Source organism: Synechococcus sp. CS-1326, from assembly GCF_025128115.1.
GTDB lineage: Bacteria > Cyanobacteriota > Cyanobacteriia > PCC-6307 > Cyanobiaceae > Regnicoccus.
The window spans coordinates 1-55,230 of sequence record NZ_JAHLYV010000021.1 but is presented as its reverse complement, the minus strand read 5'-3'; the positions used below and the strand labels follow the sequence as shown (position 1 = coordinate 55,230).

Annotated in this window: 62 protein-coding genes and 1 pseudogene (1 of these 63 only partly in view); 31 read left to right on the top strand and 32 right to left on the bottom strand. The window is 65.3% G+C overall.

The genetic code is table 11. From position 1 onward, the window contains the following. From KQ307_RS07270 to KQ307_RS07250, 5 genes are all read right to left on the bottom strand, one after another. Positions 1-499, bottom strand: partial view of a Z1 domain-containing protein gene (locus KQ307_RS07270; RefSeq protein WP_259727495.1) — the 5' end (the start) only. The gene continues 2,204 nt to the left of window position 1, outside the view; 499 of the gene's 2,703 nt are visible here — the first part of the coding sequence; its start codon is at positions 497-499; its stop codon lies off the left edge, out of view. A 196-nt stretch (positions 500-695) separates the two neighbouring features. Further along, positions 696-2,729, bottom strand: a complete 2,034-nt coding sequence (locus KQ307_RS07265; protein ID WP_259727494.1) for a DNA cytosine methyltransferase — start codon at positions 2,727-2,729, stop codon at positions 696-698. 11 nt (positions 2,730-2,740) lie between these two features. Next, positions 2,741-3,451, bottom strand: coding sequence for a DUF6339 family protein (locus KQ307_RS07260; protein ID WP_259727493.1), 711 nt, complete (start codon positions 3,449-3,451; stop codon positions 2,741-2,743). Next, the gene (locus KQ307_RS07255) at positions 3,448-4,497 is read right to left on the bottom strand and encodes a hypothetical protein (protein ID WP_259727492.1); all 1,050 of its coding nucleotides are present in this window, start codon (positions 4,495-4,497) and stop codon (positions 3,448-3,450) included. Before KQ307_RS07255 ends, KQ307_RS07260 begins: the two co-directional genes overlap by 4 nt. Before the next feature lie 4 nt (positions 4,498-4,501). Further along, positions 4,502-6,451, bottom strand: coding sequence for a hypothetical protein (locus KQ307_RS07250; protein ID WP_259727491.1), 1,950 nt, complete (start codon positions 6,449-6,451; stop codon positions 4,502-4,504). Positions 6,452-6,513: 62 nt separating this feature from the next. On the opposite strand from KQ307_RS07250, the gene KQ307_RS07245 reads away from it, so the two are divergent. Continuing rightward, positions 6,514-8,565, top strand: coding sequence for a DUF3427 domain-containing protein (locus tag KQ307_RS07245; protein ID WP_399254022.1), 2,052 nt, complete (start codon positions 6,514-6,516; stop codon positions 8,563-8,565). Between the two features lie 9 nt (positions 8,566-8,574). Here the strand turns inward: KQ307_RS07245 and KQ307_RS07240 are convergent, their stop codons facing one another. Together KQ307_RS07240 and KQ307_RS07235 are read right to left on the bottom strand one after the other, a co-directional pair. Then, a complete protein-coding gene (locus KQ307_RS07240) occupies positions 8,575-8,973 on the bottom strand; it encodes a HEPN domain-containing protein (protein ID WP_259727489.1) in 399 nt (132 codons plus the stop codon). Next, a complete protein-coding gene (locus KQ307_RS07235) occupies positions 8,966-9,289 on the bottom strand; it encodes a nucleotidyltransferase domain-containing protein (RefSeq protein WP_259727488.1) in 324 nt (107 codons plus the stop codon). Before KQ307_RS07235 ends, KQ307_RS07240 begins: the two co-directional genes overlap by 8 nt. A gap of 164 nt (positions 9,290-9,453) precedes the next feature. On the opposite strand from KQ307_RS07235, the gene KQ307_RS07230 reads away from it, so the two are divergent. The 9 genes from KQ307_RS07230 (at position 9,454) to KQ307_RS07190 (ending at position 12,993) form a co-directional block, all read left to right on the top strand. Next, positions 9,454-10,095 (top strand): hypothetical protein, encoded by a 642-nt coding sequence (locus KQ307_RS07230; RefSeq protein WP_259727487.1) that lies wholly within the window; start codon positions 9,454-9,456, stop codon positions 10,093-10,095. 130 nt (positions 10,096-10,225) lie between these two features. Continuing rightward, complete coding sequence (locus tag KQ307_RS07225; RefSeq protein WP_259727486.1) at positions 10,226-10,522, top strand: nucleotidyltransferase family protein; 297 nt, start codon at positions 10,226-10,228, stop codon at positions 10,520-10,522. Beyond that, the gene (locus KQ307_RS07220; RefSeq protein WP_259727485.1) at positions 10,506-10,826 is read left to right on the top strand and encodes a DUF86 domain-containing protein; all 321 of its coding nucleotides are present in this window, start codon (positions 10,506-10,508) and stop codon (positions 10,824-10,826) included. Before KQ307_RS07225 ends, KQ307_RS07220 begins: the two co-directional genes overlap by 17 nt. Positions 10,827-10,879: 53 nt before the next feature. After that, positions 10,880-11,071, top strand: a complete 192-nt coding sequence (locus KQ307_RS07215; protein WP_259727484.1) for a hypothetical protein — start codon at positions 10,880-10,882, stop codon at positions 11,069-11,071. Between the two features lie 101 nt (positions 11,072-11,172). Beyond that, entirely contained in the window at positions 11,173-11,406 is a 234-nt protein-coding gene (locus KQ307_RS07210; RefSeq protein ID WP_259727483.1) for a DUF433 domain-containing protein, read from the top strand. After that, positions 11,403-11,759 carry a DUF5615 family PIN-like protein gene (locus tag KQ307_RS07205; RefSeq protein WP_259727482.1) on the top strand — a complete coding sequence of 119 codons (357 nt, stop codon included), beginning with the start codon at positions 11,403-11,405 and terminating at the stop codon, positions 11,757-11,759. Before KQ307_RS07210 ends, KQ307_RS07205 begins: the two co-directional genes overlap by 4 nt. Before the next feature lie 359 nt (positions 11,760-12,118). Beyond that, positions 12,119-12,280 carry a hypothetical protein gene (locus KQ307_RS07200; RefSeq protein ID WP_259727481.1) on the top strand — a complete coding sequence of 54 codons (162 nt, stop codon included), beginning with the start codon at positions 12,119-12,121 and terminating at the stop codon, positions 12,278-12,280. Between the two features lie 57 nt (positions 12,281-12,337). Then, complete coding sequence (locus KQ307_RS07195; RefSeq protein WP_259727480.1) at positions 12,338-12,637, top strand: nucleotidyltransferase family protein; 300 nt, start codon at positions 12,338-12,340, stop codon at positions 12,635-12,637. A gap of 2 nt (positions 12,638-12,639) precedes the next feature. Further along, positions 12,640-12,993, top strand: a complete 354-nt coding sequence (locus tag KQ307_RS07190; protein ID WP_259727479.1) for a DUF86 domain-containing protein — start codon at positions 12,640-12,642, stop codon at positions 12,991-12,993. A gap of 300 nt (positions 12,994-13,293) precedes the next feature. On the opposite strand, the gene KQ307_RS07185 is transcribed toward KQ307_RS07190, so the two are convergent. Together KQ307_RS07185 and KQ307_RS07180 are read right to left on the bottom strand one after the other, a co-directional pair. Further along, a complete protein-coding gene (locus KQ307_RS07185; protein WP_259727478.1) occupies positions 13,294-13,650 on the bottom strand; it encodes a HEPN domain-containing protein in 357 nt (118 codons plus the stop codon). Next, on the bottom strand, positions 13,643-13,972 hold the full coding sequence (locus tag KQ307_RS07180; RefSeq protein ID WP_259727477.1) for a nucleotidyltransferase domain-containing protein: 330 nt from the start codon (positions 13,970-13,972) through the stop codon (positions 13,643-13,645). The genes KQ307_RS07185 and KQ307_RS07180 overlap by 8 nt, the downstream gene beginning before the upstream one ends. 229 nt (positions 13,973-14,201) lie before the next feature. On the opposite strand from KQ307_RS07180, the gene KQ307_RS07175 reads away from it, so the two are divergent. Genes KQ307_RS07175 through KQ307_RS07165 form a run of 3 tightly spaced genes read left to right on the top strand, consistent with a single transcriptional unit; the run spans position 14,202 to position 15,096 of the window. Continuing rightward, the gene (locus KQ307_RS07175; protein WP_259727476.1) at positions 14,202-14,432 is read left to right on the top strand and encodes a hypothetical protein; all 231 of its coding nucleotides are present in this window, start codon (positions 14,202-14,204) and stop codon (positions 14,430-14,432) included. A 44-nt stretch (positions 14,433-14,476) separates the two neighbouring features. Further along, a complete protein-coding gene (locus KQ307_RS07170; RefSeq protein WP_259727475.1) occupies positions 14,477-14,764 on the top strand; it encodes a nucleotidyltransferase family protein in 288 nt (95 codons plus the stop codon). Further along, entirely contained in the window at positions 14,764-15,096 is a 333-nt protein-coding gene (locus tag KQ307_RS07165) for a DUF86 domain-containing protein (protein ID WP_259727474.1), read from the top strand. Before KQ307_RS07170 ends, KQ307_RS07165 begins: the two co-directional genes overlap by 1 nt. 195 nt (positions 15,097-15,291) lie before the next feature. Here the strand turns inward: KQ307_RS07165 and KQ307_RS07160 are convergent, their stop codons facing one another. The 4 genes from KQ307_RS07160 to KQ307_RS07145 form a co-directional block, all read right to left on the bottom strand. Continuing rightward, a complete protein-coding gene (locus tag KQ307_RS07160) occupies positions 15,292-15,666 on the bottom strand; it encodes a hypothetical protein (RefSeq protein WP_259727473.1) in 375 nt (124 codons plus the stop codon). Between the two features lie 112 nt (positions 15,667-15,778). After that, complete coding sequence (locus KQ307_RS07155) at positions 15,779-15,997, bottom strand: hypothetical protein (RefSeq protein ID WP_259727472.1); 219 nt, start codon at positions 15,995-15,997, stop codon at positions 15,779-15,781. Beyond that, entirely contained in the window at positions 15,987-16,160 is a 174-nt protein-coding gene (locus KQ307_RS07150) for a hypothetical protein (RefSeq protein ID WP_259727471.1), read from the bottom strand. The genes KQ307_RS07155 and KQ307_RS07150 overlap by 11 nt, the downstream gene beginning before the upstream one ends. 81 nt (positions 16,161-16,241) lie before the next feature. Further along, a complete protein-coding gene (locus tag KQ307_RS07145) occupies positions 16,242-17,927 on the bottom strand; it encodes a YdiU family protein (protein WP_259727470.1) in 1,686 nt (561 codons plus the stop codon). 186 nt (positions 17,928-18,113) lie between these two features. Between KQ307_RS07145 and KQ307_RS07140 the strand changes: the two genes are divergently transcribed. The 3 genes from KQ307_RS07140 (at position 18,114) to KQ307_RS07130 (ending at position 19,992) form a co-directional block, all read left to right on the top strand. Further along, entirely contained in the window at positions 18,114-18,356 is a 243-nt protein-coding gene (locus KQ307_RS07140; protein ID WP_259727469.1) for a type II toxin-antitoxin system Phd/YefM family antitoxin, read from the top strand. Between the two features lie 245 nt (positions 18,357-18,601). Next, the gene (locus KQ307_RS07135) at positions 18,602-18,901 is read left to right on the top strand and encodes a hypothetical protein (protein WP_259727468.1); all 300 of its coding nucleotides are present in this window, start codon (positions 18,602-18,604) and stop codon (positions 18,899-18,901) included. After that, a complete protein-coding gene (locus tag KQ307_RS07130; protein ID WP_259727467.1) occupies positions 18,898-19,992 on the top strand; it encodes a choloylglycine hydrolase family protein in 1,095 nt (364 codons plus the stop codon). Before KQ307_RS07135 ends, KQ307_RS07130 begins: the two co-directional genes overlap by 4 nt. Before the next feature lie 130 nt (positions 19,993-20,122). On the opposite strand, the gene KQ307_RS07125 is transcribed toward KQ307_RS07130, so the two are convergent. From KQ307_RS07125 to KQ307_RS07110, 4 genes are all read right to left on the bottom strand, one after another. Beyond that, entirely contained in the window at positions 20,123-20,455 is a 333-nt protein-coding gene (locus KQ307_RS07125; RefSeq protein WP_399241563.1) for a serine hydrolase, read from the bottom strand. Positions 20,456-20,631: 176 nt separating this feature from the next. Beyond that, positions 20,632-22,197 carry an FAD-dependent monooxygenase gene (locus KQ307_RS07120; RefSeq protein WP_259727465.1) on the bottom strand — a complete coding sequence of 522 codons (1,566 nt, stop codon included), beginning with the start codon at positions 22,195-22,197 and terminating at the stop codon, positions 20,632-20,634. Beyond that, positions 22,194-23,480, bottom strand: a complete 1,287-nt coding sequence (locus KQ307_RS07115) for a serine hydrolase (protein WP_259727464.1) — start codon at positions 23,478-23,480, stop codon at positions 22,194-22,196. Before KQ307_RS07115 ends, KQ307_RS07120 begins: the two co-directional genes overlap by 4 nt. 129 nt (positions 23,481-23,609) lie before the next feature. Beyond that, a complete protein-coding gene (locus KQ307_RS07110; protein ID WP_259727463.1) occupies positions 23,610-24,164 on the bottom strand; it encodes a PadR family transcriptional regulator in 555 nt (184 codons plus the stop codon). A gap of 212 nt (positions 24,165-24,376) precedes the next feature. On the opposite strand from KQ307_RS07110, the gene KQ307_RS07105 reads away from it, so the two are divergent. The 3 genes from KQ307_RS07105 to KQ307_RS07095 all read left to right on the top strand — a co-directional run bounded on the left by KQ307_RS07105 (position 24,377) and on the right by KQ307_RS07095 (position 30,253). After that, positions 24,377-25,636 (top strand): efflux RND transporter periplasmic adaptor subunit, encoded by a 1,260-nt coding sequence (locus KQ307_RS07105; RefSeq protein WP_259727462.1) that lies wholly within the window; start codon positions 24,377-24,379, stop codon positions 25,634-25,636. Next, a complete protein-coding gene (locus tag KQ307_RS07100; protein WP_259727461.1) occupies positions 25,636-28,701 on the top strand; it encodes an efflux RND transporter permease subunit in 3,066 nt (1,021 codons plus the stop codon). The genes KQ307_RS07105 and KQ307_RS07100 overlap by 1 nt, the downstream gene beginning before the upstream one ends. 112 nt (positions 28,702-28,813) lie before the next feature. After that, a complete protein-coding gene (locus tag KQ307_RS07095; RefSeq protein WP_259727460.1) occupies positions 28,814-30,253 on the top strand; it encodes a glutamate decarboxylase in 1,440 nt (479 codons plus the stop codon). Between the two features lie 6 nt (positions 30,254-30,259). Here KQ307_RS07095 and KQ307_RS07090 read toward each other — a convergent pair whose 3' ends face one another. The 3 genes from KQ307_RS07090 to KQ307_RS07080 form a co-directional block, all read right to left on the bottom strand. Continuing rightward, the gene (locus KQ307_RS07090; protein ID WP_259727459.1) at positions 30,260-30,733 is read right to left on the bottom strand and encodes a hypothetical protein; all 474 of its coding nucleotides are present in this window, start codon (positions 30,731-30,733) and stop codon (positions 30,260-30,262) included. Positions 30,734-30,812: 79 nt separating this feature from the next. After that, positions 30,813-31,619, bottom strand: coding sequence for a hypothetical protein (locus KQ307_RS07085; protein WP_259727458.1), 807 nt, complete (start codon positions 31,617-31,619; stop codon positions 30,813-30,815). Next, on the bottom strand, positions 31,619-32,317 hold the full coding sequence (locus KQ307_RS07080; RefSeq protein ID WP_259727457.1) for a TetR/AcrR family transcriptional regulator: 699 nt from the start codon (positions 32,315-32,317) through the stop codon (positions 31,619-31,621). The genes KQ307_RS07085 and KQ307_RS07080 overlap by 1 nt, the downstream gene beginning before the upstream one ends. Positions 32,318-32,473: 156 nt before the next feature. Between KQ307_RS07080 and KQ307_RS07075 the strand changes: the two genes are divergently transcribed. Further along, entirely contained in the window at positions 32,474-33,178 is a 705-nt protein-coding gene (locus tag KQ307_RS07075) for a Coq4 family protein (protein ID WP_259727456.1), read from the top strand. 33 nt (positions 33,179-33,211) lie between these two features. On the opposite strand, the gene KQ307_RS07070 is transcribed toward KQ307_RS07075, so the two are convergent. Both KQ307_RS07070 and KQ307_RS07065 read right to left on the bottom strand, forming a co-directional pair. Next, on the bottom strand, positions 33,212-33,889 hold the full coding sequence (locus tag KQ307_RS07070; RefSeq protein ID WP_259727455.1) for a DoxX family protein: 678 nt from the start codon (positions 33,887-33,889) through the stop codon (positions 33,212-33,214). Positions 33,890-33,979: 90 nt separating this feature from the next. Then, entirely contained in the window at positions 33,980-34,210 is a 231-nt protein-coding gene (locus KQ307_RS07065; protein ID WP_259727639.1) for a chlorophyll a/b-binding protein, read from the bottom strand. Between the two features lie 196 nt (positions 34,211-34,406). Here KQ307_RS07065 and KQ307_RS07060 point away from each other — a divergent pair, with 196 nt between their 5' ends. Next, positions 34,407-35,465, top strand: a complete 1,059-nt coding sequence (locus tag KQ307_RS07060) for a metallophosphoesterase (RefSeq protein ID WP_259727454.1) — start codon at positions 34,407-34,409, stop codon at positions 35,463-35,465. On the opposite strand, the pseudogene KQ307_RS07055 reads toward KQ307_RS07060, so the two are convergent. Together KQ307_RS07055 and KQ307_RS07050 are read right to left on the bottom strand one after the other, a co-directional pair. After that, a pseudogene (locus tag KQ307_RS07055) lies at positions 35,409-36,829 on the bottom strand (NAD(P)/FAD-dependent oxidoreductase). The gene KQ307_RS07060 and the pseudogene KQ307_RS07055 overlap by 57 nt on opposite strands. 36 nt (positions 36,830-36,865) lie before the next feature. After that, positions 36,866-38,056, bottom strand: coding sequence for a class I SAM-dependent methyltransferase (locus tag KQ307_RS07050; protein WP_259727453.1), 1,191 nt, complete (start codon positions 38,054-38,056; stop codon positions 36,866-36,868). A 48-nt stretch (positions 38,057-38,104) separates the two neighbouring features. Between KQ307_RS07050 and KQ307_RS07045 the strand changes: the two genes are divergently transcribed. Continuing rightward, on the top strand, positions 38,105-38,944 hold the full coding sequence (locus KQ307_RS07045) for a TPM domain-containing protein (RefSeq protein ID WP_259727452.1): 840 nt from the start codon (positions 38,105-38,107) through the stop codon (positions 38,942-38,944). Between the two features lie 24 nt (positions 38,945-38,968). Here KQ307_RS07045 and KQ307_RS07040 read toward each other — a convergent pair whose 3' ends face one another. Together KQ307_RS07040 and KQ307_RS07035 are read right to left on the bottom strand one after the other, a co-directional pair. Continuing rightward, entirely contained in the window at positions 38,969-39,730 is a 762-nt protein-coding gene (locus KQ307_RS07040) for a glycoside hydrolase family 104 protein (protein WP_259727451.1), read from the bottom strand. Positions 39,731-40,412: 682 nt separating this feature from the next. Beyond that, positions 40,413-41,093, bottom strand: a complete 681-nt coding sequence (locus tag KQ307_RS07035) for a hypothetical protein (RefSeq protein WP_311133724.1) — start codon at positions 41,091-41,093, stop codon at positions 40,413-40,415. Between KQ307_RS07035 and KQ307_RS14790 the strand changes: the two genes are divergently transcribed. Next, positions 41,068-41,466 carry a hypothetical protein gene (locus KQ307_RS14790; RefSeq protein WP_311133725.1) on the top strand — a complete coding sequence of 133 codons (399 nt, stop codon included), beginning with the start codon at positions 41,068-41,070 and terminating at the stop codon, positions 41,464-41,466. The genes KQ307_RS07035 and KQ307_RS14790 overlap by 26 nt on opposite strands. Here KQ307_RS14790 and KQ307_RS07030 read toward each other — a convergent pair. Then, positions 41,421-42,284 carry a TIGR04168 family protein gene (locus tag KQ307_RS07030; protein WP_259727450.1) on the bottom strand — a complete coding sequence of 288 codons (864 nt, stop codon included), beginning with the start codon at positions 42,282-42,284 and terminating at the stop codon, positions 41,421-41,423. The genes KQ307_RS14790 and KQ307_RS07030 overlap by 46 nt on opposite strands. Positions 42,285-42,327: 43 nt before the next feature. On the opposite strand from KQ307_RS07030, the gene nadA reads away from it, so the two are divergent. The 6 genes from nadA (at position 42,328) to KQ307_RS07000 (ending at position 48,490) form a co-directional block, all read left to right on the top strand. Then, positions 42,328-43,314 (top strand): quinolinate synthase NadA, encoded by a 987-nt coding sequence (gene nadA, locus KQ307_RS07025; RefSeq protein ID WP_399241570.1) that lies wholly within the window; start codon positions 42,328-42,330, stop codon positions 43,312-43,314. Positions 43,315-43,342: 28 nt separating this feature from the next. Further along, on the top strand, positions 43,343-44,353 hold the full coding sequence (locus KQ307_RS07020; RefSeq protein ID WP_259727637.1) for a ligase-associated DNA damage response exonuclease: 1,011 nt from the start codon (positions 43,343-43,345) through the stop codon (positions 44,351-44,353). Between the two features lie 3 nt (positions 44,354-44,356). Continuing rightward, entirely contained in the window at positions 44,357-44,500 is a 144-nt protein-coding gene (locus KQ307_RS07015; RefSeq protein WP_259727449.1) for a hypothetical protein, read from the top strand. Positions 44,501-44,614: 114 nt separating this feature from the next. After that, positions 44,615-44,965, top strand: a complete 351-nt coding sequence (locus tag KQ307_RS07010) for a hypothetical protein (RefSeq protein ID WP_259727448.1) — start codon at positions 44,615-44,617, stop codon at positions 44,963-44,965. Positions 44,966-45,139: 174 nt separating this feature from the next. Then, on the top strand, positions 45,140-46,627 hold the full coding sequence (locus KQ307_RS07005) for a M10 family metallopeptidase C-terminal domain-containing protein (RefSeq protein ID WP_259727447.1): 1,488 nt from the start codon (positions 45,140-45,142) through the stop codon (positions 46,625-46,627). 192 nt (positions 46,628-46,819) lie between these two features. Then, positions 46,820-48,490, top strand: a complete 1,671-nt coding sequence (locus KQ307_RS07000) for an ATP-dependent DNA ligase (RefSeq protein WP_259727636.1) — start codon at positions 46,820-46,822, stop codon at positions 48,488-48,490. Between the two features lie 31 nt (positions 48,491-48,521). Here KQ307_RS07000 and KQ307_RS06995 read toward each other — a convergent pair whose 3' ends face one another. Further along, positions 48,522-49,229, bottom strand: coding sequence for a DUF4178 domain-containing protein (locus KQ307_RS06995; protein ID WP_259727446.1), 708 nt, complete (start codon positions 49,227-49,229; stop codon positions 48,522-48,524). A gap of 346 nt (positions 49,230-49,575) precedes the next feature. Between KQ307_RS06995 and KQ307_RS06990 the strand changes: the two genes are divergently transcribed. Next, positions 49,576-49,770 carry a hypothetical protein gene (locus KQ307_RS06990; protein ID WP_259727445.1) on the top strand — a complete coding sequence of 65 codons (195 nt, stop codon included), beginning with the start codon at positions 49,576-49,578 and terminating at the stop codon, positions 49,768-49,770. A gap of 89 nt (positions 49,771-49,859) precedes the next feature. Here the strand turns inward: KQ307_RS06990 and KQ307_RS06985 are convergent, their stop codons facing one another. The 3 genes from KQ307_RS06985 to KQ307_RS06975 all read right to left on the bottom strand — a co-directional run bounded on the left by KQ307_RS06985 (position 49,860) and on the right by KQ307_RS06975 (position 53,743). Beyond that, entirely contained in the window at positions 49,860-51,410 is a 1,551-nt protein-coding gene (locus tag KQ307_RS06985; protein ID WP_259727444.1) for a mechanosensitive ion channel family protein, read from the bottom strand. A gap of 1,323 nt (positions 51,411-52,733) precedes the next feature. Further along, positions 52,734-53,111, bottom strand: a complete 378-nt coding sequence (locus KQ307_RS06980; RefSeq protein ID WP_259727443.1) for a hypothetical protein — start codon at positions 53,109-53,111, stop codon at positions 52,734-52,736. Between the two features lie 17 nt (positions 53,112-53,128). Further along, a complete protein-coding gene (locus KQ307_RS06975; RefSeq protein WP_259727442.1) occupies positions 53,129-53,743 on the bottom strand; it encodes a lysozyme inhibitor LprI family protein in 615 nt (204 codons plus the stop codon). A gap of 59 nt (positions 53,744-53,802) precedes the next feature. On the opposite strand from KQ307_RS06975, the gene KQ307_RS06970 reads away from it, so the two are divergent. Next, positions 53,803-54,261 (top strand): hypothetical protein, encoded by a 459-nt coding sequence (locus tag KQ307_RS06970; protein WP_259727441.1) that lies wholly within the window; start codon positions 53,803-53,805, stop codon positions 54,259-54,261. A 310-nt stretch (positions 54,262-54,571) separates the two neighbouring features. Here the strand turns inward: KQ307_RS06970 and KQ307_RS06965 are convergent, their stop codons facing one another. After that, complete coding sequence (locus tag KQ307_RS06965; RefSeq protein ID WP_259727440.1) at positions 54,572-55,030, bottom strand: alpha/beta hydrolase; 459 nt, start codon at positions 55,028-55,030, stop codon at positions 54,572-54,574. Positions 55,031-55,230: the final 200 nt, after the last annotated feature.

The window sequence follows — 55,230 nt, the reverse complement described above, 5'->3', positions numbered from 1 at the left end:
CTGTCTTCCCAGATTGCACATGTCCAACCACGAGGCCACGACAAGAAAACTGGGACCCCGTGGGGCTCCGCGGGTTCTCCAGAAGAGAAATAACTTCGTTCGAGGAATTATCAATCCCAGCAACATCCGCCTGTGGCCATTCTTTGACATTCAAAAGAAAGGATTGCACCGCTGGCCAGTGAAGATCCGTTGGCATCGGACCGAGATACCACTGTGGGCGTTTGCTAATGACAGAATGCAAGTGAAGTATCTCGATTCTTTCGAACTGGCGAGTAACAATCTCGATCGCTTCGTTGATTTCATTTTCAAGTGTATGCGACAATCCTGGAACGAGGCTCTCAAGTCCTAAGCGTAAAGACTCGATAGCCGCAGTTAGACTTCCGGCACGTGGCAATGCCTGAAGGACTTGCTCGACCAAAGTATCTACTTGCGGACCCGGCATCGCTGCACCCTCTAGATGAGCTAATTTCGATAATAAAACTGTACCAGATTCAACCAAGCAAAACAAGGGCCCCTTTCGCTGGATTCCTCCTTATGCAACACGTTATACCGAGTCTTCAAAAACTACAGATAGGACCGCATTGGGCAATCGCCTAAAGACCACTGTGTGCCAATAGTGTGAACTCAAGGGAGGCAAAATGCTTGCATATCGACTGAGTTATAATCTGAGGCAGAACTTTGTGAAGTCAGGCGGCTCAACTGGCAATGGTTATGTAGCTACATTTCCCTGAGAGACACATCGGGCATGGCTGATCATTACCACCTCTGGCGCCATTGCATAAAGGCTCAGGAGTGCACCAGCGATCTGCAACAGCCACAGCTGCCCGGTACACGCGGCCATCGGAATCACCCCCCAGCATTAGACCGAGATGAAGCTCCCTGAGCTGCCTTGACCCGCTTCCGACAATCTTTTCAATCCCCATGACTCGGCCTACCATCCGTCCAAGGCCGACATTGCACGAACGATCTGCCGTGATCCCCACCATCGCGAGGCACTGGCGGATCCGGTCACGGCCAAGCCCATCAAGGTCGCGGCGCACCCATTCGCTCCATGGCAAGTCTTCTCGCAGTTCGATTGCCACCTGGTGAAGAAGGCTCTCGGCCCTCTCCAACTGCAGGCTGCGGAAGGTTCTGCGCCTGCTGGGTTCAGGGTCCTTCAGGAATACATCATGGTCAGGCCACCGGCTCAGGAGCCTCTTCCAGTACAGCGCCTGGTGTTCGATCTTCATGGTTGCCACAGACAGCTCTCCAAGAAACACGCGCCAAGCGCGCAGAGCCTCGGGAATCTCTTCACCGTTCTCTCTTTGCCTCGCCCATGGGAGCTGGGATCCACCTCCCTCAGTGCCGTACCAGCTGACAAGAGCACTGCGGATCTCCTCCGGCTGTAGCCAGCAATTACTGATTTCTTTCTTCTGAACAGCACTCAGGAGTGCCTTTCCCAGAGCGAACCCAACGAGTGGTGCAACTGCCTCCCCGACCTGATGGAACCGGTTGGAGGGTGTTCCATGGAACCTGAACCCATCCGGGAAGGACTGGACCCTGGCTGCTTCCCGGATGGATAGTGTGCGGTTCTGAGATGGATGGATGTACCAGTAGCCATCCTTTGACATATGGGCCGTGATGGTGATGCAGGGCTGATCGGGTTCGAGGACGTTGTACTTGTTGCCGAAACTGTGCTCCTTTCCGCTTTCTTTCTGCATTCTTCCTTCTCTCTGTGCCCGACTGGTCACCTGATAACGGCGCTGCTCATCATCCAGCTCGTGGTATTTCTTGCCCGTGCTGCGCATCAATTCGAAGGTGATCTTGTCGTCTTCACGAACCTTCCTGGTGATGTGGTCGTGCAGGTCTCGATGGCCCACCGGTAACCAATCGCGCATCAGTCGCTGGTAGGTAGAGGAAGGGCCTACATAACTATTGTTTGCCTGCCAGTCCTCCCACCAGTCACCATCCAGCGAAGGCAGATCCCCGATCGCGTCCAACAGGGAGGGGGCCGTTTGCTCAGTGCATTCCGGATCCGGCCACTGCAATGGGGAGGTGTACCCGATTCGGGTCCCGGCGATGAACAGACGGGGGCGAAGCTGTGGAACGCCGTACTGCCAGGCGTAGACGATGCGCGCATGAACTCGGTAATCGGCTGCTTCACCTCTGCTGACCACATTCCGGAAGATCTCCTGATCACCGGTGAGAGCGATATCAGGGACGTTTTCCATCAGGAACGCCCTCGGCCGAACGTCTTCCACCACAGTCATGAAGGATTCCCAGAGCTCCCGTCGGCTGCTGTTGAGCTCCCAGTGCTGTCCGGCAACGTCTTCATCGTGCTTGCGCCAGCGAATGTTTCGCGAGAAGGGCTGGCAGGGAGGCCCACCAGCCACCAGCGCGATGTCGCCACAGCGGTTGAGCTGAAGGATGATCTTCTGAAGTTCCTCCGGATTGCTCAGATCACCCTTGTGGGAGCACCCGCCGAAGTGATGCCGGTGAGTGGCGATCGAATCCGGACGGATATCTGCGCCAAGGATCACCTCGAATCCAGCCCTGTGCAGGCCCAGGCTCAGGCCTCCTGCACCGCAGAAAAGATCAACGGCCAGGGGCCTGTTCCCCTCGAGCTTTCGGACATGGTCCGGGAGATCTTCGAGGCCACAGGCTTCTGGATGGGCTTCAAGTTTCTGCTCCGGGCCCTTCAGCGCCTTCAGCCGGTGAGGATCAGCCTGGAGAACAGTTGTTTTCGCCATCACGCACTCCTTCAGGCTTGCACTGGATCAGGACATACCAGCTGCTGGATCTCAGCTTCATCCAGCAGATCGAGACAGATCGAACCTCCGAGTGCATTCAGGTTCCTCACCCCTGCCCTCACCTGCTGATCTGGCAGATCGGCAAGCTGCCGGGTCAGTACGCGGTTCACGCGGGGAAGCAGGCCATATTCACGGTCACTGAGACCAAGATGAAGCTCCTGGCTGCTGAACAGCCTCCGTACGAGGTCGTAATCATTGCCATCACTGCCGATCAACCGCTCGGCCGCGAAGAAGAGCCGCGCAAAGGTGTTGCGTCCATGTCCATTGATCGAGGCGGTGCCAAGAAATCGCACAGACGGCACCGGCCGCCGACCGTTGCCCACCATGAAGCCATCCTCAGGATCAGCCGGAACTGAGCCCCGCCAACGAAGCCAGACGATCTCCGGATACCTCACCACGGTTAGCCAGTGCCAGATCCGCATGTCTGTTCTCAGTTCTTCTTCCATCCCCCGAAGGCTGCGGTGAAGGGGCTCGACCAAGAAGGTATCAAGAGCAGACTCTCTGATGCCAGCTTCGATGACCTCCTGGATCGTCTGATCCAACAGACTCAGATCCACTTCCCCGGGGAAGCCGCTCACGGGCAGACCCCTGGCATTGCGCAGGGCTTCGACAAGGCCCTGTTCGCTGATGGGGCTCTGCAGCCTCTGAAGAGAATTGCTCATGCCACCTCCACCATGGTTTCAGTGGAGATCTCGTTGGCTGAGCTGGAAAACTCAGCCTCAAGTGGCAGGTGGGCCCCTTCAGACATCGCCTCGGCCAGTTTCACCAGCCTGGTTTCCTGCTGGATCAGCGGGGGTAGCCGAAGCATGAGAGCCGTGAAGCCTCCCGGGCGCCTCAGCTCCATCACCAGCTGGGGCAGTGCGACATGGGGTTCCAGATCCACCCCGGCCAGACCTGCCGCAAAGAGTGCAAGCAGGCGACGCTGCCAGGCACACAGCTGGTCGATCGATTCCTCAGGGGCCGCGCCGGCATCTGCTGCGACGATTCCTTCGAGATCATGCAGCGCCGTGGAGACAAGCACAGGCCAAACGCTGGAGCAGATGCTGCTGAAGAGAGCGTCACGTAACAATGCCCCCCCGTTGCGCCGCCGCGAGCGACTCATCAGCAGCCGCCGAAGGGGGGCGCTTACGCCGGAATTCAATTCAATCGTGGGTGGTTCGCCTGGAAGGATCCGGAAGAGCTGATGGCTACTCCCCGAAGGGAACGTTTCCCAGCGCAGGTGGAACAGGGGCTCGGCGGAGCGGGAGCGACCGGAGAAACGAACGGTGTGGATCCTGCTGCGGCCGAGGATTTGGCCTCTCACACAGCCATAGCCATTCATCGGTGCTTCTGGCTCACCGGTCCGCACAAGCAGTGCTTCCGCACGGATCTCCTCCCCATCCAGCAGAGCTTTGTAGGAGGTTTCCGCGTACCACAGGCCAAACCCGTCATGCACCAACGGGATCACGATGCGCCTTCCGGTGGAGCGACTGATCAATCTGCAAAGGAACTGACCAGGAGCATCTTCCTGTTCAGCGGGAAGGAAACATTCCTCCCAGCCCCATGGTGGGGTAAGCAGGATCTCCAGCCTCACATCACTGAGATCGCCACGAAAACGGAAGGTGACGGCATTGCTGACCTCCTGAATGACCTCTTCTGCAATGCTCTCCGGTGCCGTGACACGGAAGGCCCCATCGAGATCAACGGTTCGCCAGGGAAGAAATTCCATTGCTTCAGCCTCCCTGACGGAAACCCGTCAACGCCGGGTCAACACCACCGGGGGGTGACACAAGACAGCGGAAGGGAACGGCGGAGAACCCACTGTCCACGGAGAACAGAAGCCGGCGACCATCGATGTTGTCCATGTTCAGATTCTTTTCTGAGCCATGGATTTCCATCCCTGAGATACGCCAGCAATCACCCTGGCCTGAATCCGCGATGCTTCGAAAGCTCAGTCCGACTGTCGCAGGCCCTTCGGCGCGCCCATAACGGATCAGCTCACCCTGCAGGGACCATCCCCCTCGTTCCCGGTCAAACCAGGATCCTTCACGATCAACACGAACTTCCAGACGGGGCTTCTCTCCCCTGGCGGCAGCTGCCACGGGTGCACCACCGTCTCCCAGGCTGAGCATTCGCATCAACAGTTCAGGTCCTGCATCCGGTGCGGGCTCATCGTCGCTGAGAAGCCGTAGCTGGAGGAGCTGGCGGATCTCACTCCGCAGGCCCCTCAGGCGGCCGGACGACCCGCGCCAGTCATAGCTCTCCCGCAACCGGCGAGTAGTAGGCAGCCAGTCGTCATGGGTGACGGGTTCGGCGGCGCGGAAATACTCCTCTGCATCACCAGCGAACTCCCTGCAGTTCTCGAGTTCTTCAGATGGAGGTGTGTGATTCAGCGCGGATCCCACGAGGGCGACTGCGCAGTAACTGCCACCGTCCTGGAGACGAAGCCCTTCGGCGTAGTCCACGACCATCCCGGCACCACGGATCATGGCGATGGTGGAGCGGCAGGGCAGACAGGCCTCACTCGGAGAAACGCGAGTCACACCCACCCGGATCAGAGTTGCCAGAGCCGGGTGAAGGAGCTCCGGCCGTTCCGCCGGCTGAATCCGCCGGGGGAGTGGGAATCCGGTGATATCGATGGCGGCTGAATCACCAGGCACCAGAGCAGGTTCGCCCCCGGGCTCCATGCGTGAGGCAGCCAGGAATGGAGCCCAGAGCCCACTCACCTCAGACCGGCTCTCGAAACTTGCTCTGGATTCGCCTGAAACCAGCACGCGTGAGCGGACCTTCAGTCGGCCCCAGCTGATGGCGGGCCAGAACCACTTCGCTGCAGCCTCGGTGAGATCGCGGCAGAGCTCCTCCGGTTCTCGGATCCCGAGGCTTCCCACGTCATCACGGTCGGGCTCGTGAAACGCCGGAATCAGGAGAGAGGTTCCGCATCCTCGAAGGCCGCCCCGATCGAGTTGGAGCGGGCAGACCGCCTCAGCTGAACGCCAGTCGGAGAGAGCCACGGGAATACCGTCCCGCTCAGCCGCCGCCCCCAGGTAGGCGCCATCCAGGAAGGCCTCGCCATCAAGTTCATGGGCAGGCAGCTCACTTCGGCCGAACACCCGAAGCCCTCTGTCCTCCATGCCCTGTACAGAGGATGAGAAAAGCACCGTGAGAAGACGGGAGTGCATCCAGCTGACCGCCTTGCCGAGGCCGAAGCTGCCGCCTCGTCCGGTCTCCTCTCCTGTTGAGAAATTCTGGACGCAGAGACGCCGGAAGTTGCCTTCCTCATCCCAGTCGTCTCCGCTCAACCCCGTTGTGCCGCTGTCACTGATGCGGAGGCAGACCAGAGTTTCGGCCTCCATCGCCTCAAGACCGGCGCGCAGGGTCAGCGCTGCTCCACCTCCCCCTCGCACGGCAGCCAGATGGGGACGCAGCGCCTCCCAGTTCATGGCGGAGAGAAAAGCATCACGCTCCTGCCCTCGAAGAAGGATCAGGTCGAAACAGACCTCCGCAGCCTTTCGGCCGAGGCGCTGATCCGTGCTGTTCTGGCAGATCTCCCGTACGAGGGTCTCCAGGAGAGTCCGTCTGCGCTGGCTGCCACCGCCCTCGAACAGTTCAGCGGCAGCACTGCCACCGCTTGATCTTCCCTGTCCGAGCGCAGGGGTCGTGACCCATGTGAGCTGCGCAGCCATGGCGTCTGAAAGTTGTGGGAACACTAGATGCAGCGTCGGAGAGATCATAGGGAACAGGCGTACTGCTGCCCAGTAGCCAGTGCCACCTTTCCTTCGGGCCGTACCAGCAGAGCCTCGCCACCTTCCGCCAGGTGCTGCGCAATGGCTCCTTCGGCGAGCTGCTGGTGGATGGCCAGCGTCCTGGCCAGTGGCAACCTGTGTTCGCCTCGGTGCAGTCGCTCGCGGGGGTCGATCCGGCGGGCCTGGCGCCGGGCACGTTCGACGTGGTGATCGTCGATGAGTTCCACCACGCCGCCGCCTCCAGCTACGAGCGCTGGCTGGCCCACCTGGCGCCGTGTCTGCTGCTCGGCCTCACCGCCACCCCCGAACGCACAGACGGGCTCGACATCCTCCATTGGTTCGGCGGCCACAGCGCCGCTGAGCTGCGCCTCTGGAGCGCCCTCGACCAGGGCCTGCTGGCGCCCTTCCACTACTTCGGCCTCCACGACGGCACCGACCTCTCGCGCATCGAATGGCGCCGCAACGGCTACGCCACCGAGGCCCTCTCCAACCTCTACACCGCCGACGACGCCCGCCTGCGCCTGATCCTGCGCGAACTCGAGGGCAAGATCACCAACCTGCACGCCATGCGGGCCCTGGGCTTCTGCGTGAGCGTGGAGCACGCCGGCTGGATGGCCCGCAAGTTCACAGGCGCCGGCCTGCGCGCCGCCTCCCTCGATGCCTCCAGCTCCCGCGACGAGCGCGCCGAGCAGATCCGCCGCCTCAGGTCCGGTGAGCTGCAGATCCTCTTCGCGGTGGATCTGTTCAACGAAGGGCTCGACATCCCCGAGATCGACACCGTGCTGTTCCTGCGGCCCACCGAGAGCGCGATCGTGTTCCTGCAACAGCTCGGCCGCGGTCTGCGCCTCTGCCCGGGCAAGAGCTGCCTCACGGTGCTCGACTTCATCGGCCAGGCCCACCGCCGCTTCCGCCACGACCTCCGCTACCGCGCCCTGCTCGGCGGCACCCGCGACCAGCTGCGCCAGCAGATCGAAACCGGCTTCCCCTTCCTCCCCGCCGGCTGCAGCCTCCAGCTCGATCGCGTCTCCACGGAGCGGGTGCTGGCCAACTTGCGCGAGTCGCTGCCCACGCGCCGGCCCCAACTGCTGGCGGAATGCCGCCGCCTGGGGCGCTGTTCCCTGGCGTCGCTGCTGGAGGGGCTCGGGATGGAGCTGGGGGAGTTTTATCGGGTGGCGGGGTGTTGGGCGTTGCTGCAGCGGGAGCTGGGGTGGGGGGTGACGGGTGCGGCCTCGGGTGTGCCCACGGCGGATGAAGAGCGGTTGGGGCGGGGCATCGCCGGCGGCCTGCTGCATCTCGACGACCCCGAGCGCCTGCGCTGGCTGGTGGATCAGCTGCAGCGGCCCGTGGCGCCCGATCCGGCGGGGTTGGAGCTGTGTGCGGAGCGTCAGTGGCGGATGCTGCTGGCCCAGCTCTGGGGCAGTGGCCGCCAGCACCTGCCCCTGCCCGAAGCCCTGGTGCGGCTCTGGGCCGCCTCTGCCATCCGCGCCGAGCTGGTGGAGCTGTTCGCGCTGCTGCTGGAGCGCACCGATCACCTGGTTGCGCCGCTCGCCTGGGGGTTTCTGGCGGCTGGCGAACCAGCCCCGCCGGTGCCCCTGAAGCTCCATGGCCGCTACTCCCGCGCCGAGGTGTTCGCGGCGTTCGGCTTGCTGAACGAAGCCCGCCCCTTCCCCGGCCGGGAGGGGGTGTTCTTTGATGAGGCCACGCGCTGCGACGTGTTCTTCATCACCCTGAAGAAGAGCGAGCGTTTGTTCTCCCCCACTACCCGCTACAACGACTACGCCATTTCCCGAACTGAGTTCCACTGGGAGAGCCAGAGCCTCACCCGCCAAGCCTCCGCCACCGGGCAGAGATACATCCACCACCGAGAGCGCGGCAGCCGGGTGCTGTTGTTTGTGCGGGAGGAGAACAAGCGCGGCGGCGTCACGCTGCCGTTTCTGTGCCTCGGCTTTGCCGACTACGTGAGCCATGAAGGCGAACGGCCGATGGCGATTCGCTGGCGGCTGCAGCGGGCGATTCCGGGGGCGTTCTATCCGGAGCTGGCGGTGGCGGTTTGAGGGGGCGGTTCAACTGACTTCAGGAAGAGTCCTCAGCCATCCAGAAAGCCGCTGCCTCACCCCTTTGGTGATGGCCACGGCACTGGCGGCGTCATCCGCATTTGCCTCCATCCCCGGGTAGCGAAAGATCACCCCTCCCTGGGTGATCCGGCTCAGATCAGAAGGATCAGCTTCCCAATCCGGCATCAAGATCTTAAGTTGCCTGGAGAGTTCCCGAAGATCATGGATTTTCTGCACAGACTCCCCATGGGCAATCAGAGCTGCCTTGAAATACTTTTCCAAGCACTGCTGAGCATGAAAAACTACGGCATCTTCATGCCCTGGCTGGTGGTGCAACAACTCCATGGCGCGCCAATCCCCTTCGGCCTTGCTGATCCACTCATCAACAACAGGATTGCGCTCAGCCATACAGCACCACCCCATGATCAAGGGCTGCACGGATGAAAGGGTCTCCCCAGCGATAGCGCCTGGGGATGTCCTCGGGCCGCCAAAGCAGCATGTCCAGAGGGAACTCGGGGTGGCAAACCTCGCAGATTTCCAGAATCTTCTCCAGGGCTCTTCCTTCGAAGGGCATCACCACCAGCAGATCGGCATCCGATCCCAGTCCGGCCGTTCCTCGTGCCATCGAGCCGAACAGAATCACCTGCTCCGGGGCGAACGCCTCCACCAGACGATCGGTGAAGGCCTTTAGAGCTTCTTGGGTGATGAGTGGTGCCTTTGGCATCGCTCCATCATCGCCGGCAACGCCAGGGCCATCACCTGCAGCCTGGCCAACCGCCGCTTCCGGCACGACCTCCGCTACCGCGCCCTGCTCGGCGTCTCCACTGAGCGGGTGCTTTCAAATTTGCGCGAGTCGCTGCCCAGCCGCCAGCCCCAGCTGCTCGCCGAATGCCGCCGGCTCGGAGCCTGCTCGCTGGCGGCGCTGCTCGACGGGCTCGGGATGAGTTGGGGGAGTTTTATCGGGTGGCGGGGTTTGATCTGTTGGCTGAGCGTCAGTGGCGGATGCTGCTGGCCAAGTCGTTGGTGCGGCTCTGGGCCGCTGCTGCCATCCGCGCTGAGCTGGTGGAGCTGTCTGGGCTCCTGCTGGAGCGCACCGACCACCTGGTGGCGCCGCTCGATTGGCCGTTTCTGGCCGATGGCGAACCTGCTCTCCCGGTGCCCCTGAAGCTCCACGGCCGCTACTCCCGCTCTGAAGTGTTTGCGGCGTTTGGGTTGTTGAACGAAGCCCGCTCCTTCCCCGGCCGCGAGGGTGTCTTCTTCGATGAGGCGTCGCGTTGCGAGGTGTTCTTCATCACCCTGAAGAAGAGTGAGCGCTTGTTCTCCCCACCACCCGCTACAACGACTACGCCATTTCCCGCACTGAGTTCCACTGGGAGAGCCAGAGCCTCAGCCGCGAAGCCTCAGCCACCGGCTAGCGCACCATCCACCACCGAGAGCGCGGCAGCCGAGTGCTGTTGCTGGTGCGGGAGGAAAACCGGCGCGGTGGCGTCACGCTGCCGTTCCTGTGCCTGGGCTTTGCCGATTATGTGAGCCACGAAGGCGAGCGGCCGATGGCGATCCGTTGGCGGCTGCAAAGGGCCATTCCTGGGGGCTTCTACCCGGAGCTGGCGGTGGCGGTTTAGCCTCGTGCCAGACCACTCCTGAGCGTTCCCAGTAGGCCATGGACGTCAGTGCAGAAACGTTGATCAGCCAGTTACGCCAGCACGCGCCCGTCTGGAGTGAGCGTTTCGGCGGGCACAGCCTGCGATTATTCGGCTCCTGGGCGCGTGGCACAGCAACATCGAGCAGCGATGTGGATCTGCTGGTGGCCTTCGACGGCCCTGCCACCGCCAGACGCTTCTATGGCCTTCAGCTGTTCCTGGAAGATCTGCTCCAGCAACCTGTCGATCTGGTGACAGAACAAGCACTCCGGCAGGAGCTCAGACCTGCAGTGGAGGCGGATGCCATCCCCCTCTGACGACAATCCGAAACGTGACTGGCGCCTCTATGCGCAGGACATGGATCGGTTTGCCCATCGTGCCGTGAGCTACTGCGCTGAGCTGGACCGTGCGCAGTTCGAGGCAAATCAGCTGATGCAGGACGCCGTTCTTCGCAACATCGAGCTGATCGGCGAGGCCGCCACTCGCATCCCAGAGGAGATCATCGCGATGCGCAATCAACTCATCCACGCCTACCTGGGGGTCGATCTTGATGTGGTATGGGATGTGATCCAGGTGGAATTGCCGCTGCTGATCCTTCAGCTGAAGACCGTTCTGTCCTGACGAACTGCCTGGTCCTGAGGGAATGAGAAGCCTCCTGGATCCAACGCAAAGGCGTGCGCTGGCACCAGCCCACCATCATCGGCCTTCTGTTCATCACCCTGCGCAAAAGCGAAGCCCTCTCCTCCCCAACCACCCGCACCCGCGACCTGGCCCTCGGCCCCTCCCGGTTCCATTGGCAGAGCCAGAGCACCGGCGCGGCGGCGTCACGCTGCCGTTTCTGTGCCTGGGCTTTGCCGACTACGTGAGCCACCAGGGCGAACGCCCGATGGCGATTCGCTGGCGGCCATAGCGGCAGATTCCTGCAGCGTGGCTGCCGGTGATGGGGTTGGCTGTTTAGCTTTGACCTATGGACATCCAGGCACAGATCACCATCAACCCGGCGGTGCGCTTCGGGAAGCCATGCGTTCGCGGCACCCGACTCACCGTGGGGGATGTCCTCGGTTATCTGGGTAGTGGCATGAGTGAAGCGGAACTGCTGGAGGATTTCCCGCAGCTCAGCCATGACGACGTGCTCGCCTGCCTTGCCTATGCGGCAGACCGGGAACGTTGCCTGATCATCCATTCCTCCTCGGCGGCATGAGCGTCCGCTTGCTGCTGGACGAGAACCTCTCAGAACGTCTGCTGCCACTGCTCTCAGGTCGGTTTCCGGAACCAACCCATGTGCGGCTGCTTGGCCTCGGTGGAGCTGATGATCTGACGATCTGGGAACGGGCTCGCTCTGAGGACGTCCTGTTGGTGACCAAGGACGAGGATTTTCTCCGGCTCAGCGTGTCCCGTGGTTTTCCCCCAAAAGTGATCTGCCTGGCGATCGGCAATGCCGGCAATGCAGCCACAGCCGCTCTGCTTCTGAACAATCTCGAGGCGATCGAAGCGTTCGCGACCCATCCAGAGGCCGGCTTTCTTCTCCTCAGCCCTGAAGCTCAGACGCCATAAGGATAGGCGGAGCGCCAGTGCCGCGTGCTGCTGGCCGAAGGCCTGTTGTGGCTCTGGGCTACCGCCAACCTCCGCGCCGAGGTATTTGCGGCGTTTGGCTTATTGACCGAAGCCCGTCCCTTCCCCGGCCGCGTAGCCGATGGCTTCTGCGCAGCAGTTGGGGTGTTCTTTGATGAGGCGTCGCGCTGCGACGTGTTCTTCATCACCCTGAAAAAATCCGAGCGGTTGTTCTCCCCCACCACCCGCACCAACGACGTCGCCATCTCCCCGCTGGAGTTCCACTGGGAGAGCCAGAGCCTCAGCCACCGGCCAGCGCACCATCCACCACCGCGCCCGCGGCAGACGCGTGATGCTTGTTCGTGCGGGAGGAAAACAAGCGCGGCAGCGTCACGCTGCCGTTTCTGTGCCTGGGCTTTGCCGACGACGTGAGCCATGAAGGCGAGCGGCCGATGGCGATTCGCTGGCGGCTGCAGCGGCCGATTCCGGGGGGCTTCTATCCGGAGCTGGCGGTGGCGGCTTAAGGGAACCCACGACTCCACTAACCTGACCCCATGGACACGGCTGCCCCACTGCTGCCCTTGCTGGTCGACCGGCTTGAGCCGCTCAGGCACCTGTGCGATCGCTACGGCGTGGATCGGCTTGAAGTGTTCGGCTCGGCGGCGAAGGGCCTGTTTGACCCTGCCAGCAGTGACCTGGACTTCATCGTGCAGATGACGGGCCAACGAGAACCGGGCTATGCCCGGCGCTTCTGTTCCTTCGCCGATGAATTGGAAGCCCTCTTTGGCCGTCCAGTGGATCTCCTGACGGAATCCATGATCCACAATCCCTTTTTCCGCAAAGACGTGGACGCGTCACGGCGGCTTCTCCTGGAACTCTGAACATGCGAAGGGAGGCGCTGAAACGCCTGCTTGACGCCTTTGAGGCCATCGAGGCGATTGAGCGCTTCATTGAGAACTGCACCCTTGATCACTACCTTGACGATGAACTGATCCAATCAGCAGTGGAACGTAAGTTCGAAATCATCGGAGAGGCACTCAAGCGGGCCCTGGATGCCGATCCCAGCGTTCTTGACGTCATCCCCGATCTCCGCCGCATCGTGGGTACCCGCAACAGAATCATTCATGTCTACGAAACCGTGGATCAGCTGATCCTCTGGGATGCAATCCAGAATGACCTCCCTGGCCTCAAAACCTCTCTGCAGGATGTACTCAGCAATAACGCCCCAATGCCTTAGCCAGCGACTTGAAAGCATCCAACGCCTGAATGGGCCTGGTCCTCCCCATCACTCGAGATGCGGCTTCTCCACGTGCCGTTCCTGTGCCTGCTCATTGCCGGATCCATGAGCCACGAAGACGAGCGGATCGTTTTGGTTGAAGAGCGGCGATTCGCTGGCGGCTGCAGCGGCCGATTCCGGGGGCGTTCTATCCGGAGCTGGCGGTGGCGGTTTGAGGGGGCGGTGTGAGCACCCACCACGTCAGTCAGTTTGTTCACTCTTCCTGCTGTTCTGAGCCAAGCAGAATCCGCAGGGCCTGCCTCAGATTGCTGGCCAATTCCACCTGTTCTGCCTGTTCCTCGGCTGAGGTTTAAAACCCGGATAGCGAGCGAGCACCGCTCCTGAGGACAGATCAGCCAGTTCCTCACCATCCCAGCTCCATTGTCCATCCACAGCTTCCAGTTGGCGAGACAGGATGGCCGGGTCATGGATCTTGTCGACCGTATGCCCGAGCTGGATCAACCGGGCTTTGAGCAGTTTCTCCACACATTGCTGGGCGTGAAAGACCACCGCATCGCGCAAGCCGGGTGTGTTCCTGGTCAGGAGGATCTCCAGTACTTCCCAATCGCCCTCGGCCTTGGCAATCCACCCCGGAACGGCCGACCAGGGTTCAGCCATGCAGCAGCTCGCCATGGTCAAGCGCCTCGCGCACAACCGGATCGCCCCCCCGGTAGCGAAGCTCAATCTCCTCTGGCCGCCGCACCAGGAGATCCAGGGGGAATCGCACCTGGCAGAGTCGGCGTATTTCACGGATCTTGGCTAGGTGGCGTCCCTCGAAGGGCATCACCACCAAGATGTCCGCATCCGAATCCCAGCGCGCTTCTCCACGAGCCAAAGAACCGAACAGGATCACCTTCTCGGGGGCGTAGCACTCCACCAGCCGCTGCGTGAAAGCAAGCAGCGCCTCGCGGGTCACCAGAGGTGTCGGGGTGGTGGTCATGGGCTCCATCATCGCGAAGCTTCCATGGGCAGGCCATTGGGCTCTTGGCCCACTGCACCGGCGAACGGAGACTGGCGGCGATCCTGGAAGGGCTCGGTTGGAGCTGATCCGGCGGGGTTGGATCTGTATGCGGAGCGTCAGTGGCGGATGCTGCTGGCCCAGCTCTGGGGTAGTGGCCGAAGCCATGTGCCCCTGAAGCTCCACGGCCGCTGCTCCCGCGCTCGCTGAGGTGTTTGCGGCGTTTGGCTTGCTGAACGAAGCCCACCCCTTCCCCGGCCGCGTAGCCAAGGGCTTCTGCGCAGCAGAGAGAACCGGCGTGGGCGGCGTCACGCTGCCATTCCTGAGCCTGGGCTTTGCCCATTATGTGAACCACGAAGGCGAGCGGCCGATGGCGATTCGCTGGCGGCTGCAGCGGGCGATCACGGGGGCCTTCTATCCGGAGCTGGCGGTGGCGGTTTAGCGTCACCAGGTATGCACACAGCGCACAACAGGCCTGGAGCGACCATGCGTCTCGCGGAGCTGCAACAACTGGCCCCACAGCTCCATGAACTGCTCGCCCGCCATGGCGCCAGCAATCCGGCGGTGTTCGGCTCCGTGGCGCGGGATCAGGCCGTGCCCAGCAGTGATGTGGATCTGCTCGTGGACCTTCCCGCCGGCGCCAGCCTGTTCGACCGGGCCGAACTCAAATCCGCTCTGGAGGATCTGCTGCTCACCCGGGTGGATCTGATCCGCCGCCGCAACCTCAAGCCTGATCTGAAAGCCACTGTGGAAGGCGAAGCCATTCCCCTGTGATGGACGCGCGGGATCGCCAGGCTCTGATCGATATCCTGTCTGTTCTCGATCGGGCTCTGGGCTACCCGATTGAAAATGCCGAGACCTTCAGGGAGAAGGATTATCTCCAGGATGCCGTCATTCGATGTCTTGAGATTCTTGGCGAAGCCACCAAGCGTCTCAGTCCTGAGTTGAGATTGCTTCACACTGATGTGCCCTGGCGGACGATGGCAGGGATGCGCGATGTGCTGATCCACGCCTACGACGTGGTGGATCTTGAGGAGGTATGGATGGCCTACCAGCGCTTTCCGGAGATCCGTCGCGAGATCGACGCGATCCTGAATCAGGGCTGAGGCCGCTAGCGACATGGGCGACAAGGGCGAAAGGCTGATGGTGGGTCAGATTTCATGGGTGGTGTGAACGCCTCGGCAGACGCACCGGCTCAATCGAAGCAGCGGCTACGGCCGGAGGGCGTTGACCTGGCCGGGCTCAATGAAGCCCTCGGGCTCCACCTGTTGCGGCTGATCCCTGTTGCAGCTGATCGACGTTCAGGCCGGGCTCTCGCTGGGTAGGAACCGCTGGATGAACGCGGCCAACGGCATGGGGTTGCAGCGCATGTGCCAGTTCTTTCCCTCCGGCAGCCGCCGCCAGCACTGCACCTGAATCGAGGGATCGGCGCTGTTGATCAGTTGCACGTGGTAGCGGTACTCGGCATCGCCGCAGTGCTCTGGGTGGGCCAACGGTTCTGCAGCGGCCTGGGTGCTGCGAAAGGAGCGGAGGAAGGCCGAGGGCTCATCCCCGAGTTGCAGGGCTTGGCTCAATCGCCAGGCGGCACCGGTCGGGTAGCCGTCGTGGTGAAGGTAGAGGTGGTGATCCTGTTCGCCGGTAAAGCCGGAGAAGGTGTAGACGGCGCGGGTGGCCAAGGAAGGCGTGGGTAGCTGCGCTCACCAGTGCCCCCTCCGTAACGCCTCCAGCTCCCGCCAGGAGCACGATTGAGTACCTCCAGATGCTCGGTCACAGCCCAGGTGAGCTCCTTCAATGCAATCTAGAAGCGGGCCTTCGGGCTCCATTGAGATCACTGAGCAGTTGGGTGCACTGCTCCAAAAGAGCTGTCAGATTGCCCTGGATCACGCCCCAGACGAGCTGATCATTGATGGTGAACTCCCGCTCAACAGCGGAGCGAATCAGGCGGCTCTTGCTGTAGTCGTCGAGGCTGATGCGATCGCTGAGAAAGGCCCGAGGATCACGCTTCATCAATCAGCTGCTTCGACGCCTCGATCGTGCGGCGCACATAGGGATTGCGCACGGCATCGGCCATCACCAGATCCACCGACTTGCCTGTGATCGAGGCAAGTTGTTGCTCCAGGCCGAAGTAAGCGCGCACCAGGTCTCCGGGTTCGATCGGCTGAAACTCCACCAACAGATCCAGGTGGCTGCGGCTGGGCGAGGGCGAGGCTCATGGGGCCAGAGAGATCTGCTCAGTATCGGCCGAAATCGCTCACGATGAGCAGCTGTAATGCGACACGCCACCGGCGTTGAAGAAGTCCCTGGGCTTGAGGCGGTCGTAGGTGGCCGCTAGCTCCGCTGCTGGCTTGTCGTAGGGATGGCCGAACACCTCCTGCAGCTCCCTGACCAGGCTGAAATCCCCCTGCGCCGCCTGTTCATAGGCCGGGGCGATCAGCCATTCGCGCCAGGTGATCGCAGGATTCACCCGTTGCATCGCAGCGGATGTCGCCTTGATGTCGCCACCTGCCGTGACGCGATCCCGCCAGCGTTGCAGCCACTGCGTCCATTGCGCATCAAGCTCTTCCGAACACGGCAGGTAGAAGCTCTCTTTCAAGGCGGAGAGTTGCTCGGGAATCTCAGAGAGCCGGCGGAAGAAGATCGTGTAATCCACCTTGGAGAGCACCATCAGCTCCAGCAGCTCGTTCACCAGCGTGGCGTTGTAGCTGATCAGGCCGAGCTTGCTGGCCCACATCGCCTCGATCTCCTGCTGCATCGCTTCGCTGAAGCCGCCCTGGATCTGATCCAGCCTTGCCAGGGCCTGCGTGTTGCCGGCGAGCAGCGGCCTGATGGCGGACCAGAACATCTGGTAATTGGCTTCAGCCGCAACTGGTTGGTTGAAGAAGCAGAAATGCTCGCCGCCGCCGGTCCAGGGCTGAAAGCGGGGATCGAACAGTTCGCAGAAGCCGAAGGGGCCGTAGTCGAGGGTGTAGCCACCAGCGGCGCAATTGTCGCTGTTGAAATTGCCCTGGCAATAGCCAACGCGCATCCAGTTTGCCACCAGTGAAGTGAGCCGCGTGCGAAACAAGCCCGCCAGCTCAACCACCTGGTCGCTGAAATCCAGGCCTGGATCAATCTCTGGCCGGTAGTTCCGCACGATCAGGTGCTGAACGATCATCTGCAGCTCGTTCAGCGCACCCGGATGGGCCTCGCTGCGGGCACGGCGGGCGAACAGCTCCAGCTGGCCCACCCGCAGAAACGATGGCGCCACCCGGGTGCTGATCGCCGCTGGGTTGTCCACCAGGATGTCGGGATCGAACGAGCGGGAGTTCGGCGCATACCAGGGCCTGCGCACGGTTTCAGACCTGGACATCACCAGCGTCAGCGAGCGGGAGGTGGGCACCCCCAGGGCGTGCAAGAACTCCTGCGCCAGAAACTCACGCACGCTGGAGCGCAGCACGGCGCGGCCATCGGCGCCGCGGCAGTAGGGCGTGGGGCCACCGCCTTTGAGTTGCATCTCCCAGCGCTTGCCGTTGAAGACGCCTTCGAACACGGAAATGGCCCGGCCATCGCCATAGCCGTTGCCGGTGCCGAACGGACACTGCTGGGTGTATTCGGTGCCGTAGATCGAGAGGGCATAACCGGTGGCCCAGCCATACGGTCGCAGCGGCGCTGTGGCCACGCTGATGTCACCGGAAAACAGCTGGATGAATTGGTCGTCGCCAGCCAGCGCCTCGCTCAGGCCCAGCTCCTGGAACAGGGTGCTGCTGTGCGCCACAAGCTCCGGCGCTGGCAGCGGCGTGGGCGTCACCGGCACGTAATGACCCGAGAACACCTGGCGGGGCCGGTGATCGTGGCCATCGCCGCTGGCCTGAGGGTCCGCCTGCAGAGAATCCAGCAGCGAATAGTCGGCCCGCTGGGCAAACTCAGCGAACGTTGTTGTCAGAACTGCTGCGGGCACTGCTGAGGTCACTGTTGTCGTCACTGTTGTCGTCACTGTTGTCGTCACGGGTCTCTCAGGTGTTGGGCTGCCTTGGGCCTGGCCCTGACGTTGAGGCCATCTTCTCCCCCTGCTGATGCCACAACGAAACCAGCCCGGACGAGAACCGAGAGCAGTACGGTTTGGCGTACGCCTTCTGGAGGGTCAGTGAGCAGCCTTTCCGCCACCGAGGCCCGCAAGCGGCTGTACGCCCTCATCGACGAGGTGGGGCAATCCCATGAGCCGGTCCAGATCACCGGCAAGCGCGGCAACGCCCTGCTCCTCTCGGAAGACGACTGGCGAACCATCCAGGAAACCCTGCACCTGGTTTCGATTTCTGGAATGCGCGAATCGATCCTGGATGGGATGGCCGCACCCTCAACGGAACTGAGCAGCCAACCGGGCTGGTGAGTTGGTCGATTCTGTTCACCCGGCAGCCCCAGTGCCTCGAAGATCTCCAGCGAAAGCGGATGGTTCACTGTGGCCCCCAACGGCACCTGGCTGTCGCAGCCCCAGATCTGGTACTACGCCTCCCAGCGGTCGCTGGGCACGACCATGGCCCAGATCCGCGCCAGCAACGACCGGATGGTGTTCCTGGACGTCCGCAAGGTGTCCGACGCGATGCACGCCGGCAGGGGCTCCTGCCTGTGGTGTTGGTGCAGTCTCCGCAGTACCGCTCACTGCGCATCGAAGACCTGGTGCATGAGGCCCGCCACGGCGATGGGATTCAACTGGACGATCACTTCTTCGCCAACTACTCCCAGGCGGATTTCTATCTGCTGCGGCAGCTGTACACCAAACCGATCTTCTGCAGCATCCAGCCTTTCCAGGCCCGCCTGGTTCCAACGGCTGGTTGCAATCAGCTCGATGAGCAGTGTTACAGCGCCAGCAAGGAGGCAGCCTTGCGTCCACAATGCCTGAAGGCATCACCTGCCCCGCACCGACGCCCCCGATGAAGCACACCCTGAGCACCCTGTTCGCGAATGCCCTGGCCGTCGCCGCCCTGCTCACTGCCCAGGCAGCCGAGGCCTGCACGGGGATCCGGCTGATCGCCCGCAACGGCGATGTGGTCTTCGCGCGCACCCTGGAGTTTGCGACAGACATCAAATCCGAAGTGATCATGGTGCCCCGGGGCTTCGCGCGCACCGGCACCGCACCCGGCGGCAAAGCGGGAATGCGCTGGACATCCCGCTATGCCTCCCTCGGTGCCAACGGGGAGAAACTGCCCTTCATCTTCGATGGTCTCAACGAGAAGGGCCTGGCGGTGGGCACCTTCTACTTCCCCGGCAGCGCCGGCTTCCAGAAGTTCAGCGCCGCCAGTGCCGGCAGAACCCTCGCCCCCTGGGAGCTCGGCTCCTGGCTTCTGGAGAGCTTCGCCAGCGTGGAGGAGGTGCGGCGCAACATCGGCAACGTGGTGGTGGCGGATGTGATCTTCCCGGCCTGGGGGTTCACCCCTCCCGTTCACTACATCGTCAATGATGCCAGCGGCAAAAGCATCGTCATTGAATACATCGGCGGCAAGCTTCAGGTTCATGACAATCCCCTGGGAGTTATGGCGAATTCGCCGTCCTTCGACTGGCACATGACGAACCTGCGCAACTACGTGAACTTTTCGCTCACCAACCCCGCTCCCGTCACGGTCGGCGGCGTGAAGCTGCAGCCCCTTGGCATGGGCGCCGGCATGCTGGGCCTGCCGGGGGATTTCACGCCCCCCTCTCGCTTCGTGCGGGCGGTGGCCTTCTCCACCTCCGTCGAGCCGGGCAAGACGGGCGACGACGCCGTGCTCGAGGCGTTCCATGCGCTCAACAACTTCGACATCCCCAAGGGGGCAGCCCGTGAAGGCCACAAGGATGAGCACGGCAATGTGCTCGCCGACTACACCCTGTGGACCAGCGCCAACGACCTGGCTCGCAAGCGCTTTCTCTTCCGCACCTTTGAGAACAGTCAGATCCGCTCGGTGGACCTGATGAAGCTGGATCTCAACGCCAGCACCATCAGCCGCTTTTCGATGCAGGGCAAGGAGCGGATCCAGTCGCTGAATCCCTGAAGCCACGCCTGCCGGAGGCGGCCACAGGATCGTCGCATCGGCCACGACGGCGGATCAGCTGGTGGTGCGTCTTTCGGGCCGCTTGCTCAAGCCCGGGAGCTGATATCTCCACGGCGATTCTCCGGCGCCGTCATCTTCCCTGGCGGACTGATCCAGGCAGTGTGGCCATCCGGCCTTCACCACAACAGACTTCCTGTTTGTTCTTTCGGCGTCCTTTGCGGCGTTCTCTCGGCATCTCACGCCATGACCGCGCCAAGCAAGGCCCCATCCCGATCGGCTCAGCTGAGGTCGCCATGTCGTGGATGTTGGTGGTCTGGATTGCACCGCGGTAGCCGGAGGTCAGCCGGGCGAGCTGGCCGAGCGTGACCCGATCCGCGTTCGGGATGTCCGGCAGCCAGCGCGAGAGCTTGTCGTTGAGGCTCACCTTGTTCTCGTCGACCAGCTGCAGCAGCAGGGTCGCCACGTAGGAGATGGCGACAGCGCCGTTGCCAAGAGCGCGCCTCGCAGGTTGGGCGAGCCAGCCTGGATGTTCACTCGGATGTTCACTCGCTCGTGCAGCCAGCTGCAACTGTCGAATCACCATTGAGTTGAAGACTGACGCGCCTTGGCAGCGCCCCACCCCCAGGTGAGCTGGCCTACTCAGCAGCCCAGCACCAACGCGGCATACCGCCGCACCGCGCTGCGGTGATCCGCATCAGCCCGCAGGCCGATGAAGCCGTCTGGCCGCACGGCCAGCAGGGTGAGGGGCCCCAGGCCCAGGCTGGGCGCCTCCTCCAGCCGCAGCGACACCACCGCCTCCACCAGCGCCGGCGGAACCATGCCGCTGGCCCGCTCGGCCTCCAGCTCTGCCTGCAGGCTGGCGAGTGCCTCCGGCGGTGCCTGCGGACCAGCCAGCAGCAGCAGCGTGTGGCCGCGTCGGTGGGTGAGCTGGTGCAGCAGGACAGCTCCCGCGCCGGTCGGCAGCGCGATCGTGGTGGGCAGCCGCTGACCGGCAGCGAATGGTTGGCCGCCTTGGCCACCGCTGCCGCCGCTGATCGCCGAGTCGGCGTAGCTCACGTCCAGCTCGGTTTCGGCCACCACCTCCTGCTGGCGGGCCACCGGATTGGCCAGCATGGTGGCGATCGAGCGGTCGCGGGCGGCGCGCGCCTCGCGTTCCTGCAGGGCGTGGGCCTGCTCGGTGGCCTCGCCGGAGCGGCAGATCTGCTGCGCCACCGGGCGCCGCTCCTGCTCGTAGCTGTCCAGCAGGGCAGGGGCGGCGGCGCCGTGGTGCACCAGCGCCAGCTTCCAGGCCAGGTTGGCGGCATCCTGCAGCCCGCAGTTCATCCCGTGACCCTCGGCGGGCGAGCACACGTGGGCGGCATCGCCGGCCACGAACACCGGCCCGGCCCGGAAGGCGCTGGCCACCCGGCTGTGGCAGTGGAAGCGGCTGGGGTTCTCCACACCGCTGAAGTGGGCCGCCGGCAGATAGCGCTGCAGCACGGCGGTGGCCTCCGCCACCAGATCACCCTGCTCATCGGCGGGCCGCAGATACACCCGCCAGCGCTGCTCGGGCAGGGCCGTGAGGATCAGCGGCGAGGCGTCGAGATAGGCCGCGTTCAGCTCATGGCTGTCGGCCCAGCCCTCCACCGCCGCATCGAACACGGCCCAGGGGCGGGTGATGGCCTGGCCCTCGAAGCGGAGGCCGCTCAGCTCGCGGGTGGTGCTGCGCAGGCCGTCGCAGCCCACCACCCAGCGGGCCTGCACGGATTGCTCCAGCTCGCCGCCGCTCACCGTGGCGATCACCCCGTCGTCGCTGGGCTGGAGAGCCACCAGCCGGCAGGTGCGGTGCACTGTGCCCCCAGCGCTCTCGAGATGGTCCGTGAGGATCGCTTCGGTCACCTCTTCTGAGAGGCCGATGTTGAAGCCGTAGCGGCTGCCGCAGACGGACAGATCCAGTTCACCCAGCCGTCGGCCGTCGGCATGGATCAGGATCCGCCGCTGCCGGCAGCCGGCTTCGAGCAACCGATCCACCAGCCCCAGCGCCTCGAAGATCTCCAGCGAGAGCGGGTGGATCACCGTGGCCCGGTCCCAGTGCAGGGCTTCGGCCCGGGCGTCGATCAGCAGGGTGGGCACGCCACGGCGCTGCAGCTCCCCCGCCAGCAGCAGGCCCGTGGGGCCCGCCCCCACCACGAGCACGCAGGTCTGGCTGGGCAGGGAGACAGTCACGGGGCGGTGGCTTGAGGCTTCACGGGCGGAGCTTCACCCGGCGCCAGGTAAGCGCCGATCTCGCGGAAGATGTCATCAGCTGAATTCCGGTACGCACCGCTCGGATCGAAGGCCGCTTCGTTGAAGGTCACCGCAACGGCGATCGCGATCTTCTTCGATGGCAGATAGGCCATCACCCCGGCCTGCCCAGAGAACAGCGGGTTCTGGAGCAGCCAGGGGCCCGAGAGCACGATCCCGATCCCATAGGTGTAGAAGTCGCTGAGCGTGGCGCAGGTTGCACAGCCCTCGATCGGCCTGCCGAAGCCCCGCAGCTTCGGAGCGATCTGCAGCCTGTGGCTCTCCGGCGACAGGAGCCGTCCTGTGCCGATCGCCTCGGCGGATGTGGCCATGTCGTGGATGGTGGTGGTCTGAACCGCACCGCGTGTGATCGTCCACGACGGGTTCCAGTAGGTCGACTCCTCATAGAAACGCGTTCCTGCTTTGAGGCCGAGCGACTGCCGCCGCTCCGAGGAGAAGGCGTGCAGAACGGGCGGCGCGATTGCGGGCGTACCGCCGGGATCCAGGGTGTTGCGGAGCTTCAGGGGTGTGAAGATCCGCTCCTGCATCAGCGCAGGGATCGTCTGGCCCGTGATGGTTTCAAGCGCCAGGCCGAGCAGGATGTAGTTCGTGTGCGCATAGTTCCAGCTGGTGCCGGGCTCGTACAGCAGCGTCTGCAGATCCGCGTAGGCGAGCAGGTCCTGCACCTCGAACTGGCGGAACGGGTTCTCGAGCAGAACCTTGTCGAAGGCGTCATTGCCGATCACGTAATCGCGGTAGCCGGAGGTCATCCGGGCCAGCTGGCCGAGCGTGACGCGATCCGCGTTCGGGATGTCCGGCAGCCAGCGCGAGAGCTTGTCGTCGAGGCTCACCTTGTTCTCGTCGACCAGTTGCAGCAGCAGCGTCGCCACGTAGGAGATGGCCACTGCCCCGTTGCGGAAGTGCATGTCTTTCGTGGCGGGCACGCCCGTGATCGACTCGCCCATCGCCTCGGTGACCACCTCCTTGCCGTCGATCGTGACGCGCACGATCACCGCCCTCAGGTGATCGGCCGCCATGCGCTGGCGCACGATCCGCAGGATGGCGGCTGCCTGGGCGGAAGGCGCCGCGCGCCCCTCGTTGGCGTTCATGGCCAAGGCGGGCGCCGCTCCGCTCAGGCCACCAGCGAGCACAACGCCAAGAACGCGCCGCGCAGATTGGGCGAGCCAGCGAGGATTGCCACGCGCTCGCACAGGCAGCGGCACCATTCGGATCACCATCGCTGTCAGCGCGTCATCTGCAGGGGGATCATCGGTGAGCCGTGATCAGCCACGGCGGCGAAACGGCGGGCAGGCCGGTGGGTTCGCAGGAAGGGCCCGGCTGTGGCGCGGGTGCGCTCATGGCGGCGACGCAGGGGGGTGCTGCTGGTGCAGAAAGGCGATCACCTCATCGCACCAGCGGATCCATTCCTGCTCGAACAGGATGCCGCGGCGCAAGGTGAGATAGCGGTACTGCTCCTGCAGCGGCAGCCCGGCCTGGCTGAGCACCAACGCCTCTGTCTCCTGATAGGAGGCGAGCTGGGCGGCATGCACGGCGCGGCGGCGTTGCACTTCCGCCAGCAGCTGCTCGGGCTCGGCGTAGGGGCCGCCGAGCACCTTCACCAGCAGGTCTTCGCGGATCGGGGTGGGCAGGGAGGGCTCGGCCGCCCACTGGCGCAACTCCTGGCGGCCCGCCTCGGTGATCGCATACACCTTGCGATCGGGCTTGCCGTGCTGCGGCACCACCTGGCAGCAGGCCCAGCCGTTCTGCTCGATCCGCCCCAGCTCCCGGTAGATCTGCTGCTGGCTGGCCGTCCAATAGCAGGCCATCGACTCCTCGAACTGCTTGCTGATGTCGTAGCCGCTGGCCTCCTTCTCGCAGAGCACCGTGAGGATCGTGTGCGCCAGGGCCATGGCAGGGGAAAGGTCGCAACGGCTTGGCAGCTGATCCTGGCCCAGCCGCAACCGCCGGCGCTTGACCTACTCAATTTGTTGTGCATACACTGATGCACATACTCAACCTGTTGTGTAGCAAGTTGGAGGAGCAACGCGCCCGGCCACCCCTGCCCAGCCGTCACTGCCCGGCCAGCAACTGCCCTGCCAGCGCTGCTCACCCGATTCCACCGATGGATTCCGCCCCCGCACAGCCGCCTGCCGCCCCAGTCCCAGCGCTGCGGCAGGCGTTGCGCGGGTCCCTTGAGCCTCGCTGGGTCCGTTGGGGCCTGCCGCTGGCCGCCACCGCTGCCATTGCCCTGGCCCTGTCACCCGGCTTGCGGCCCCGCCCCGCCGCGATCCGCCCCCTGCCGGTGGCGGTGGTGACGGCCGTGCCGGTGAGCAGCTTCCTTACCAGCCGCGCCTACACCGGTGAGGTGGTGGCCGGCCGCAGCAGCAGCCTCGGCTTCGAGCTGCCCGGCACGATCGAGCAGGTGCTGGTGGAGGAAGGCGACCGCGTGGCCCAGGGGCAGCCGCTTGCCCGCCTCGATCGCCGCCGCCTGCAGGCCCAGCGTCAGCAGGCGGCGGCCCAGCGGCGGGTGGCGCTGGCCGGCGTGGAGGAAGTGCGCCAGCAACTGATCCTGGCCGAGCTGCAGCGCGAACGGCGCCGCCAGCTGCATGCCCAGGGCGCCATCGCCCGGGAGGATCTCGATCAGCAGATCCATGGCAGCGCCGCCCTGCGCAGCCGCCTGCTTCAGGCCGAGAGCCAGGTGGACGACGTCAGCGCCCGCCTGCGCCAGATCGATGTGGATCTGGGCCGCAGCGTGCTGGTGGCCCCCTTCGCCGGCACGGTGAGCCGACGGCTGCTCGATGAGGGCGTGGTGGTGAGCGGTGGCCAGGCGGTGGTCACGCTGGTGGAGGCCGCGCCCCAGGAGCTGCGGGTGGGGGTGCCTCCCTCAGCCGCGCAGGGCCTGCGGCTGGGTGAGAACCATCCGGTTCAGGTGGGGGAACGCCGCCTGATCGCCAGCGTCAGCGCCCTGCTGCCGGAGCTCGATGCCGCCAGCCGCACCGTCACCGTGGTGCTGCGCCTGCCGGTGAGCGACCTGCCGGTGGGGGCCACCGCCCGGCTCAGCCTGCAGCGCAGTGAGCGGGGCGAAGGCTTCTGGCTGCCCACCACGGCGCTGGTGGCGGCCGAAGGGGGGCTGTGGTCGGTGTACGTGGTGAAGGCTGCGGCCGGCACTGATGGGCTCAGAGCGATCAGCGGCAGCTCCGGCTCCACCGACAACAGCAAGGCGCCAGCGCAGGGGCAGCAGGTGGCCCGCCGCCTGGTGGAGATCGTGCACAGCGACGGCGAGCGCTCCTTGGTGCGCGGCACCCTGCGCCCCGGCGAGCGCGTGATCGCCGCCGGCACCCAGCGCCTGGTGCCGGGCGTGTGGGTGCAGGAGGCGAACTGATGGGCGACCTGTTCCACCGCAACCGGCAGCTGCTGCTGCTCACCGTGCTGCTGGTGGTGGTGTGGGGGCTCAGTTCCCTGCTCACCCTGCCGCGGCTGGAGGATCCGTTGATCACCCAGCGCAACGCCCTGGTGATCACCACCCTGCCGGGGGCCACGCCGGAGCGGGTGGAGGCGCTGATCACCAAACCCCTGGAAGACGCCCTGCTGGAACTGGAAGAGGTGGACGCACTCTCCTCCACCTCTTCCACCGGCAGTTCAGTGATTGCGGTGGTGCTCAAGGACGGCGTGCGCCAGGTGGCGCCGGCCTGGAGCAAGGTGCGCAGCAAGATCGACGACGCCACCCCCCTGCTGCCGCCGGAGGCCACGGATCCGGAATTCCGTGACGGCAATGTGGGTGCCAGCGCCCTGATTGTCGGTCTCACCTGGGAGCTGCCCGGTCCGGCTGATCTGGGCCTGCTCTCCCGCCTGGCCGACGACCTCCAGACCCGCCTGCGCGCCATCCCCGGCACCAACAAGGTGGAGATCAGCGGTGAACCCGAGGAGGAGATCCGCGTCGAGATCGGTGCCCGCGAGCTGGCCCGGCTGGGGCTCACCGCCCGCGACCTCTCCGAACGCATCGCCGCCAGCGATGCCAAGGAAGCCGCTGGACAGGTGCGCAGCGAGCGCGGTGACTTCCTGCTGCAGCTCGATGGCGCCCTCGATTCGCTAGAGCGGATCCGCTCCATCCCGTTGACGGTGGGGGCCGATGGCGCCAGTGCCCGCCTGGCCCAGGTGGCCGAGGTGAGCCGCGGGGTGCGCCTGCCCGCCGCCCAGCTGGCGCTGGTGCACGGCCAGCCCGCCGTGGTGGTGGCGGCCACGGTGGCCCCGAGCGTGCGACTCGACCACTGGGCCAATGACGCGCGCCAGCTGCTGGAGGAGGTGCGCGCCACCCTGCCGGCGGGCCTGGGGCTGCACACCGTGCTCGATCAGAGCCGCTACGTGCAGGAACGCCTCGATGGCGTGATCAACAACCTGATCACCGGGTCGCTGCTGGTGGTGGCCGTGTCGGTGCTGATGCTCGGCGGCCGCGCGGCCCTTGTGGTGGGGGCAGCCCTGCCGCTCACCGCGCTGATGGTGCTCGGCTGCCTGCGGGTGCTGGAGGTGCCGCTGCATCAGATGTCGGCAACCGGCCTGGTGATCGCCCTGGGCCTGCTGATCGACAACGCCATCGTGGTGGTGGAAGAGCTGCAGCAACGCCTGCGGGCCGGCACACCACCCGGGGAGGCGGTGCGGCAGACCAGCCGCTACCTGCTGGTCCCGATGCTGGCCGCCACGCTCACCACCGTGCTTTCCTTCGTGCCGATCGCCACCTCACCAGGGGCCACAGGCGAATTCATCGGCACGATCGGCCTCACGGTGATCCTGGCCCTGGCCTGCTCGCTGCTGCTCTCGCTCGCGGTGATCCTGGCCGTGGCCGCCCGGCTGCACCGCTGGCAGCCGCTGGGGCCCAACGTTCGCTGGTGGGAGCAGGGCCTGGCCATTCCCGCGCTCACCGGCCCCTACCGCGCCGGCCTGCAGCGCGTGCTGCGCCATCCCTGGCAGGGCGTGGCGCTGTCTCTGGTGCTGCCGGTGCTGGGCTTCGCCTGTTTCGCCAGCCTGGAGCGGCAGTTCTTCCCCCCCACCAACCGCGACCAGTTCCAGATCGAGCTGCGCCTGCCGCAGCAGAGCGCCATCGCCCGCACCGAAGCGCTGGCCCTGGAGGCGCGACGCCTGATCCGCCGCCACCCCAGCGTCGAAGACGTGCACTGGTTTCTGGGCGAAAGCGCGCCGCAGTTTTTTTACAACGTGATCGCCGACCAGGAGAACGCCCCCCACTACGCCCAGGGCCTGGTGCAGCTGCGCAGTGCCGAGGGCCTGCGCGACACGATCCGCTCCCTGCAGCAGAGCCTCGATCGCCGCTTCCCGGACGCGCAGGTCCTGGTGAAGCAGCTGGAGCAGGGGCCACCGTTCGCGGCGCCGATCGAGCTGCGCCTGCAGGGCCCCGATCTGCAACAACTGCGCCGGATCGGCGACGACCTGCGCCGCCGGCTAGCCCAGATCGAGGCGGTGACCCACACCAGCGCCAGCTTGAGCGAGGCCCTGCCGCGGCTGGCCCTGGCGGTGGATGAGGAGCAGGCCCGCCGCACCGGCCTCGACAACCGGGCGATCGCCCGCCAGCTGCAGGCCGGCCTTGATGGCGCCGTGGGCGGCTCGATCCAGGAAGGCACCACCACCTTGCCGGTGCGGGTGCAGGTGGCCGCCGCGCAGCGCGACGGTCCGGGCCAGCTGGCGGCCCTCGATCTGGTGGCGCCCGGCGGTGGCGGCACGATCCCGCTCGACGCCCTGGCCGCGCTGCAGCTGGAGCCGGAGTTGGCCTCGATCACCCGCCGTGACGGCCAGCGCATCAACGCCGTGCGCGCCTATCTCGCCGCCGGCACCCTGCCCAGTTCCGTGCTGGCAGAGTTCCGCCGCCAGCTGGAGCACGACGGCTGGCAACTGCCGGCGGCGGTGCAGCTCAGCTACGGCGGCGAAGCCGACGCCCGCGGCGATGCCGTTGGCAGCCTGCTGTCCACGGCAGGGGTGCTGATGGTGCTGATGACCGCCACGCTGGTGCTCTCCTTCCGCTCGTTCCGGCTGGCGGCCCTGATCGCCTCGGTGGCGGTGCTCTCTGTTGGCCTGGCGGCCCTGGCCCTGCAGCTCAGCGGCTCGCTGTTCGGCTTCACCGCGATCCTGGGCACGCTCGGCCTGATCGGGCTGGCGGTGAACGATTCGATCGTGGTGCTCAACGCCCTGCGCACCGATCCGGCGGCCGCCCGTGGCGATACGACCGCCAGCACCGCCGTGGTGCTGCACGCCACCCGCCACGTGCTCGCCACCACCCTCACCACCGTGACCGGTTTCCTGCCGCTGATGCTCGACCCCACCGGCTTCTGGCCGCCCCTGGCGATCGCGGTGTCCGGCGGGCTGGTGGGGGCCACCGCCCTGGCGCTCTTCTACGTGCCGGCCGCCCACGCCCTGCTGATGCGCCCGGCGGCCGAGGCGTGAGCGACGGCAAGGGGAGGTCCCGCCTGCCGGGAGCCCACCAGAACCTGGTCCGGGGGCCTCTCCGGCAGCCCTTGTCTTCAACCAGACGGATGCCATCAGGCCAGCATGGAACGTGCTCCCGCCAGGCCGCCCGCCGGTCTGCCTGCTCACCCTGCCGATGGCCCTTCATTCCTCCCTGTTCAACGACTTCGAACGCCTGATCAACGCCCCTGTGTATGCCCGGCCCGGCGCCACCAGGGGCATCCCGAAGGACGCCCTGCCTGCCGACGGCATGGACCCGAAAGTGGCCTCCAGCCTGATCAGCGATGAACTGCTGCTCGATGGCAACGCCCGCCAGAACCTGGCCACCTTCGTGACCACGTTCATGGAACCCGAGGCGACGGCGCTCTTCGCCCAGTCGGCGGACAAGAACATGATCGACAAGGATGAGTATCCGCAGACCGCGGCGATCGAGGGCCGCTGCGTGAGGATTCTCTCCTCGCTGTGGAATTCTCCCGATCACGAGAACGCCACCGGCACCTCCACCACCGGCTCCAGCGAGGCGGTGATGCTCGGCGGTCTGGCCTTGAAGTGGAAGTGGCGGCAACGCCGCGCGGCGGCCGCTCTGCCCACCGACCGGCCGAACCTGGTGATGGGCAGCAATGTTCAGGTGGTCTGGGAGAAGTTCTGCCGCTACTGGGATGTGGAGCCCCGCTACGCCCCCATCGAGGCCGGCCGGTTGCAGCTCAACGCCGAAGAGGCACTCAAGCTGGTGGATCAGAACAGCATCGGCGTGGTGGCCATCCTCGGCTCCACTTTCGACGGCTCCTACGAACCGGTGAAGGAGATCTCCGAGGCCCTCGATCAGCTGCAGGCCTCAGGAGGGCCGGATGTGCCGATCCATGTGGACGCGGCCTCGGGCGGCTTCATCGCCCCGTTCCTCGACCCCCAGCTGGAGTGGGACTTCCGGGTGCCGAGGGTGCGATCGATCAATGCCTCCGGCCACAAGTACGGCCTGGTGTATCCCGGGGTGGGCTGGGTGATCTGGCGCACCCCCGCCGACCTGCCGGACGACCTGGTCTTCCACGTCAACTACCTCGGCGGAGACATGCCGACCTTCGCGCTCAACTTCTCCCGGCCCGGTGCCCAGGTGATCGCCCAGTACTACAACTTCATCCGGCTGGGGTTCGAGGGCTACCGAGCGATCCAGCAGGCCTGCCGGGACACGGCGATGTTCCTGGCTGAGCAGATCGCCCGGATCGGCCCGTTTCAGTTGCTCTCCGATGGATCGGAGCTGCCGGTGTTCTTCTTCCGGCTCAAACCGGAGGTGGTCCGCTACACCGTGTTCGATCTGTCGGCCAAGCTGCGGGAGCGGGGCTGGCAGGTGCCCGCTTACTCCCTGCCCGACCATCTCACGGATGTCTCAGGGTTGCGTGTGGTCGTGCGCAACGGCTTCGGCCGGGATCTGGCCGAGCTGTTCCTGCAGGACCTGATCGGTGCCACCACCTTTCTGGAAAGTCTGGCGGCGAAGCTACCCCACGATCCTGGCCACACGGAGAACTTCCGGCACTGAGCAGGCTCAGAGCCTCGGCGCGCCGGGTGCGTCGAGCAGCGCGTCATCGGGCCAGGCACCCAGCCCCCTGAAGCGGCTGGCCAGGAAGCCGAGCAGGCTCATCTGACCGCCAAGATCCTGCTCCACGGCCCATTCGGCCTCCTGGATCTGCGTCTCGTCGAGGGCCAGGCCATCCAGCAACCGGCGGTAGGCCACCTTCTCCTGCGGGTTGATGCTCGAACCGTCGCCGGCCCGGCGGCTGATCCGGATCACCTGGTAGGCCAGCTTCGCCGCCAGCTGCCGCTCGTCCCCGGAGCCGAGCCGGGTGATCAGGCTGTCGAGCACGTCGAGCCCGGGGGCCTGCTCGGCGAGGGCCTGATCGGCTCCCAGCTGCAAGAGGAGTTCCTGTTCCTGCTCCGAGAGCTCCCCGTCCGACCAGGCGACACAGCAGAGAATCCGCAGCAGGTCGCGGTTCACTGTGGCCTCTCCGGCTTCCGTCATGACCAAGTCGATCCGCTTCCCGACCACTCCAGCACGGCTCCCAGCCGATCCAGGCGGTCGAGCCCCGCCTCAGGGCCGCTCAGGACCGCTGGAAGCGGCGGCGCTCCCAGGCCGTGAGCCGTTGCTCGCTGTCGTAGCCAAGGCTCAGCTGATCAAAGCATCCCTCACTGAGCCGGCAGCCCACCTGCAGCTGGAAGGCACCGGCCGGCAACAGTTCCGGCAGGGAGCAGAGAAGTCCGTCGTCGAAACCGGCGACGGGGTTGCCGTTGCGGAACGCGGCGGTACGGAAGGGTTCGCACGCCTGCGGCTCTGGATCCTCGGCGGGCCACTGCCCCGGCAGGAGGCGCTCGATCTGGCCCGGCCAGCCCTCCAGCTCCGCCAGGTGCTGCCGAGCATCACCGCGCGGCGGCCGCTCGGGATCGACCACTGCCGCCAGGCTGCAGCGGAACGGCACCACCCCCAGCGTCTGGAGACGCCAGAGCGAGCCGCAGGGTTCGTAGAGCAGCACCAGCATCGAGCGGGCCCGCCCAGCGAAGAAGTTCAGCTCGTGGCCGAAGCGCGGCTTTCCGGCATCCACCGCCAGGCTCGATTGGCCGGCCACGCCGCGGAACTGCCAGCACTGCCCCGCCTGGTTGTAGCTGGCGCGGCTGAGCGGCAGGCGGCGGCGTCCCTGCGGCGCGAAGCGCAGACCGCTGCCATCCCACAGGCCGGTGTCGGGATCGGAGAAGCTGATCGCATAACAGGTGCCGGGAATCTCAACGGCAGCACGCTCCAGATCCAGCCGCCCGTCCGTGTTGCGCTCGTACCAGCGGCTGGTGCCACACCAATGGCCCTCGAAATTGAGGCGATTGAGCTGCCACTGGCGATCGTGACCGGTGCTGGCCATCAGCTTGCCGCCATCCGGCGACGCAGATAAGCGATCGCCAACAACGTTGCCTCCCGCACCAGCCGCTCCCGCAGGACCGGCCCATGGCCGAGCGAAAGCCAGAGCAGGTTGCCGATCGTCTTCACCAGCACATAGGCGATCAGGCCGGCCTCATCGGCCGTGAACTCTCCACCTTCCGCCGTGCTGCGCACCAGGAGTGCCCTCGCCCATTCAGCCACCAGGCGGGCATCGGCCTCCTCCTCGATCGCCACCAGATCCGGGGTGGCGCTCTGCACGTCGAGGAAGATCGCGGCGTAGCCGGGATGCTCGTCGAAGAACCGCGCCGTGCGGGCCACCAGCGCCTCGATGTAGGCGTCCAGCTCCAGGCAGGCGCCCTCCTCCCGCTCGAAACGGCTGAGGTCGTCGTGCAGCTGCTCCCCGTAGCCCTGGGCAAGGCTGCGCAGGATCGCCCCCTTGTCGGGGAAGAACTGATACAGCGAACCGATCGGCACCCCAGCCTGCGCCGCGATGGCGTTGGTGGTGGTGGCGCCGACCCCCTCGGCCACGAACAGCGTTTCGGCCGCAGCCAGGATTCGCCGCAGCCGCTCCTGGCTGCGGGCCTGGCGGGGCTGGCGCCGCAGGCCGGAGCCAGGATCCAGGAGCGGGGCAGATCCGCCGGCAAGGCTCACGGGAGAAGGGGGCGGGAGACCGGTGGACACCGGCGGACAGGGCGGAAGACCCAGGACAACCAGGTAATCCGAGCAATCCTCGCATCCCCCTTGACAAAGCTGAGGGATGCTCATACTTTACAAAGGTGAGCAATCCTCGCGTTCTCTGGCCGACGCCGGCCGCCCCATTTCTCGTCACCTGCTGCGATGGCCTTTCTCCCCAACGCCGGGGTCCGCTCCGCCCGGCCTGCCGCTCCCGAGCCCTCCCCCTTCCGTGTGCTCGGCACCTTCCTGGCCATGACCGGTGGCGACGATGACCTCGAGCTGGTCGGGGCCCTCACCGACGCCCTGCTGGCCACCCCGTCCTATGCACTGGCCGCCGAGCACCTGGGTCACGATCCCGCCTGCGCGGCCCTGATCCGCGAGCGCTACATCCCCGGGCCCCAGAACCTGGAGGCCCTGGCTGCCCTGCCGAGCAACACGCTCGGCCACGCCTATGCCGCTGAGCTTGCCCGCCTCGGCTATGACCCCAACCTGCACGCCGGCATGGTGCCGAACAGCGACGCCGAGTATGTCGAGCTGCGGCTGAGTCAGACCCACGACCTGTGGCACCTGATCACCGGCTTCGACAGCTCGACGCACGGTGAGATCGGTCTGCAGGCCTTCCACCTCAGCCAGTTCCCATATCCCCTGGCAAGCCTGCTCACAGCCCAGGCACTGCTCTCCACCACCCTGTTCGAAGCTGAGCAGCTGGCTGATCTGGTCGAAGCGATTCGCACCGGTCTGGAGATGGGCCGTCAGGCTCAGCCCCTGTTCGCCCAGCGCTGGGAGGAAGGCTGGCAGAAGCCGCTCAGCGACTGGCGGAACGAACTGAATCTTCCATCGGGCCCACCGCCGGGAACCGCCAGTTGAAGCATCCCCAGCCGTGAAACTCGGTGGAGAAACTCAGCTGTTGAGCGAGCCCTCGGCCGCCACCCGCACCAGGATCGGGGCCGCCTGCCGGGCAGCACCGGCATCCGGCTCCTGCTCCACCGGCTCGCTGGTCAGACCGGCCACGATGCCGCCATCAAAGGAGAAACGACCGGGGCCGATCAACAGCAGGGCGAGGCTGCCGCCCAGGTAGAGGGCCACGAGCTCCAGCACATAGATATTCAGACCGGCGGTGAGGATGTGCTGGTAGGCCGCGACGGTCATGGTGCCGGTGATCGCCAGGGCGCCGACCGGTGTGAACAGACCCAGGATCAGCAGCCAGCTGCCGATCAGCTCGGAGAACCCGGCTGCATAGGCGAAGAAGAGGGGGAAGGGCAGGTGCAGGGAGGCCACGTAGGTGTTGGCGAACTGCTGGGGATCCGCCAGCTTTTCCTGGCCGTGATGAATCATCAGCACGCCGATCGCCAGGCGCAGCACCAGCAGACCGGTGTTCACAGCCCAGCCCTGTTTGAGCACGTAGCGGGAGATCAGGCGGCGAACCGCAGCACTGCCGACAGCCGGCTCCGCCCTGAGAACAGCTCTGGAGCCGGCTTGGCCTGGCCGGGGCGAGGGGCGATTGAGAACGACGAACCAGAGAGCCATGCCAGCGGCCATGAAGCCGGTGAACAGTTCCAGGAGCAGAAGCGTTGACAAGGGAGGGACTGAGAAGCAACCCACCGAGTCTGGCAAGCGATGTAACGAAGCGTGAAGCAGGCCAGGCGAAGGCTCAGGCCGGGCAACGGCTCAGCCCAGAACCCAGAGCAGAGCCAGGCGCAACTGACCGACGATCCCCTCACCGGTGAGCAGCTCCCCGACGATCGCCGCCAGGAATCCCAGCATGGCCACCCGCCCGTTCAGCAGCTCCACACCGGCCAAGGCCGCGCCATTCCAGGGCAGATCACCCGTCATGCTGGCGCCGAACCGCTCAACCGGTTCGTACTGGAACTTGCCCTCAGCACTGGTGTCGTCGATCATCGGGTTGTCATGGGAGGTGTGATCGACGGTCATCGGGTTGTCGTGCAGGGAGCAGGAAGGGGAACGGTGCAGCCGTGGGCGACACCGGGATCAACACCGTGGGCGACACCCCGGCCTCCCCGATCGCTCAGCCTAGGAAACCAGGGCTGCACTCCCTTTGCCTTGCCCTTGATCTGACCGTTGGTAAGGTCTGGCCATGCAGCCGCCGCTCTCCCGACGCCGCTTCCTGGGCCTCACAGCCGGGGCGATCGGGACAGGCGCGATCGGAACAGGTGTGCTGGGGACAGGCGCGCTGGGGAGGGCGGCCTTCGGATCCGGATCCGGTTTCACCCTGCCACCCCGCGCCGACCTGCGGCTGGTGCTGATCTCCGACCTCAACGCCAGCTACGGATCCACCAGCTACATCCCAGAGGTGGGCCGGGCCGTGGCCCTGATCCCCTCGCTGCAGGCCGATCTGGTGCTCTGCGCCGGTGACATGGTGGCCGGCCAGAAAACCAGCCTCAGCAACGCCCAGCTCACCGCTATGTGGGAGTCGTTCGGACGGCTCATCCTTGCGCCACTGCGCCGGGCCGGCCTTCCCTTCGCGCCGGCGATGGGCAACCACGACGCCTCGGCCAGCCGCTCAGGCGGCCTCTACATATTCGAGCGCGAGCGGCAGGAGGCAGCGCGCTTCTGGCGACGGCGCCAGAGCAGCCTGGGGCTCGATTTTCTCGATGCCAGCGGCTTTCCATTCTTCTATTCGGTCCTGCAGGACGGCCTGTTCCTGCTGGTCTGGGACGCCTCCTCGGCGCTGGTGCCGGCCGAGCAGGTGCGCTGGGCCGAGCGCAGCCTCGCCTCGCCAGCCGCCCGCTCGGCCCGAAGGCGCCTGGTGCTCGGCCACCTGCCGCTCCAGGCCGTGGCCCGGGGCCGCGACGATGGCGGCAACGTGCTCAACGGCGCCGATGCCCTGCGCCAGCTGATGGAACGCCACGACGTTTCGGCCTACATCAGCGGCCACCAGCACGCCTACTTCCCAGCCAGGCTGGGGCGGCTTGATCTCTTCCAGCTCGGCGCCGCCGGCAGCGGGCCGCGGGCGCTGTTGCAGGGGGGAGCCGCCCCGTTTCAGACCCTCACCGTGCTCGACCTCGCCTGGAGCAGCGGCCGCACGGTCGACACCACGATCAACCTGCGCACGATGCGGCCGGTGGAGAGGAGCCGCCTACCGGAGCGGCTCATCAACCGCCAGGGCCGGGTCCTGCAGCGCCGGCCCGGCTGATCGCACCGGGGCGCGGGCCAGGCCCACATCGACGCCGATGTGCTGGTTCGGGCGGCCGGTGATCAGCAGGGCACTGCGCTGGCGGGTGGCGATCTGCCACAGCCAGCGGGTGAGCAGGGTGATGCGGTTCTCGGTGGCGGGGATGAAGGCCAGGTGGGCCAGCCCCCAGAGCAGCCAGCCGAGCAGACCGGTGACCCGCACGCCCCGCAGGTCGGCCACCGCATACAGAGGTCCGATCACCGCCATGCTGCCGAGGTCGAGCCAGCGGAAGGGTGGGCTGGCCTCGCCTTCGAGGCCGAGCAGGATGTCCCTCGCCACCCACGCCCCCATCTGCACCGCCGGCCCGGCCATCCCCGGCAGCGGTGCCCCATCGGCGGTGTGGCTGTAGCAGCAGAGATCGCCCACCACCCGCACTTCCGGGTGGCCGGGCACCGAGAAATCGGCTTCCACCAGCACCCGGCCGGATCGATCAACATCGCAGCCGCTGCGCTCCGCCAGCAGCTTGCCCAGCCGTGAAGCCCGCACCCCGGCTGTCCAGCAGATCGTGGCGGCCTCCAGAAAGCGGGGCTCCTGATCTCCCTTCAGCAGCACCTTGCCCGGCTCGATCGCCTCCACCAAGGTGCCCAGCCGCAGCTCCACCCCGTTTCGCTCCAGGTACCCCGCCGCCGCCTCCCCCAGTTCGGCATGCATGGTCGGCAGCACCCGCTCCACCGCATCGACCAGCACCACCCGGCAACCCTCCACCCGCAGTTGCTTGAAATCCCGGCGGATGGCGCTGTGCATCAACTCGATCAGGGAGCCGGCCAGCTCGCAGCCGGCCGGTCCGGCCCCCACCACCACCACGGTCTGCAGGAAGCGGCGACGCTGCGGATCGGTGCTCTGCTCGGCCTCCTCCAGGGACATCAGCAGCCGGCGGCGGATCTCCTGGGCGTGCTCGAGGATCTTCATCGGCGGCGCCAGCGGCCGCCATTCCTCGTGGCCGAAGTAGGCGCTGCCGGAGCCGCAGGCGAGCACCAGCTGGTCGTAGCTGTAGTGGTGACCGTTGAACAGCAGCTCGCGTCGCTCCAGATCGAGTCGACGACCTCCCCCAGCAACACCTGCACATTCGGCGCCTGGCCGACCATCTGCCGCAGTGGCGAGGCCACATCGGCCGCCGAGACCAGCCCCGATGCCACCTGATACAGCAGAGGCTGGAACAGATTGAAGTTGCGTTTGTCGATCAGGGTGACCCGCACCGGCCGGTTGGCCAGGGCCTGGCAGACCCGCACCCCGGCGAAGCCGCCACCCACCACCACCACATGGGGCCAGTGGGGCTCGGCGGCGGCGGGGGGCTCGAGTTCGAGAAAAAACCGTTCAGGCGCCATCGCCCACCTCCCCCACCAACCCGTCGTCGGGTCGTCCTAAGCCGCAGCGGGCGGAGCGGTTGTGCCCGTTGCAGCACTCACCGGCGCTGGATCGGCCAGAAACAGGGGCTGGTGGGCCGTCCCGCGGCCAAAGGCCAGCCAGCGGAAATCACCGAGGGCCAGCGGATCCACCAGCCGCAGCAGCGCCTCACGGCGGCTGAGCAGATCAGCCAGATCGGCCGCGCCCTGGTGCTGCAGCCCATGCAGGCGCTCCGCCAAGCCGAGGGCCAGCAGGGCTTCCCCCTGGCGACGCTGGCCGAGGAAGCTCCAGCCACCGGCGGCGGCGGCGGCCAGCAGGCTGTCGATGCAGAGGTGGGCCGTGAGGTCCCAGCTTCCCGGTTCGGCAAGGGGATCGGCGCTGGCCCGCTGGCCCCGGTAGGCCATCAGGGTGCCATTGGCACGCTGGGGCGCGTAGTAGCGCCAGGCCTCCAGGGCGTAGTCGATCACCAGCAGGCGCCCCCGCCCGAGCGCCTGGCCGCAGGCCGCCAGCCAGGGGGCCAGGCCCGGATGCAGCTCCGTGCACCAGCCGGCCGGCCGCTGCTCCCCGGCCGGTTCCAGTCCGAGCGGCTGCAGCGCCGCAACTGCCGCCGGCTCCAGGGGCTCGCCCGGCTCCAGCCGCAACATCCCCCGATGCAGAGCCACGCACTGGCGGTGCCAGGCGTCACCGACCCGGATGATCCGCTCCACCGCCAGGGCATCGAGCACCTCATGGGCCAGCACCACGCCCAGCAGGGGCCGGGCCGCCAGCTGATCGAAGCCGCTCCAGCGGATCGGCAGGGGACAAGCCTGCAGTCGCTGGCGCTGGCGCCTCACCATGCCGGCGTTGGGTTCCACCAGCACCAGTTCGATGCGGGCCGCCAGCGCCGGCCAGCCGGTGGCCAGGGCTGTGGCCAGCTGGAGGGCCAGATCGCCCTCACCGGGGCCAGCCTCCACCAGGGAGAGGGTTGCCGCCGGATCAGCCGAGGCCAGCTCCTGCAGCCACTCGGCGATCTGGGGGGCAAGCAGGGCGGCGAAGTCGCTGCCCAGCGACGGCGCCGTGACGAAATCAGCCTGGGTGCCGATCCGCAGCCGCCCCGCCCCATAGGCGCCGTGCTCAGGGTCATGCAGCGCCCACTCCATGAACAGGGCGAAGGGCACGCGGCCGCCTGCCGCCGTGAGGCGCTGTTGCAACCAGCCTGGAACGGACACGGTGGGCGCCCTGGGTCGGGGAGAATGCAGGGTCACTGAAGCAGCCGCATGGGTCAAGCCGCCGGATCCCCGCACCGCCACCGCGGCGCCATCGGCAGCCTGCTCGGCCTGGTGGCCGGCCTGCTGCTGCTGGTCACGCCGCTGGGCTCCCCGGCCTGGGCTGCCGACAACCCCTCGCTGCTCCCCGATCACCTCACGCCCGTGATCGACCTGGCCCGGGCCCTCACCGACGGCCAGCGAAGCAGCCTGGAAACCCAGCTGGATGCCTTCGAAGCCAGCAGCGGCTGGAAGTTGCGGGTTCTCACCCAGTACGAGCGCACGCCGGGACTGGCGGTGAAGCAGTTCTGGGGGCTCGATGAGCGCAGCCTCGTGCTGGTGGCTGATCCCCGCGGCGGCAACCTGCTCAACTTCAACGTGGGCGATGCCCTGTTCGCCCTGATGCCGCGCACCTTCTGGGTGGAGCTGCAGACCCGCTACGGCAACCAGTACTACGTGCGCGACCACGGCGAGGACGGGGCGATCGTCGATGCCCTCACGGCCGTGGAAAGCTGTCTGGAGCGGGGTGGCTGCCAGGTGGTGCCTGGCCTGCCCCAGGAACAGTGGCTGCTCACCTTCTGCACTTCGGTGCTGGGCGGCCTGATCGTGGGTTTTGCCGCCTACCCGCGCAAGGAGGGAGACCGGGTGGCCTGGAGCTGGGTGCTGCTGCTCTCACCCCTCTGGGGAATGCTGTTCCTGGTGTTCGGGCTCGGGCCGGTGGTCACCCGCACCTCGGACCTGCTGCCGGTGCTGCGCAACAGCCTGGGGTTCGGGGCCTGTGCGGTGCTGGCCTACCTGGTGGCCCAGCGAACGGTGGGCAAGCCGCCCCTGGCCGGCGACGGTCAGGGCTGAGCTGGCCTGGGGCGAGGGCGCCGGTCAGGGGGTGGCGAGGCTGGCCTCCTGAAGGGCACAGGCCAGGGAACCGGGCTCGCAGCTCTCGGAGCGGGGTTTGGGAGCGCTGGCGATTTCAGCGCGGCGGCTGTTCAGGCCAGCCCGCAGGCTGGCCAGGTTGGCCTCATAAAAACGCTTGAGCTCGGCGAAACGCTTCACCGGCTGGCCATAGAAGCTGCGGCCGGCCAGGGTGGGGAAGGAGGCCCACTCGGGCGCCAGCCGGGCGGCCAGTTCCGGTGTCATCTCGCCGCGATCGGCCAGGTGAAGGGCGCCCCGATGGCGAATCAGGAAGATCGCCGCCTGGTCCTGCACATCCGGGCCGAACCCCTGAAGACCCAGCCTGTTGCTGGCGATCGCCCAGGTGGGAGGCATGAACTGGTAGGCCCCGGCGGCGGCACTGGCATAGCCCGTGGTGCGCATCACCCGGTTGGGATGGCGATCCAGGGAGGCCATCAGGGAGCCGCCGAACAGAATCCAGTAACCCTGATCGTGGCCGTTGGCCCAGGTGCCCTCAGCGAAACGGATCGTGTTGAGCAGGGCGCGTCGCTCCGGAGTGATCGCGAAGGAACGGGGTTGATCCACCGCTTCCTCGGGCGCCACCACGGCGACGGAGTTGGGTTCGAGGGAATCGTTGGGAGTGGTGTTGCGGCGGATGGTGTCCCAGACGGAAGCCTGGGCAGGCCCCATCAGGCCGAACAGCACTGCAGGGAGGAGCAGCTTGAGGGAATGGGAGAAAAAGGTGCGCAAACCGTTGCTGGTGGGGGAAGGGACGGGTCGAAGGGGCCACTGGGCCGGATCGGTGGGCCGAATCCCCGAGGATCAACCCCGCGGACCATGCCGTACAAAAAAGCCTGTTGGTGTCGCCTTGGCGACAAAAGAATCAGGGCTGGATGAATGAGGAATCGGATGAATGAAGCCTGATCTGGATGCCCGAGCCGAACAGAAACTCAGCGCGGGTAGGTGCAGGATGCTGCAAAGAAGATCGAGACCGACCCAACGAGGGCCGATGATCCGAGCCGAGAGAAATCGGGCTGAACAGAGGTCCTGTTGAGCAGGAATTCAGACTGATCAGCGAGCAGGGCAACAAACAATCCGCTCAAGGAGCAAGCTCAACGCGCAAGCTCAACAGACAGAGAGAGGAGGAATAAAAACTGGTGGGCTCGTCGGAGAGATGGATGGATACATCGCGGCGGGCTTGAATCAGCGGTAATTTCTCAAAAGATCCCCCCGTTCAACTTGTGATAAGTGACAGTCGCACAACCGTCCACTCATTATCAGAACTGGCACACCAGGATCACATCACTGCCAGTCACAAGGATTTCTGATGCTCAGCCCGGCATCATTGCCGATGATCAGAACTACTGATTGGTGTGATTAGATCTGTTGCCTATCACACCAGAAGGGCTGCGCCGCCGGGTGGCAGCGCCATTCAGCACGCCAGGGCCGCGACCTTCTCAATCGCCTCAGCCGCCCGTTCGGCCCCGCCCAGCTCCAGGGCCGCCCCGCTGGCCGGGAGCAGAGGAAGGTCGAGCTGCCAGTCGCCGGCAAGCAACTGGGCCTGGCTCAGCAACCGGTGCGGGCCGCAGCGCCGCAGCTCCCGTTCCATCACGGCCGCCTCGGCAAAACCCTGGCGCTCCACCAGATGGATGCCCAGCCCATGGCTGAGCGCCTCGCAGAAACTGCTGTAGCCGGCCTTGCTGATCATCCGCCCGCACAGGGGCATCAGCTCCAGGGGGCGCACCCCGGGGGGCAGCAGGCGCACGTTGGGGGCAGTGGCGCTACCGGGGTCGGAGCTGAGGAAGCACCAGTGAGGCCAGCGATCGAACAGTCCTGGACTGAGCGGGAAGCCCATGCCGCCGAAACTCACCAGAACGCAGCGCTGCCGTTGCTCCGGCAGGGCGAGCTGCTCGCGCAGCAAGTCGGGATCCAGCCGGGGAGCCGCCGCTGTCAGCCCGACCCGGGTCTGCGGCAGGTCCCAGTCCATCGCCAGCGAGAAAGGGCAGCGAATCTGGTGGTCGCCCCGCCGGTAGAGGGAGCGGCAATGGTCCGCCCAGGCCAGAAAAGCGCCGCCCATCGGGGCGTAGATGTCGTCCCAGCCGAAGTTGCCCATCCAGACCAGGGGCAGCCCGGCCGCCCTGCTCCGCCAACCAGCTGGCCTCGGCGGCGATCTGATCCGGCAGTCGCCGCTCCAGCTCCGCCAGGGCCAGCAGGGTGGCGGGGGCGTCGATGCCGAGGGCATTGGCCTGGACGGCGCCCACATCCCAGCCGCAGCGGCGATGCTCGAAGGGCACGGCCCCGAAGGCGCCGGAGAGGAACTCGGCCGACAGGGAAGAGGAGATCACCAGCCGCCAGTGGGGCTGCCGCGCCGCCAGGGCCAGCAGCACCGAAGCCACCCGCGAGCCATGGCCATAGCCGTGGCCACTGACACAGGCGTAGATCAGCACGGCACGGCCTGGGCCTGCTCCACCAGCGTCTGCTCGTAGAGCAGGCGCCCCTGGGGGCTGTACCAACGGTGGCTGGCATGCACGAGCCGGTGACCATCCAGCTCCACCCAGGAGAAATGGCGCAGTTGCCGTCCCTGGGCATCCATGCCGTGGCGGGGCACACAGGCGGCATTGAGATAGGCGGTGCCGCGCCGATCCACCACGAAGCTGCGCCGCTCACCCCGGCCGCGCCGCAACTGGTGGTGCATGTGGCCGAACGCCACCAGCGGCAACGGCCGCTGCCGCTGGATGCGATCGATCGCCAGGGCCAGATCCATGTCCCCCCAGTCGCGGGCCGGCGACTTCCAGTCGCGGCCGCAGGGGTCATGGGCTTCGCTGCCCAGTCCGCTCGGACCGGAATGGGCCAGCAGCACCAGCGGCATCAGCGGATCCGCCCCGAGCGCCGCGGAAGCGATCCGCCCCGCCGACTCCTCCGAGCTGACCGGCCCCCACAGCGCCTTCACCCCCATCGAGAGGCGATAACCGCCACCGGCACTGGCCGGGCGCCCCCCCACCACGGCCAGACCGGGTGGACGAAGGTCACAGCGCCGCCAACCGCAATGGCGGTTGCCGAGCAGGTCGATCTGGCGCTGCAGCTTGCGGCCGCTGTCGTCCTTGCCGGTGTCATGGTTGCCGAGAATGCAGGCCAGGGGCTGCTCCACGTTGGCCAGGCTGGCGGCGATCCGCTCCTGGCCATCGCTCAGATCACCGACCACCAGAACCGCATCAGGAGCCAGGACGCGCAGCAGGGCCACGTCCTCCCGATCCCACTGCCCGTGCAGATCCCCGGCAATGGCAAGGCGAATCGGGGCCGTCACAAATCCCTAGGCTGGATGCATCCTGCCGCAATTGAGGCCCCGATTGGTTTTCGCGGCTCCACCAACCCTCCCGATTCCAGCGGCCCGTTCAGCGGACCCACCACCACGCCATCAGCTGGCAGCGGCGATCGAGACCCTGCGGCGCGAGCGTAACGCCGTGATCCTGGCGCACTACTACCAGAACGCTGACATCCAGGACATCGCTGATTTCATCGGCGATTCACTCGAACTCTCCCGCCGCGCCGCCAGCACCGACGCTGAGGTGATCGTGTTCTGCGGGGTTCACTTCATGGCGGAAACCGCCAAGATCCTCAACCCGGGCAAAACGGTGCTGCTGCCCGATCTCGATGCGGGCTGTTCCCTGGCCGATGCCTGCCCTGCCGAGGCTTTCGCCGCCTTCCGCGCCCAGCACCCTCACCACTACGTGGTGAGCTACATCAACTGTTCGGCGGCGGTGAAGGCGCAGAGCGACCTGATCTGCACCAGCAGCAACGCCGTGAGCCTGGTGCAGCAGCTGCCGGCCGATCGGCCGATCCTGTTCGCGCCGGATCAGAACCTGGGCCGCTGGGTGGCGCGCCAGAGCGGCCGTGAGCTCACCCTCTGGCCGGGCAGCTGCATCGTGCACGAAACCTTCAGCGAGCAGGCGCTGCTGAAGCTGCGGCTCGACCATCCCGGCGCCGAAGTGATCGCCCACCCGGAATGCCTGCCCAACATGCTGGATCTGGCCGACTTCATCGGTTCCACCAGCAAGCTGCTGCAGCGCGCCGAAACCAGCGACGCAACGGCTTTCATCGTGCTCACCGAGCCGGGCATCCTGCACCAGATGCGCCTGAAGCTGCCCCACAAAACCTTTTATGAGGTGCCCGGGCAGGACGGCTGCAGCTGCAATGCCTGTCCCTACATGCGGCTGAACACGCTCGAAAAGCTCTGGCAGTGCCTGGCCACCCTGGAGCCGGCGATCGAGCTCGATGAAGCGCTGCGCCTCCGGGCACTGCTGCCGATCCAGCGCATGCTGGAGATGAGCCGCTGAGCCAGGACCCTTGCTGCCGCCGGGCGCCCTGATCCAGCACACCCCCCAGGGGCTCTACTGCCCAGCCGCGGGCGCCTGGATCGATCCGTGGCGGCCGGTGCCGCGCGCCCTGCTCACCCACGCTCACTCCGATCACGCCCGGCCCGGCAGTGGCGAATACTGGGCGGTGGCCAGCAGCGAGGGGGTGCTGCGCCAGCGGCTGGGACAGGCGATCACGCTGCACGGCGTGGCCTATGGCCAGGAGCTGCGCCTCGGTGAGGCCACCGTGTCGTTTCACAGCGCCGGGCACGTGCTGGGTTCGGCCCAGGTGCGGATCAGCGCCGGTGGTGAAACCTGGCTGATCAGCGGCGATTACAAGCGCGATGCCGATCCCAGCTGCGTGCCGTTCGAGCCGGTGCACGCCGATGTGCTGATCACCGAGGCCACCTTCGGCCTGCCGGTGTACCGCTGGCGGCCGGGCCAGGAGGTGGCCGCCGAGATCGCCACCTGGTGGAAGGGTGCCCCGGAGCGCCCCTCGATTCTGTTCTGTTATGCCTTCGGCAAGGCGCAGCGCCTGCTGGCGGAGCTGCACCAGCTGGGCCTGAGCGAGGAGGTGCTGCTGCACGGCGCCGTGCAGACCCTGATGGCCCCCTACCGCGAGCAGGGCATCGCCATGCCGCCCACCCGGCCCGTGAGTGAGCTGCCCCGCAGCGAGCCGTTGGCGGGCCGGTTGGTGCTGGCGCCACCGTCGGCGCACCGCTCGGTGTGGATGAAGCGGTTCAAGGCACCCCAGACGGGCTTCGTGAGCGGCTGGATGGCAGTGCGCGGTGCCCGGCGGCGGCGCGGCTACGAGCGCGGCTTCGTGCTCAGCGACCATGCCGACTGGAACGGCCTGCTCAGCACCGTGCGCCAGAGCCAGGCCCGCCAGGTGTATGTGACCCACGGCCAGGACGACGTGCTGGCCCGCTACCTGCGCGAGGTGGAAGGCATCAGCGCCGAGCCGCTGGGCGGCTTCGCAGCGGAGCGGGCGGCAGACGGCGAGGAGCGGGAAGAGACGTAGAGGGTGGAGGCGTTGAGGGTGAAGGCTTTGAGGGTGAAGGCTTTGAGGGTGAAGGCTTTGAGGGTGGAGGCTTTGAGGGTGAAGGCTTTGAGGGTGGAGGCTTTGAGGGTGGAGGCGTTCTCACCGTTGCAGGTGTCAGTTCTCTGATGACGCTGCTCACGACGCAGCTCCATACCGGCTGCATGGGTGGATCGGACGGCAGGGATGGATTCCACACTCCAGGTTTCTTCATGCACCATGGCTGCCATGACTGCTTTCCGCATGGTGCTGATCTCCATGTTTCTTGCCCTTCTGGGCTATACGGCCGTGGTGAACAGCCAGCACGGGCCTGGGCGCCTTGGTGCCTTCATCGGAAACATGCAGCTGATGGATTGGTCCGGCCAGTTCAATCTGGATGTCTTGTTGATGCTGATGCTCTCGGCGCTCTTGATGATGTGGCGCCACCAGTTCAGTGGCCCGGGCGTGATGCTGGGTCTTGCTGCTCTGAGCAAAGGCCCGCTCTACCAGCAAGAGAACTATGGAATCGGGTTCTGCAGGATCGGTCTGCCGAAGCAATCTGACAACGCCAGCGTTACATTGGAGCTCAACGATGCAGCAGTGCCTCTAGGGTGAGGAGATAGCAAAACAAGCTCCCCCATGACCACTGGCAGCCTGGCGGTTACAAACAGCAGTGGTGGCACGTTGCGTTATTGGGTGGTTTCCGATGGTTACACCTCGGGACAGATCAAGAGTTCGGGAACGCTCAAGACAGGGGCAAACAAGATCCCTGTGCTGTCGGGCACGAACATGAGGATTTATCTTTCAAGCACTGATATCTTTGCAAGCCAGAACAAGGCCGGTGGCGGCGAGCCTAATGGTCTCTCGATTAAGGATGCTTTCAGCTTCTACGAATACACCTGGGATGGCACCAGCGGCTCCAAAAGCTTCAGTGCTGACATGAGCTACATCAACGACTGGGCCTATCCGATTCAGTCGAAGGTCAATGGGGTCACCTATGGCTTCGTGAATGCTACGGGGGTTGCCCATGCCATGGCCGCCCTGCCGCCGGAGAACTTCGTGCCGAAGAGTGCCGCAAACAAAAAGGCCGTGGGCAACGTTTCCGACCTCTACGACGCGGCCAACAGGCGTTTCATCGGGCCGCTCTCGATCTGGGTCTGGCAGGCCAGTGAGTCGTTCTGGACGCAGAAAGCAGCACCTGTCACTCTGCCCAAGGGCATGGCGGCTGGATGGGCCAAGTTCGGCGCCGATGTGCCGTGGGGGCCGATGCCCTGGGGCGGCAAGGCCCCCCGCCAGGAAATCGGCCTGGAACCTTCCAGCAACGCCAGCGAGCTGGCTGCTGGGGGCATTCCCAGGCTGCCGGTCCTTGCGGCTGGTGTTCCGCGGCCAAACGGCTACCCCTCACCCACGTTCGGATTTGACTTCACAAACAATCTCAATTGGAAAACGATGAACGGAGGGGCTGGATCAACTGTGGATCCTTCCGGCGATTCGCTCTTTTATGGCTCCAATTTCAACGTGTGGAACTTCGGCTATGCCTATGGCGCGCCGGATGCTCCCCCACTCAACTATGCGCCTGATGATCCCGCCAATCCCAATGCTTACACGTCCGTCCTGCGTGACCAGGCCAGGCTTGAAGGTGGGATGCATCCCTACGTCAACGGCAACAAGGCATTCGTTGGCTTCTACACCTTCCCCAAGGACGACTACAACGCGAACTACATGGGAAAGATCGAGCAGATCAGCCTCACCGTCGGCAGGCTGGCCTCCGCCTCCACCGGCAGCTCCGCCAACGATGCAGTGGTGGGCACCAGCGGCAACGATGTGATTTCTGGCGGCTATGGAGCGGATCTGCTCGCCGGGGGGGCAACGCCGCCCAGTGGCCAGCAGGATCCAAGCCGTGACGTCATCACGCGTCAACTCCAGGGGCGATCCAGGCAGGCTCTGCCTGGCAGTGATGGCCAGGATGTCTTTGTCTACGTGCGGGCCGACAGCAGCCTCACTACCGAGGAACAGCGCGATGTGATCACCGATTTCGATCCCACCGATCGCATCGATCTCGCGGCCATTGACGCCAACACGCTCCGAAGTGGACAGCAGGAGTTCAGCTGGATCGGGCGGCGGCAGTTCAGCGGAACGGCAGGCCAGTTGAGGATTGATGCCTCCCCTGTGATGCACGCCTTGTTGCAGGGCGATGTCGATGGCAACGGCAAGCCTGACTTCGAGGTGAAGCTCCTGGGTGTCGATCTGTTCACACGCTCCAATCTCCTGCTCTGAAGGAATCCACTCACCGGGGGTTGCTGCCAGAGCGGGCGGTGGCGGGAGGGGGTTCGGGCGCGCCTGGCTGCCGGCGGCAATCTTTACGTATCCGGCTCCTTTCTCAAGCCGCCGGTCTCTGTTCACACCGTCGTGCCCCTGATCGCTACAAACGGGGCTGGGGCCGATGCCGTGCCCACCCTTTCCCGTCCTGTGCACGCCTTCTGTCACCTTTTTGAGTGCCTGGACCAGAGCACGGGCACCAAGGCGCGCGTGGCGGCGCTGGCGGCCTACTTCCGCGAGGCACCGGCGGCCGATGCGGCCTGGGCCCTGCAGCTGCTGCTCGGCAAGCGGCGCCGGCGGCTGCTCACCGGGCTGCGCTTGCGGGAGATCTGTCAGGGAGCAGCGGCCCTGCCGGACTGGCTGTTCGAGGCCTGCCACGCCCAGGTAGGGGATTCGGCGGAAACAATCGCCTTGCTGTTGCCCCAGCTGGAGCTGCAGGCCGCTGAACCACTGGAGCTGCCGCTGTCGGTGTGGATGGCGGAGCGGCTGCCGGCGCTGGCGGCGCTGGCGAACGAGGAGCAGGCGCAGGCGGTGCTGCAGATCTGGGCATCGCTGCCGCCACAGCAGGTGTTCGTGTTCAACAAACTGCTCAGCGGCGGCTTCCGGGTGGGCGTGTCCACCGGCCTCGTCACCCGCGCCCTGGCCGTGGTGAGCCAGCTAGAGGAGGCGGAGCTGGCCCATCGGCTGATGGGCGGTTTCGAGCCCAGTGCCGCCGCCTTCACTGCCCTGCTCAGCCCCGCCGCCAGTGGGGAAGCCGCACCGATCAGCCGGCCCTATCCCTTTTTTCTGGCTGCTCCGCTGGAGCCGGAGCGTCTGCAGGCGGACGATCCCGCCCAGTGGCGCGCCGAATGGAAATGGGACGGCATCCGCGGCCAGTTGATCCGCCGCGCCGGCAGCACCTTTCTCTGGAGCCGCGGCGAAGACCTGGTGAACGAGAGCTTCCCGGAGCTGGTGGCACTGGGCGATGCCCTGCCCGATGGCACCGTGCTTGATGGCGAGGTGATCGTGTGGCTGGCGGAGGCGGACCGCCCGCTCGGCTTTGCGGCCCTGCAACGGCGCCTGGGGCGGCGCAGCGTCAGCCGCCGTCTGCGGCAAGACTGCCCCGCCGCCTTCGTGGCCTACGACCTGCTGGAAGAGGGCGGCTGCGATCTGCGTCAACAGCCCCTGGCGGCGCGGCTGCAGGCCCTGGGCCAGCTCAGCGCGGCGGTGGGGACAACCGTCGGGGAGGAACTGAAGGGGCGCCTGCGCCTCTCGTACGAGCTGCCGTTCCAGAGCTGGGAGGCGCTGGAGTCGCTGCGCAGCCAGGCGCGTCAGGCCGGCGCCGAGGGCTTGATGCTCAAACGGCTGGATTCGCCCTATCTGGCGGGCCGCAAGCGGGGCCACTGGTGGAAGCACAAGCTCGCGCCGATGGAGCTCGATGCGGTGCTGCTCTACGCCCAGGCGGGCAGCGGCCGCCGCGCCAACCTGTTCACCGATTACACCTTCGGGCTGTGGACCACAGCAACGCCGGAAGCGGCAGGTGCAGAGGCCAGCCCGCGCCAGCTGGTGACCTTCGCCAAGGCCTATTCCGGTCTGGATGATGCCGAGATCACGGCGCTCGATCGCTGGATCCGCCGCCACACCACGGAACGCTTCGGGCCGGTGCGGGCGGTGGAGCCACTGCAGGTGTTCACGCTCGGCTTCGAAGGCCTCCAGCGCTCCGGCCGGCACCGCAGCGGTGTGGCCGTGCGCTTTCCGCGCATCCTGCGCTGGCGCCAGGACAAACCCGCCGCCGAGGCCGACACCCTGGCGGCCGCCGAAGCCTTGCTCGATGACAGCTGACGGCTACCTGCTGGCGGCCCTGCCTCTCGCCTCAGCGGTACACCGAGCGCCCATCGCCGGGCAGCAGGGTGAGCAGGGCGGGATCGATCAGACGGCCCACGGTGAGTTCGGGCGGGTCGGGGGGCTCGCCACTGGCAGCGGCGGCGGCCAGGTCCCACTGCTCCAATGACAGCACGAGGCCGCCGGCGCCGGTGTAGTCGGCGTAGCGGCAGCCGCTCTGGCGCCGGTTCATCACCCGCGCGCTGGAGCTGATCGAAGCCTGGCCCTGCTCCTTGAGCGCATAGGTGACACCATCGAGCTGCAGGCGCGCTGGGAAGCGGCCCGCGCCGGAACCGGCAAACGACGCCGGTGCCAGCTCCGAGCTGCTGACACTCTCCAGCCAGCTCACCTCCAGCCAGTCGTCTTCACACACACTCAACCAGCGGCCGTCGTTGCCGTCGCGCAGCAGATACTCCAGCCACTCGAAACCTGCATCGCTGTACAGCAGCCGGTCTTCCACCACCCAGTCGCGCCCTTCGAACTGCACGATGTCGCCGGTGCAGAGGCTGAACAGGGTGCGGTCCTGGGGCAAGGCAGCCGGGCGACGGCGCCAGCGCCACAGCTGCAGCACCACAACGGCTGCCACCAGCAGCCCCAGCAGGAAGATCCACACCGTCATCGGCTCGATCGCAAGGCAGGCCACTGCTGCGGGTAGCGGGGAGCCTATCGGCACCACCATGGCGGCCAGGAGCAGGGCCACCATTGCTCAGCTCACGGCCCTCTGTTGCCAGCGTGCTGGAGCGGCACCCCCCGGTATCAGGAAAGATGTCACCCCTCTCATACGTACGCCCGGGGGCTTGAGGAGATGACCAATGCGCGGATACAGCGAGGCCGTCTAGCCGAAGACTTCTGCGAAGCAGTGGGCTGATGTGAGAAGGCGGATGAGCCCTCCACACCGGCAAAGCGTGGCCCGGATTTCAGAAGAGCTGGGCATTCAGGTGATCACCCTCTACACATGGAGGAAGATCTGGCGGTTGCAGGCAGAGGTGGTGCCGGCATCTGAGAAGTAACCAGGAGGCTGGAGCGCTGCCGACAAGTTCACTCTGGTGCTTGAGACGGCTGGGTTCAACGCCACTGAGCTCAGCGCCTGCTGCCGGGAGCGCGGGCTCCTCTCCGACCAGGTGAGCCGCTGGCGGCAGGCAGCCCAGGATGCCAATGCCAAGCCGGTGCTGTCGATGGCCGAGCAGAAGGAGCTCGAGAAGCGTCGCGGCCAGGATCAGTGCGAGATCAAAGTGGGGTAGATGGCATCTGAAGCGTCCAGAGCCTGGCCTTGCGAAGCGCGTGATCCTGATCGGCGTGCCGTTGTTTCAGTCGGTCGCCGCGATTGCGCTCAGCCTGGTTCTCCTGTTGCGACGGCTTCAAGCCGCTGCGCCAGACGTTCCAAGAGGGCGCGGCGTGCCTGCTCCTGCCGGCCTGCTTCGGTGATCAGCAGAGCGGTCACTCGCAATCCATCGGCCGTCATGGCGTCCACGCCCAGAAGCGTGGGCGGCTTCAGCAAAAGTGACTGCCAGGTGGGGTCGGCTGCGAAGGCAGCCAGCTCGGCGGTGATGACGGCCAGCGCCCTTGCCAGATTCGTATCCCTTGACAACAGCAACGACACTTCCGCGCCCGAGCGCAGCTTGGTGTGGTTCACGCTCTGCTCACAGCCGCTGTTCGGCACCACCACCACCCGTTGGTCTTGGCAGCGCAGCTCGGTACTCAGCACCCCCACATCGATCACCTCGCCGCGGCGCCCGCCGATCTCCACGGTGTCGCCGATGGCGTACCGGTCGTCGAACAGCAGCACCAACCCGGCCACGAAATCCCGCAGCAATCCCTGGAACACCAGAGCCAGGGCACCGAGCACAGCACCACTGGCGAGAAGGGCATTGCTGGAAAGATCGCGCAGCACGGGAATGCCCATCACTGTCCACAGGCCAAACAACAGCAGGCAGGCCAAATCGACCAGGCGTCTGAGCACCCGCAGCAGGCTGCGGTAGCGCTGGTCGCGGCGCGCCTGGAAGGCCAGCGGCACGAATACGTTGCTGGCCCACTGACTCAGCAGCAACCCCACCAGCGCCCGCAGCAGTGCGGCCACCACCACCATCGCCAGGGCTTTGAACAGCACCACCAACGGCTGGAACAGCACATCGATCGCCGGTGCCACCTGGCCGGGAGTGGCCAGCAGCACCACGGCACCGATGGCCACGCCCAGCACCAGCACCGAGGCAAGCAGCAGCCGGCTGAGACTCTGCGCCAGGTGGAAGCGGGCAGCGACGAAGTGACCGGCTCCCTCGACGCATTGGCGGTGCTGCCGCGGCAGCTGGCGTTGCAGCCGGCGCCAAAGCCAGACAGCCAGCACCAGGAGCGCCGCGAGCACAACGACAACCCGCGCTGCATCCCACAGTCGCTCTGAGATCTGCTGTGCTCCATAGATCTCTCGAGCACGGCGGAGCCGTCGTTGCAGCCGGCCGCGCCAGCGCTGCGCCAACGCCGCCTCGCTCGTGCCGTTCAGCTGAGCATCGGCCGCGGTCACGGTGAGCAGTGGGAAGGGCGTGGCACGTCCGGGAACCACAGCGGCCAGCTGGTTCAGCCCACCGGCCTGCCGCTGCGTCACAACAACCTGCAAGGCCTCTGGTGCGCCTTGCAGCCCCAGATGATCGGGGTCGCACACCGCCTCTACCGCGCCCACACCAGAGCGCTCGAGTAGGAGCTCGCCGATTCGCTCTCCTGGCGTGCATGGTTGCGTTGGCCGGTAGAGGAGATCAAGGTTCCCCTCGATCACCCGGGCCCGCTCGGCCGCGTCGGGTCCGGCCTCAGGGCCCGCCACGCGCAACGACGCCACGTTGATCACCGGCACGCCGAGGATGCGCACCTGTGAGAGGCGAAAACTGCCCGCCATGGGCTGGCTGTCCTCAGGCGCTGGTGGGCCGGGAGATTCCGCTGAAAGTCCTGGCTGAACAATCACCAGCAACAGCGCTGCCAGGGCAGTGGCCACAAGACGGAGGGGGCGAATGCTCCAAGCCTGTGGTGCCGGACCGGAGACACCACTTCTTGAAGTCGTCCTTCCATTAGCAGTAGCTGTGGCGCGGCTGATTGTGGGGGGCTCCACGCTGGCTGATCCAGAGGTGACCAGTGTGGCAATCAAGGCGCGGGAGACCCAGCGTCAAGATCGGGGTGTGATGGCCTTTGTCAGGAACGGTCAGCCAGGCCCGTTTAACCGAGAGCATGCCGCAGCCAGGTGGTGGATCGGCACGGCGCAGTGCGCCAAGAGCAGGACTATCGCCAAGCCCAGCAGAGCCGAGGCAGCGACGGAAGCCGCTCTGCCTGACTGCTCAGACCGAAGCGAGAGAAGGCTCCCCAGACGGACCAGGGGTTGGCTGAACCGATCTGCAAAGGTCGGCGCCACCAGTGCCAGTGCGAAGCAGCCCAGAAGCAGCAGGGCCGCCGTTCGGCCCAGAACGTTGGCGCGGAAGGTCCAGCCGCCATCGCGCAACCCCAACAGATCGGCGATGAGCAGGAACACCCAGATCAGTGCCACGCCCGTCCACATCACCGATCACGGCCTGCAGGCAGTGCGGCAGCGCCTGCCAATGCAGAAAGGAGAGCATCAAGCAAGTCACCGGGAGGCCAAGCGTGTGGTGCTGCTGGGGGACTATTGGCACCGGGGGGTGCCCCATGGCTGGCACCTGACTGCATCCAACGGCGCCACCCACTTCCCAGCCGACCAGACCAGAGCGGCCGTGACAACCGAACGGTCAAGAAGTTCCAGAGTCAACGGGATAGGAGCACCACCAGGAGATAGCGGGCCGTGAGCTCAACCGAGGCTGCTTGGGTGTGTGCAGCCCTGCCGACTGAATGGTTCCTACCAACCAGTGGTTTGCAGTCCCGCAGACATGAAAAGCGGCAAGGGCTGGGCTGCAGAGTTGCTGCAATAGCGAGGCATTACGTGGTCCATTCGGGCTCAGATCGTGTTCAGAGAAAAAGATGTGGTGATCGAAGGTGATTCGCCAAACAATTCGGAAACAAGTTGGATGCGTGCCCCAAGCACTGGATAACAGAACGCAGCAGTTGTCCAGAAACTAGTAGTTAGCCTTCAGGTAATTGACCCTCGCTTCGTTGACATTCCTAAACACGACCTGGGCGCCAGCGAGATGATCATGTCGCAGCTGAGAACGAAAATCTCAAAAGCGGTGGACAACATCAGGCCACCTGCAGATCATCTCTACGAAGTCATGAGTCGCCTTAGCAGGAGCATCAGGCCGAGCAGGACTACGGCCATGGACTGCAGCAGCGGTACGCCGATCATTACCACGCTTTGCGCCAACCCAGGCTCAGGCACCTTGTTGGGAAGTGGTGCATGAAGACCCAGAAGGACCGTACCCCCCAGCGAAAGAACCAGTGTGACGATGAAAAGGACTCTGGCGTCATTGCTGCGCTCATTCACCCATCCAGCCATCAAGCCAAGCAGCAGATAGGGGGCAACAACCAAGGCCAGAAATGGAAGATCGCCACCTTGAAAGCCGGACGTACGAGCACAAACGATGATCAGGCTCGTGATGGCGGCAAACGCGCAGACCATTCTGGTGGCCTGGTCAACCATGACACCCCTTCTCCCCATCATTGCTTCCTGGGCATCAACCGCAGTGGCATCGCCAACGACTCCAGCTGCCGCAGACGTTGCTGCTGACTTGCCTTCACGCAGGTACGCAGGCTCTCCTGAGCCCGCCAGCATTGGTCCATGGTTTCCACCCAGCGGCGCTGATCCTCCATAAGGGCCTCGCGCTCTGGCTGCTTGAGCGAGGCATCGTCCCGCAGGCGGCGATAAGCCTGGCGCAGCTGTACGTCGATGGCCGTCAGTTCGGCATCCCGACAGATCAATACTGTGGCAGCACTGCCGGCGCGCTGACAGCGGATCGTCTCCCCATCGAAGGACTCCGGCGGTGGAGGGATCGCCTGGGCGCCGAGAGTGCTTAAGACCCCTGCCAAAAACAGCGGAAGAACTGGCAACGGCCACCTGCTCATGGTCCAGAAGGATTCATGCGGCGGCGTCATTGCCAGCGAGCGTGGCGGGGACATCACTTTGGCACCAAACAAGAAGCAAGGATAAACAGTGTCATGGTCAACAATTATACAATCGTGATGGTGATAGCCCAAGGCAAGCACTTTATCTTGCCGCGTCATCGATGAAGTGAGGGATTGAAGACCACCTATGACCGGGGCTGCATTGGCCATGCTATATCTATTTTAATGCTAGTTACATAGCATTAAACCAATCGAAAGAAGCATCCAAAATGAAAGCAGGCAAGCACATCGTTACCGCCGCTACCGCTCTAGCCGCATTCGGGCTGTATTTGCCGCTCGCCTCCCATGCCATTGATCCTGCCTATGCCAAGAAGCTTGATCGGTCTGGCTGTACCCAAGTCACCGAATTAAAAGGCTGCGATATCAACAAGACCAAAGCCGAAAACGCCAAAGCCGGATTCGGTACCGCTGCCACTGCCACATCGCCCTACGCCGGCCAGTGGATTGCAAAGAACATCGACGGGCGAACCGTTTCCGCAATTCGCATCGACAACAAAAATAAGGTAATGGTAGACGGCAAGTCTGTTTCAAGCAAACTCAGTGACGGTGCCTTGGTGTTCAAGACCGGCTTCATCACATACACGATTCAAGGCGACCCGCGCCTCACGAATGAGAATAGCTGGTTCGATTCTGATTCACAGACCACTGGCCCGATCCGTCGCAAATAATCTCAGGGTCAATTCAGAGGATTAGCAGGGACTGGGCTACTGGTGATGCCACGTCATCACCAGTAGCCAGTTGATCTTTGGGCCACCGCCTGAAAGACTGCTTGGATCAAGCGAAAGCTTCTGATTCGTAGCAGCTTAATGGCGACGGCCCAATTCTTAGCGAAAACATCAATACCGTGTCGCTGCGGTAACTTTCGTGGAAGGTGATCAAACAGGAGTCTATTGCAGACGTAGCGACTTCCTGCACATGTTGAAGCCCCCCTCGCTTCAAACTCTATGTTGGATCAAGGTAGAATCCTGTGACAAATAATCATTCGACCAAGAAAACCGGACGAAGCTGGGAGAGACAGCTGCTATCGGGCTCCTTATTTGGGTTGGTAAGAAAGTTGACGGCGATTTGAGTCGAACAGGCTGCGGCAGGCAGATTGGCCCGCACAATGAGCGCTCCATGGCCAACGCCTTGGAAGGTGTACAAATAAGCAGTTTTCAGATTCTTGGCAACGGCTTCCCCATAGGGCTGGGGCGTAACCGGATCAAATGCGCCATTGAAGATAAGTGTGGGAATCTCAGAATTTTGTTGGACAAACGGTGGTTTCAGCTCGATCTGGAGAAGATGACAGGCTTTCATCACAGCTTGGCTTTCACGGATGCCAATTGGCAGCAGTTGTGGATAGGGAGCTGGAAGTACCTGGTCTGGCGTGACTTGCAGCGATTTGGTACGCGCACAGAGGACAGAGTGGTACATCTCTTTCGCATTGTCATTTTCCAAAGCCTCTGACAGTTTCTTGGCAATCCAAGTAAAATCTCCTTGGCTTGCCGCCTGAATTTGCGTATGCGTTCAGGGGTCGTACCAAGCCTGATCTGAACGGCGAGCCTTGACAGGTCGCCGCCATCCGGTTGGATCTCAAGCAGAGATCGCTTGAGATGAACTCCGCTCCCACTGGCATCGCCGACAGCGACTGGGACGCG

Coding starts and splice junctions, on each gene's coding strand:
- KQ307_RS07115 (WP_259727464.1), bottom strand. CDS start 23,480: ATGGTGCCGCTGCCTGTGCGAGCGCGTGGCAATCCTCGCTGGCTCGCC.
- KQ307_RS07010 (WP_259727448.1), top strand. CDS start 44,615: ATGGTGCTGATCTCCATGTTTCTTGCCCTTCTGGGCTATACGGCCGTG.
- KQ307_RS07235 (WP_259727488.1), bottom strand. CDS start 9,289: ATGCCAAAGGCACCACTCATCACCCAAGAAGCTCTAAAGGCCTTCACC.
- KQ307_RS07155 (WP_259727472.1), bottom strand. CDS start 15,997: ATGAAGCGTGATCCTCGGGCCTTTCTCAGCGATCGCATCAGCCTCGAC.
- KQ307_RS07210 (WP_259727483.1), top strand. CDS start 11,173: ATGGACATCCAGGCACAGATCACCATCAACCCGGCGGTGCGCTTCGGG.
- KQ307_RS07130 (WP_259727467.1), top strand. CDS start 18,898: ATGAAGCACACCCTGAGCACCCTGTTCGCGAATGCCCTGGCCGTCGCC.
- KQ307_RS07240 (WP_259727489.1), bottom strand. CDS start 8,973: ATGGCTGAGCGCAATCCTGTTGTTGATGAGTGGATCAGCAAGGCCGAA.
- KQ307_RS07170 (WP_259727475.1), top strand. CDS start 14,477: ATGCGTCTCGCGGAGCTGCAACAACTGGCCCCACAGCTCCATGAACTG.
- KQ307_RS07075 (WP_259727456.1), top strand. CDS start 32,474: ATGGCCTTTCTCCCCAACGCCGGGGTCCGCTCCGCCCGGCCTGCCGCT.
- KQ307_RS07045 (WP_259727452.1), top strand. CDS start 38,105: ATGGGTCAAGCCGCCGGATCCCCGCACCGCCACCGCGGCGCCATCGGC.
- KQ307_RS07190 (WP_259727479.1), top strand. CDS start 12,640: ATGCGAAGGGAGGCGCTGAAACGCCTGCTTGACGCCTTTGAGGCCATC.
- KQ307_RS07035 (WP_311133724.1), bottom strand. CDS start 41,093: ATGGGCAACTTCGGCTGGGACGACATCTACGCCCCGATGGGCGGCGCT.
- KQ307_RS07060 (WP_259727454.1), top strand. CDS start 34,407: ATGCAGCCGCCGCTCTCCCGACGCCGCTTCCTGGGCCTCACAGCCGGG.
- KQ307_RS07255 (WP_259727492.1), bottom strand. CDS start 4,497: ATGGAATTTCTTCCCTGGCGAACCGTTGATCTCGATGGGGCCTTCCGT.
- KQ307_RS07225 (WP_259727486.1), top strand. CDS start 10,226: ATGGACGTCAGTGCAGAAACGTTGATCAGCCAGTTACGCCAGCACGCG.
- KQ307_RS06980 (WP_259727443.1), bottom strand. CDS start 53,111: ATGGTTGACCAGGCCACCAGAATGGTCTGCGCGTTTGCCGCCATCACG.
- KQ307_RS07205 (WP_259727482.1), top strand. CDS start 11,403: ATGAGCGTCCGCTTGCTGCTGGACGAGAACCTCTCAGAACGTCTGCTG.
- KQ307_RS07100 (WP_259727461.1), top strand. CDS start 25,636: ATGGGCGACCTGTTCCACCGCAACCGGCAGCTGCTGCTGCTCACCGTG.
- KQ307_RS07110 (WP_259727463.1), bottom strand. CDS start 24,164: ATGGCCCTGGCGCACACGATCCTCACGGTGCTCTGCGAGAAGGAGGCC.
- KQ307_RS07065 (WP_259727639.1), bottom strand. CDS start 34,210: ATGATCGACGACACCAGTGCTGAGGGCAAGTTCCAGTACGAACCGGTT.
- KQ307_RS06970 (WP_259727441.1), top strand. CDS start 53,803: ATGAAAGCAGGCAAGCACATCGTTACCGCCGCTACCGCTCTAGCCGCA.
- KQ307_RS06975 (WP_259727442.1), bottom strand. CDS start 53,743: ATGGCCAATGCAGCCCCGGTCATAGGTGGTCTTCAATCCCTCACTTCA.
- KQ307_RS07185 (WP_259727478.1), bottom strand. CDS start 13,650: ATGGCTGAACCCTGGTCGGCCGTTCCGGGGTGGATTGCCAAGGCCGAG.
- KQ307_RS06985 (WP_259727444.1), bottom strand. CDS start 51,410: ATGGCGGGCAGTTTTCGCCTCTCACAGGTGCGCATCCTCGGCGTGCCG.
- KQ307_RS07180 (WP_259727477.1), bottom strand. CDS start 13,972: ATGACCACCACCCCGACACCTCTGGTGACCCGCGAGGCGCTGCTTGCT.
- KQ307_RS07260 (WP_259727493.1), bottom strand. CDS start 3,451: ATGAGCAATTCTCTTCAGAGGCTGCAGAGCCCCATCAGCGAACAGGGC.
- KQ307_RS07265 (WP_259727494.1), bottom strand. CDS start 2,729: ATGGCGAAAACAACTGTTCTCCAGGCTGATCCTCACCGGCTGAAGGCG.
- KQ307_RS07250 (WP_259727491.1), bottom strand. CDS start 6,451: ATGGCTGCGCAGCTCACATGGGTCACGACCCCTGCGCTCGGACAGGGA.
- KQ307_RS07230 (WP_259727487.1), top strand. CDS start 9,454: ATGCCGCCGGCTCGGAGCCTGCTCGCTGGCGGCGCTGCTCGACGGGCT.
- KQ307_RS07105 (WP_259727462.1), top strand. CDS start 24,377: ATGGATTCCGCCCCCGCACAGCCGCCTGCCGCCCCAGTCCCAGCGCTG.
- KQ307_RS07005 (WP_259727447.1), top strand. CDS start 45,140: ATGAGGATTTATCTTTCAAGCACTGATATCTTTGCAAGCCAGAACAAG.
- KQ307_RS07090 (WP_259727459.1), bottom strand. CDS start 30,733: ATGACGGAAGCCGGAGAGGCCACAGTGAACCGCGACCTGCTGCGGATT.
- KQ307_RS07220 (WP_259727485.1), top strand. CDS start 10,506: ATGCCATCCCCCTCTGACGACAATCCGAAACGTGACTGGCGCCTCTAT.
- KQ307_RS07165 (WP_259727474.1), top strand. CDS start 14,764: ATGGACGCGCGGGATCGCCAGGCTCTGATCGATATCCTGTCTGTTCTC.
- KQ307_RS14790 (WP_311133725.1), top strand. CDS start 41,068: ATGTCGTCCCAGCCGAAGTTGCCCATCCAGACCAGGGGCAGCCCGGCC.
- KQ307_RS07085 (WP_259727458.1), bottom strand. CDS start 31,619: ATGGCCAGCACCGGTCACGATCGCCAGTGGCAGCTCAATCGCCTCAAT.